The following is a 57671-nucleotide window of genomic DNA, read 5'->3' as shown; positions in this document are numbered from 1 at the left end:
GTCATTGCACATACTGGTCATGTTGCGACTGTTATATTTGATCATTTTGATGAGGCATTGGCAATTAAGTTAGCAGGCCCAACATTTCAATTTATTGAAGAATTGCCAATTAATTCGGAAGATATTTTCCGCGCGAGTTTCTCTAAAGATGGTTACGCTTGGGAGAGAGAGACGGAGATTGGTAAATGAGACAAGCAATTAAATTATATTATCAAATTAATCGGCGACAAATATGGTCCCAATGGCTAATTGTCTTATCCTTCATTATTCTTGGTATGGCGAATGATTATATTCAAGCACCGCATCATTTGAACTTTACGTCATCAGGGGTAACGGGAAGCCTATTGGGAATACTGTTCTTTATCTCAGCAGCGTGCATATTGAGAGATAAATGGACCCATATTAATACTTGGCTATTTACGCAGAATATTTCACGTGGACAGCTTTTCTTAGCAAAAGTGATATGGATGATGTGTTTGCCGATTGTTGTCGTCGTTGTCATTGGGCTAGGCGTAGCATTAATCACACATCCCCATAGTTTAATGAATGAAGTTGTTGATATTATTTCGACAGTGTTAACCAACACCGTTTCATTAGTGGTCTTTTTATTGATTATTAGTATTATTGGCATCACATGGCAGCGGATTGTTGGTTATGTATTTGTGATGATTACCTTTAGTTCGGCACTGGCTGTTGAGCGAGGCAATAAGTTAGCGTGGGTCAAACTATTGACTGATTTAAATACAACATATACGAATTTACTAATGCTATGTTTAATCGTTGTTTTATTGGGCTTTACTTATTACTTTTATAAGCAGATGGGTACAGATACAGATGAAGAAGCGGTTCGGATTCCAATGCTCAAATGGCCGATTGTGATTTTTGTTTTTGTGATGACAATCGTTGGTCTTTGGACAGGTTATTCGTATGATATAGAAGACAATTGGAGTATGTTTGTTTTAGCAGCTGTATTAAGTGGTACGACATACTACTTTGTATTTAAACCAACGATACAGTTACCAAAAATTTTCAGACGTAAGATGTAAGACACAGTGTTTTAATTTGGAGGGGAAAATGGCACTTTTAGAAGTTAAAAATGTGACAAAACAATATGGACATAAGAAAGTGATGGATAGCGTGACTTTCAATGTTGAAGCGGGGCATATCGTGGGATTAATCGGTCCTAATGGCGCTGGAAAATCAACAACAATGCGTGCGATTACAGGATTAATGAGTTACACATCAGGAAATATCCAGTTTGATGGACAACCGATTACATTTGAACAGCATACAGCATTAGATAAAGTAGGAAATCTCATTGAATATCCTGCTATTTATCCTAATTTAACGGCATTGGATCATCTTAAGTTGTACGCTATGGATACGCCGTCACCCGCAAATTTTGATGACTTGATGCGTCGTACTCAAATTGATGGTGAAAATTTTGGTAAGCGCAAAGCTAAGAAATTCTCGTTGGGGATGAAGCAACGTTTGGGCATCGCTATTGCTTTGATTCGAAATCCCAAAATGGTAATTCTGGATGAGCCAATGAATGGTTTAGATCCACAATCTGTCCATGACTTACGTGAATTGATTCGCTCATTGGCTGACGAAGGCGTTGCATTCTTGATTTCAAGTCATTTATTGGATGAGCTACAAAAATTAGTAGATGATGTGGTCATTATTAATGACGGTAAGATTATCAAGACCAGTCCGATTGCTGCAGTATTTGAACATGATCAGGTACATTATCAGTTAGTGACAAATGATAATATTTTGGCAATGCCAATTTTGGTAGATCAAGGTTGGCAAGTAGAAGATGAAAATGGCCAACTGTTAATTACTGGCCCAACTGGACCACAAGATATCATTACTGTATTGAATCAACATAACTTAACAATTGAAGGGCTAAATACTGTTCAAGCTAACTTGGAACAATCACTATTAGAATTGTTAAGTACTAACGATACGGAGGGGAAGTAATGTTAACTTTATTAAAACAAGAACTCTTTAAAGCACATAAGCAAAACCGGTTATGGATATGGTTATTACTAGCATTTATATTTCCAATTGCCGTATTAGCGGTCTTCAAAGGTACACGTAATGTTGAACGGCTTGTTGGATTTGGTGGTGGGATACCATATATTTACTTAGCAGCTATTATTTATAGTGCCTTATCGATTTCACAAGAATTTACTTTTGGTACTATTCGGCCACTGTTATCACGTCGATTCAACCGATTGAGTATCTTTATAAGTAAGATAGTATTGAATTTCATTGTCTACATTGGTCTTGTTGTGTCTGCCTTTATTGGTACAATCATCGCTAAGTTAATCTTTGTACCTAAAGCTGACTTTGGCAAGCAAATGACCGACACATTGACTGCTGGACAATTGTGGGGAATAGATACGATTCATCTTTTCTTAGAAATTATATTTATATCGGCATTAGTCATTATGATTACCAACATTGTTAAAAGCTCTGGTGCAGCTATTGGTTTGGGTGTTGTTTTGAGTATCGGAACACCCATTATATCTTCAATTTCGCTCAGCTTGATACAATTAGCACCCATCTTAAAATGGAATCCGCTGACAATTCTTATTGGATCAAGTATGCTTGGTATAACGCCTGATACGACATTAAATGCTATTTTCCATTTAAATAGTATGTCAATCATCATTGCTTACATTGTTTATATTGTTTTGTTCTACGGCATTGCTTATTATATTTTCCGTAAGCGTAGTGTATAAACTGATTTTCAAACGGCCTTGGGCCGTTTTTTGTTGTATGATTATACTTGAGGTTTTATAACAATGGAAAATTGGTTACATAAGCGTGTGATGTTAACACCACACCGAGTTGCTGTAGAATATCAACAACAGACATTAACATTTTCAGAAGTAGAGCAAAAGGCGATTGCGTTGGCACATAAAATTGCCAGCATAGCAGAAAATGAATTGCGAATTGGGCTTATTACGACAAATAACATCAATGGATACCTGATGATTATGGCGCTGCAGCAATTAGGAAAACAGATTGTTTTTATTAATCGACGATTATCTGTTCGAGAAGTTAATGATCAAATAACTGATGCTGATTTGCATGTGATATTAGTAGATGATGGTTATTCACAACAACTCGATATTGATGATCAAATATCATTTCAGCAGCTTCAACAATGTGAAGCAACAGCAAAAAGTGTGATTGCTACTGAATTCCCAGATGATTTTGTAACGAGCATTATGTATACTTCGGGTACTACGGGTAAGGCCAAGGGTGTGATGCAGACTTATGGCAATCATTTTTATTCTGCCGTTGGTAGTGCGCTGAACTTAGGATTAACAGCAGAAGATGAATGGCTAACCGTAACGCCGATATTTCATATTAGTGGCTTTTCTATTTTGATGCGTGCGTTATTATATGGTATGCGCGTGGTACTCGTTGAAAAATTCAATGCGCATGATATTAATCAACAGTTAAAATGTCAATCTATTTCGGCAATTTCTGTAGTGCCGACAATGTTAAAAGCGTTACTCGCTGATTTATCAACAGCAGAACGTTACAATGCACATTTTAGGACGATGTTGTTAGGCGGTGGGCCAATTGATCGTGCAACGTTGGATAAGGCACGAGAACATGGTATACCCGTTATTCAATCTTATGGGATGACAGAAACCGCCTCGCAAGTCGTTGCGCTTAATATGCAGGATGCGACACGTAAAATTGGTTCAGCAGGGAAGCCATTATTTCCTGTTAGTTTAAAGATTGCTAATCAGATGGGACAACCAGTAGAAAAAGGATTAGTTTGGTTGAAAACACCGACACTAACCGTTGGCTATCTCAATCGTCCGTATCAATTAGAACAAAATGTACGTGATGGTTGGTTTAATACGGAAGATTTTGGTTATCTTGATAGCGATGGCTTTTTGTATATTGAGGGGCGTGAAGGGGATATGATTAGTTCTGGCGGTGAAAATATTTTCCCAGATGAAGTTGAAAAAACTTATCTCGCTTTACCCGATTTAGAAGACATTGTCGTATTAGGTATTCCAGATAATAAATGGGGACAGGTGCCTGTTGCGTTTGTCAAAGGCGAAGTAACAGGCCAACAATTGTATACATTTGGTCAAGCACAGCTTGCGCACTATAAGGTGCCAACGAAATTTTATCAGTTATCGCACTGGCCCCGAACGGCGAGTGGTAAAATACAACGTAAGCAAATGCAAACGATGATTAATCAAGCAACAGAATTGGAGATATAATGACACAACAACCGAAATCGCCAAAGAATACAAATGTGCAGGCGTTGTTTGACAAGATTGCCCCTGAATATGACCGTATGAATAACATTATTAGCCTCGGTGCACATCAAAAATGGCGCAAAAAATTAATGCAACAAATGACGATACCAGCAGGTGCCAATATTTTAGATGTTGCAACAGGTACGGCAGATTGGGCGATTGCCTTAGCCAAAGAAAGTGACGCTGCATCTCAAGTGGTCGGCTTAGATTTCAGTTCGGAAATGTTAGCAGTAGGTCAAAAGAAAGTGAATTTGACCGCTTATGCTGAGTGTATCACCTTAGTGCAGGGGGATGCGATGGCGATGGCTTTTCCAGATAATACATTTGATATTGTGACTATTGGTTTTGGATTGCGTAATTTACCTGATCCAATGCTAGGCCTTGAGGAAATGTTTCGTGTATTGAAACCAGGTGGTCAGTTAGTTATCTTAGAGACCTCCCAGCCAGATAATCCACTGATTAAGCCGTTTTGGCAATTATATGTTGGTAAAGTAATGCCGACTTTTGGTAAAGTGTTTGCGCGTGGTAAGTATAATGAATATAAATATTTAGATGAAACAACCGAACATTTTATGGACTATATGTCATTAGGAAAGCTGATGTTAACGATTGGCTTCCAAAAAGTTAGAATTTCACGTTTTAACTTAGGCGCCATTGCTGTACATTATGGCACGAAATAAAAACGACTAACGATAAACGGTTAGTCGTTTTTATATTGTTGTAAAATATGGTGTATTTTTTCAATACCAGTTTTCATTTCAGCAGGTGTCAGTGTTAGTGGCGGTAGTAAACGTAAAGTATTTTGACCAGCACTAAGTGTGATGACATGTTCTTCAAATAATAATTTCTCTACAACTTCAGCTACTGGTACATCTGGATGAAGTGCAATACCAATGATCATACCAAGACCACGAATATCTATTACAGAATCGAGGGACTGGAGTAATTTGAGGTGAGACCACATTTGCTTGACTTTGTCGGGTAATTCAGGCAATAAAGTGTCCAATACAGATAAGGTTGCGATAGCTGAACGCATTACCAGTGGATTTCCACCAAATGTTGAACCATGTACACCGTAACTAAAGGCATCTGCAATGTTATTCTTGGCTAACATTGCCCCAACTGGTAGACCATTGGCTAGACTTTTTGCACTAGTGATAATGTCTGGTTCAATAGCGTATTGTTCATAAGCAAATTTAGTACCAGTACGACCAATACCGGTTTGTACTTCATCAATGATTAACAAAATATGATGTTGATGTGCTAATTGTGCTAAATCTTTGATAAATGTTTGATCCGCAGGTATCACACCACCTTCACCTTGTACCAATTCAAACATAATTGCGGCAACATTATCATCAATAATCGCTTCAACACTTTGAATGTCATTAAAAGTAGCATATTTAAAACCAGCAGCCATTGGCATACCATGATGGATTGTATCTTGACCGGTTGCTGCCATAGCAGCGTAAGTACGACCATGAAAAGAATTTTTGAAAGTGATGATCGTTGCCTTTTTGGTGGCAATACGGGCCAATTTAATCGCAGCTTCGTTTGCTTCAGCACCTGAATTAGCAAAGTAGGCAGCATAATTTTGTCCACCTAATTGTTCAGCTACTTTTTCTTGTAGTGCATTATCATATAGATTGGGTAAATGCCAGAGTTGCTGGGCTTGATCAATTAAGGCAGCTTCAACTTCGGGATGGCGGGCCCCAATATTATAGACCCCAATACCACTTGATAAATCAAGATATTGCTGTTGATGGTCATCTTCCCAAATTGTATTTTGAGCTTTAACAAATTGAACGGGTAAACGATGATAGTTTTGAAGTAGTGTCATATGTTTTTATCCTTATGCGGTAACAAGTGTGCCATGTGTATTGACATGATCAGTAATATGAACGGTTGTCACACCTTGTGCAACAGCAGTTAAAGCATTATTAACTTTTGGAATCATGCCACCAGTGATAATGGATTGCATCTCTAATTCTTGTGCTAAAGTGGGTGTAATATGGTGCAAGATATTGCCTGCTACTTTGATGCCAGATACATCTGTCAGAAGATATAGATGATCAGCGCGGAGATGTTTAGCAATAGCCGTTGCGGCTTGATCAGCATTGACATTTAACCATTGCCCATCATTAGTAATAGCGAGTGGTGAAATAACGGGTATATAACCATTGTGAAGCTCTGTTTTAATGATCTTGACGTTCACTTGATCAATTTTACCGACTAAGCCGTAACAGGCTTGATTTAAAAATGACCCGGTTAAGAGTTGCGCGCTACCTGCATTTAAACCAATAGCATTGAGATTATTTTGGCGTAATTGATCTAAAATTTGTGGTTGAACTTGACCAATTAGTGCCATTTTTGTTAATTCGATACTCGTACTATTTGTCACACGAATACCATCTTTTTTAATAACGGGTTCGTTGAACTGCGCCATCAAATTAGAAATCATCGTACCACCGCCATGAACGATGACAACATATTTGCCCTGCTGTTGCCACTGCTTAATGGTTTCAAAAAACGTGGGTGTAAGTTGTGTGGCAGCATTGCCACCGATTTTAATGACGATTGTATGCATATGATGACCTCCTATGTCTGATGATGGGTGTGATAATTCAAGTTGTGTATAAAGCGTTGATTTTGACGTATTCGTAAGTTAAATCACAACCCCAAGCTTTTCCGATTGCATTGCCGCTATGCAAATCAATATCAATTGTGATTTCATCTTGTTCCAATTCTTGTGCTAACATCTGTTCATCATAGCTTACAGGTTGGCTAGCTAAGAGAACAGCAATGTTATTGATTTTGATATCAATATTTTGGGGGTTGATGATGACTGATGTTGCGCCGATGGCAGCGATGATACGTCCCCAGTTAGGATCCTTACCAAAAATCGCTGCTTTTACCAATGAGGAGCCGACAACTTTTTTAGCAATCATACGTGCATCATTCATTTCTTTAGCCCCATTGGTATGAACGCTAATGAGTTTAGTTGCGCCTTCGCCGTCTTTGGCCATATGAATCGCAAGATATTCGGTCACATAATGTAGCATTTGAGTAAATTGCGCATATGCTACTGTGTCTGCTAATATTTCTGGATTATTTGCTTGACCGTTTGCCATCACTAATACAGTATCATTGGTTGAAGTATCACCATCTATCGTGATTTGGTTAAAACTGGTCTCAACATCATCGGATAAGCTCTTTTGTAGTAGATCACTATTGATATTGGCATCGGTGGTAATGAAAGCGAGCATTGTAGCCATATTCGGATGAAGCATACCGGAACCTTTAGCAACCCCACTCATTGTGATGGTTGTACCTGAAATTTCCGCTGAAATCGTGACATGTTTTTCTAACGTATCGGTTGTCATAATTGCTTGAGCAAATGCGGGCGCATTGCCAGTAGCTTTTAATTGATGAATACCATGTGTGACTTTCTCAATTGGTAATACTTGGCCAATGATACCAGTTGAGGCTACTGCAACTAAATCTGTTGGTAGATTAAGAACATCGGCAGTGACTTGTTGCATTTCTTTTGCGTGTTGTAAGCCAATTGGTCCGGTTACGGCGTTAGCATTACCTGAATTGACAATAATGGCCTGTAATTGGCCTGATTGAATCGTATATTTGGTTAATTGCACCGGTGCGGCCTGAATTTGATTGGTGGTAAATACACCGGCAACACTGGCCGGTACATCAGAAATAATCCAACCAAGATCTTTTGACTTATGTTTTAAGCCAACATGTTGGCCATCTGCGTGAAAACCAAGTGGTGTGGCAATGTGCCCGTCTTCTATAATATTAATATTTAGGTCTGTCATCATATTATGTCCTTTAAGATTAGGCATAGGCTGCAATTAAGGATAGACCAGTTGTGTCTGGCAACCCAGCTAACAGATTTAAATTCTGAATGGCTTGTCCAGCAGCGCCTTTAATCATGTTGTCAATAACACTTACAATGGTAAGGTATCGTGTTTGGGGGTTGTAACTTAAACCGATATCAGTGAAGTTAGTGCCAACGACTGATTTGATATTGGGTAATTCATTCAATGCTTGAACACGAATGAAGGATTTATTGGCGTATGTTGTGGTATAAAGTTTGTGAATGGCTTCTGGCGTTATATCTTGGGTTAACTTAACATATGCGCTAATAAAAATACCGCGATTAATAGGTAGTAAAGAGGTCGTAAACTGTATCGTTTTGATACTGTTTTGCCACTTGTGGAGCTGTTGTACGATTTCAGGAATATGTTGATGTTCGTTTGGCTTATACATACTGAAATTCTCGTTGACGTTAATGAAATGGCTTGCAGTGCTGAGTGATTTACCGGCACCAGAAAGGCCACTTTTGGCATCTATAATCATATTGTCTGGGTCTAATAGGTCATGTTGTGCCAGTGGTGCCAGAGCGAGTAGGGTAGCTGTAGCATAGCAACCGGGATTAGCAATGTAGGTTGCATTGATCCCATCATCAGTTGGAAAATCAGCCAATCCATATTCAGCCTGCTGAAGTAATGTGGGATCGGCAGGTTGCTTATGATACCAGTGTTGATAGTCTGATGCGGTTAATCTAAAATCACCGGATAAATCAATCACTGGAAATTTTGCTTCAATAAATGGTTGCGCTAAGTCCTTGCTCACACCACTTGATGTGGCGAAGAATACGGCATCATTATTTTGCATAATTAAACGGCTATCAAATGAAGATAATGTTAAATTATACATACCTTTTAAATGGGGGAATACGCTGTCAATTGTGGGATTGTCTGCGCTAGTATTATAAACGGCTGTCACATTGAATTGTGGGTGTTGATGTAATAAACGGAGTAGTTCTAGACCACCATAGCCTGTTGCACCAACGATTGCTATTTTTTGAATATGTTGCATAAGGCTATCTCCTGTTCTTTTGATCATGATATATTGTGTCGCTATCTGATTTCTATAGACTAAATATTAATCTTTAGTGCATAAAATTGCAATTAATATACATTTTAGAGATGAATATATATAAAAAAACGTATAAAAAAGCATTTAACATTGTAATCAATGTTAAATGCTTTTAGGTATTAATGACTACGCGCTGGTAATTCTAGTGTTGCGCTTGCCAATATATGTGCCGCGCTTTGGGTACGTAAATCATTTAAGAAGAAACCATTTTGCAGAGGCAAGTTGGTATCTAGCGCACAAACTCGCAGTGTATAAAGGTGCGTTTTATCTGGTGGCATGGGCCCAATGTATGCTTGATTAATTTCGGGATTTTCTGGGGCCTGATTCATTTTAACATCATGCCAAGTGGAATTTGTACCATAAATAACATTTTTGAGCTGATGCGCTTTTAAATGCTCAGGAATGTTAGTAACGGGTAAGTTAGCGGCTAACCAATGAATCCAAGGAAAACCACCAACAGGCACAGCATCATAATCAATGAGGCTGACAGATAAGCTCTGGGCATTTTTCGGTATATCAGTGATTATCACGGGAAAGTTGACTGTCGGCATACCATCATATCGATAGTTATCAGGTGCAAATTTTGCGTATTGATCTGGAATAAAACCATTATGATCGAGCGTCACTTTTAATTTCATGTGTTTTCCTCCTCTAAACGATGAATGAGCTGACGCTTTTCTTGCGCCAAGAATGTCCGACTATCAATAGACATTTGCTGATTAAATTGTCGTAAGGCAGTGAAGCGTTTGACGACCAGATTAACTTTATTATCTATTGTTTGCACGTTTTGGGTCTCTTGATAGACTTGTTGGACAAAACGTGAAATAAAAGCTTTTTGATTTTCTACAGTATTTGCATTGTCATCGATAAAGAAAATCGTCGGATTTGCTGTTGTTTGCCATGAACTATCGTCGAACGTCATTGTTGCGGTGTGATTTTTATTTTTTTAGATTTGAACCAATTGCTAAATATAGACATCAGAAATACCTCTCTCTTTATTTTACCGAACAAACGTTTTATTTGGTACAATAAAAACAACATTTAGGATTGGGGAAAATTATGTCAGCACATAAAACAGTATTCAACGATAAGCAGCGTATTTTACGGCTATATTCTGCAATGATTAGTAACCGAGAATTATCGATTGAAGAAATTGAGGATATGTTTTTCATTGGTAGAAAAACCGTGCAACGTGATATTTCAGAGTTGCGGACTTTTTTGCATGATTTACAGGTGGGGGAACCAATTAAATCAGAAATTATTTTCGATCGTCATTCAAAAAAGTATCGTCTGACTGAAGTAGATAATTTGTTTAATGTCTTTGATAAAATTAACGGTCTTGATGAAGAATAAAAAAGCTACTGCTCATATCACGAAGCAGTAGCTTTTTTATTCATTTGTTAATTGATCAAAATCATCAACCATATCTTTTGGCCCAACAACAGATACGATATCGTTAGGTTGTACGCGATATTTTCCTTCTGGTGCGACAACGATTTCACCCTCGTGACGGACAGCGATAACGTTAAGACCAAAGCGCTTTCGAATATTAAGATCACTGATTGTGCGGCCAGTAAAAGTGGGGTTAACAATTTGGACTTCAGCCATCGAATAGTCATCAGATAACTCAATGAAGTTGAGCATATTTGGTGCTAATAACTTACGGGCAATGCGTTCTCCCATTTCACGTTCTGGCTGTACCACAGTATCAGCACCAATTTTAGTGAGTACACGTAGATGCGTACGATTTTCAGCTTTTGCAATAACGTGCTTAGCGCCAAGATCTTTAGCATTAATCGTGGCTAAGATACTCGCTTGCATATTATGACCAATGGCAATGATAACATGATCAAAGCTTGCAATATCTAGTTTACGTAACACGTCTTCTTCTTGCGCATCTGCAATAATGACTTGTGTTGCGATATCACGATAATCATTGACGTTTTCTTCGTTGATATCAATTCCCAAGACATCTTGACCGTTAGCGATAAGTGTTTGTAGTAAAGCACCACCAAAACGTCCCAAACCAATAATGGCATATGTTTTCTTCATAGCTGCTACTCCTTATAGTAAGTTTAACCAATAATGACAGATTCTTCAGGATAACGATACTGTGCAGCCTCTTCATGAACATTCAGAATGGAGAACATAACAGTATAAATACCGACTCGACCAATGAACATCGCTAGCATAATAATGAGCTGACCGAACGTTGACAAATGGGGCGTGAGACCAAGTGACAAGCCAGCTGTTGCAAAAGCGCTGACAACTTCAAAAATAATATATTCTAAACCATATGTCTCTGATTTACCTTCACTTATCAGTAGTAAGAAAGACAATGTAGCTAAGAAAACTAATGATACAAAGACTAATAGCAATGCACGCACAATATTTTCATGTGGGAGACGACGGTGGGCAAAAGTAACATCCTTTTTACCACGTAAAGCGGCATTAGTTTGTAGAATCAAAACACCTAGGGTAGTTGTTTTGATCCCACCGGCAGTTGAGCCGGGTGTCCCACCAATGTACATTAATATAATAGTAAGTAAGATGGTAGCGGGCGCCATTTGGTCGAAACTAAATTCGGTAAAACCAGCGGTACGATAAGAAATTGACATGAATAAGGTATCAAAGGCGCTTTTTACTGGTGATAATTCATGAGCAAAAGCCAAGTTGGATTCAGTGATTTCAAATAATATAAAACCACCAAAAAATCAAACTACCGGTCATGAGTAAGGCAAGCTTGGAATGTAATGTTAAGCGTCTAGTGCGATAGTACCAGAGTAAGTCACGCCAAACTAAGAAGCCAAGTGAACCGGCTACGATTAATAAAGCAAGAATGAATAAAACAATAGGTTGGTTAATATAATCGCTTGTACCATTGGGTAAAATAGAAAATCCTGAGTTTCCAAAGGCTGAAATAGCATGAAAAACGGCAAAGAAAAGACCGCGTTGCCAACCGAAATCATGAATCATAAATGGTGCTAATAAAGCAGCACCGACAATTTGGATAATGACTGATAATTTAATGACATAACCAAAAACAGATTGCGTATCGTACAATGTTTGTAGGTTATAAACTTCCTGTACCATTAATTTACTTCTTAAATCCATGCGCCGTTTTGTCGCTGTGAAGAGCAGTACTGAAAAGGACATGAAACCAAGGGCACCAATTTCAACTAGCATAATAATGACGCATTGCCCAAAAACTGTCCAATGTGTTGCGGTGTCCACGACGGTTAACCCTGTCACAGAAGCAGCACTCGTGGCAGTGAACAGCGCGTTCATAAAGTGGTGAGGATTATCAGTATGATAACTAATGGGTAAGAGTAGTAGCAATGTACCAACAGTGATAACACTCAAAAAACCTAAAGTTAATCTTTGTGGCATTGAGATACTCGACCAAAAGGATAGCCTCTGGAGATGATGCAGTTTATTCATTTCTTTTTGTGTGGGTAAATCAATTTTTCTAGACATATGTATTGTTATGATCTACTTTCTGAAAATAAAATATTCAGTGACATGATGTGGCTTTATTGCGATGGCATAAGAATTCTCTAACGATTTAAACTTGAGGTTTTTTGGCGGGGTGCCTCTTGTGAGGCTTTTTAATTAGAGACAGGTTGAAAAGACATACAGCATTTGCAGTGAATTGTTACTATGTCAACTTTTTACCGTGCGAAGTGCTTTGTTTCTGTTGCTAACTTTCATGATGATATCCAAAAGTCATGCTCTAATAAGTATGATATAACAAAATTTGGATGAGTCCAACATACTACCATAAATTGTGTTAGAAATCATTAAAAATTAACCATCATTTAATTAGCGACATGGAGTTTATAAAATAGATATTATGATAATGCATCATAAGGGGGGATAAATGATGAAAAAGAATATTTTTTGCCACTTAAGTGAGGCCGACATGGCAAAAATTAGTGGTGGGGGATCAGAAGATATTGCTAATAATATCAAACAAATCCGTTTGAAATTGGGATACAAGAGAGTGGATGTGGCGGAACAATTAAATATCAGCGTATCAACGATAGCAAAGTATGAAACTGGGTCAAGAATACCTGATATTGATACTATCATTCAATTATCCGAAGTATTGCATACTAATGTAAATAATTTAATTTTTAAATGAAATGATATTGAACGAGAAAGTTAGTTGTATGGACAAAACGTCCCAATTTTTATGGATATGATTTTATATAATATGAATATATTACGAAAGGGGGATAACTGTTTATGGAAAAGTTATCAGAACAGGAATTAGCAAAAGCTTCGGGGGGATGTCCACTATTGCCAATTGTAGTGACAGTTGCTGCTAGTGGCGCACATTTTGTTGCAAAAGATGGATGGAACCATTTGGATCAAATTCGGTCAGGATGGAGAAAATCAGGTAATAGCAAGTGGTAAAAAATATGTGTATAGCGGATTAAGCATTATGCTTGGTGTTTTTCTAGCACGTATTGGGTTAAACTTTGTCTCAGAAGAAAGTTTTTTCTACGGATGGTACGATGCAGTGCAGTCTGCTACTGTAATATTTTTGTTCTACATTTTGTATTTTTATTTAAGGAGAAGTAAAAAATGGATTTCAAAACACAACCGAATGTACTGAGCTTGGAAAAGTTAATGATGATTAGTGGAGGCTCAACGGATGGTTCTTGGGAGGATTTTGGTGCAGGGTTGCATAAAACAGTGAATACAGTTATTTATGCTGGAACAACTGTGGCAAGAGCTCATACTAGAAGTCATCAACGATGCTTTACTGGAAACAAGTGGTAATTTTATCTCAATGAAAAACTACATAAGCTTGGTTTTTAGAGAAATATCATAACATATGGAAGTTTACTTTAATATTTAACAATTTGAATGTTTTTGACACCATAAAAGACCGTGCCAATGGAAACTATTATGTTATATATCCCTGGGGCTCTTGTCATCTATTTAATTTTTTAGATTTATCCAAAATGTGTGCATAGCTAAATTAGTGGACAAGATATGCTCCCTGTTATCTAAAATGAGACCGCAGTAATAACTGAACTAATTATTGAAAGGGTAATCAATGATATTTAATCGTGCAATAACTGTCATATCAAAAAAGGCAGGACAACTTATTGAATTAGTTTTATTGACAATATTAATTGATATTATTTTAGGCGTGCCGCCGTTCTTTGCATTTATAGATATGTTTAACGTGTGGTTCGTGTTATTATCGATTATACTTGGGGGCGTTATTTCATATTTGGGCTATCGTTACTTAGCCGCAAAGACGAATGCTATTTTTGAGAGAATTAATCTGAAAAAATAGGATTTGTTATTATGATGCTATGCCTAACAATGTTTCTGATGGATTTGATAATACCGGCTATATTTGGACAAAATCAAGATAGTAGTTCAAATCAAAAAATGATTGAAACCATGCTTCATCAAGGTGGAATCATTGCATTATTATTTAAATTGAATGTTGTTATTATTGCACCAATAATTGAAGAAATTGCTTTTCGTGGTATTATATTTGAAGAGGCTCGGCCTCTAGGGAAAGTTGTACAGCTTGTTTGGCCAACATTTGTTTTTGCAGCAGTCCACTGGCCATCCACACCGGAACAATGGACTGTTTATTTAACCGCTAGTACACTGTTGATGATTGTTCGCCTAGTGACCAAAAAGTTACAATATTCAGTAATGTTTCATATGATACATAATTTACTGGCCATATTTAGCTTGTAGAATAAAGAAAAGTAATGAGGATAGGTGGGGACACCTCAATTTGCTCTAATCAATAGGTAAAATGATTGCAACATACGTGTTTAGAGAACATGGTATAATATTATTTAAGGGAAATTCCGCGTACAGTATTTGTCCGCGGAATTTTTACAATTTATACTATATAGAAAGAATCAGAGAGCATATGACCGAATTAACACCAGTCATTGAGATGCAACATATTACCAAAAAATTCGGTAGTTTTGCGGCCAATGATGATATCAATTTGAAAGTCCAACAAGGTGAAATTCACGCGTTACTTGGTGAAAACGGTGCTGGTAAATCGACATTAATGAATATTCTAACGGGGTTACTACAACCTACTAGCGGTAATATTCTTATTAACGGTCAACCCGTAACAGTGGATTCACCAACTAAAGCGAACCAATTAGGTATTGGTATGGTTCACCAGCATTTTATGCTTGTGGATGCCTTTACTGTGACTGAAAATATCGTTTTGGGTTCCGAAATTACGCGTGGCTTGAGTCTTGACACTAAGACAGCGGTTAAAAGAATTCAAGCTTTATCTGATCAATATGGATTAGCCGTTGACCCGACAGCAAAAATAGCGGATATATCTGTTGGACAACAACAACGTGTTGAGATTCTGAAGACACTATATCGTGGTGCAGATATTCTGATTTTTGATGAGCCGACAGCTGTGTTGACACCACAAGAAATCGAAGAATTGATTACGATTATGCATAATTTAGCCAAAGAAGGGAAATCAATTATCTTGATTACCCACAAGTTGGATGAAATCAAGGCTGCGGCTGATACAGTGACAGTCATTAGAGCGGGAAAGTCGATTGATGCTTTCCCTGTCGCTGGGGTTTCTTCTCAACAGTTGGCTGATTTAATGGTTGGTCGTGAAGTTAGTTTTAAGACGGAAAAGCAATCTGCTCAACCCAAAGAGACGGTATTAAAACTGGACAATTTAACAGTTAAGGATGCACGCGGTGTGGCAGCAGTTAAGGATTTATCCTTAGAAGTTAAATCAGGCGAAATTGTTGGTATTGCTGGTATAGATGGTAACGGACAAACTGAATTAGTTCAAGCGATAACGGGCCTAACGCCAGTTCAAAGTGGGCAAGTCATGCTTAATCAAAAGGATATGACGAATAAGAGTCCTCGAAAGATAATCGAGAGTGGTGTCGGGCATATACCGGAAGATCGTTTGCGTTTTGGCATGCAAACGCATATGACGTTGGTCGAAAATATGATGCTACAGACGTATTATCAGGCGCCTATTTCTCATTATGGTGTGATCAATCCGGAAGCTGAAGACAAGATGGCTAATCGCCTGTCACAAAAATTTGATGTGCGTGCTTCAGGTATTCACATTGTGGCCGGATCAATGTCTGGCGGTAATCAGCAAAAGGCAGTTATTGCGCGTGAATTAGATCGTGATAATGATTTGATTATTGCAGCACAGCCGACACGCGGATTGGATGTTGGTGCCATTGAATATATTCATCAATGCTTGATTGATCAACGCGATGCTGGCAAGGCAGTGTTGGTGGTCAGCTTTGAATTAGATGAGATTCTTAATTTGTCTGACCGAATTGCTGTTATTAATAACGGAAAGATTGTTGGTATTGTTGACGCACAATCAACGAATAAACAAGAATTAGGCCTTTTGATGACGGGGATGAATTTGGATGAAGTTAAGGCTACTTTAAATGAACCAACAGAGGTAAACACACTATGAACTCAACTATGAAACAAACATCATTCTCTGTTGCTGCTTTTTCCGTTATATTTGGTTTACTTGTTGGTGCATTGATTATGCTGGTTTTTGGTTACAATCCAATATCTGGCTATATTGCCCTAATGAGTTCGGCTGTCGGATCAATGCAAAACATTGGTGGTGTTCTCACACAAATGACACCTCTCATCTTGACAGCTCTTGGCTTTACAGTAGCAAGTTCTGCTGGATTCTTTAACATCGGGTTATCTGGTCAAGCACTTGCTGGTTGGGTTGGCGCAGTATGGTATGCATTGAGCTTTCCCAACTTACCTGCTTACGTTATGATTCCTAGTGCCTTGATTTTGGGAACAGTCTTGGGTGGGATTGCTGGTGCTATTCCAGGTTGGTTACGTGCGCAGTTTGGCGCGAGCGAAGTGATTGTAACGATCATGATGAACTATATCTTGTTATATACAGGAAATAATATTTTGCAAAATGTCATGGCACATGGCATTAAAGAATCAGCACAAACGACCAAACAGATTGGTGCCAATGCTACGTTACAGATGCCATGGCTAACGCAATTAACACAAGGTTCTAGCGTATCTGCTGGTATTGTCTTAGCGCTGGTTATGATTGTTGTCATATGGTTCGTTATGAAAAAGACAACATTAGGATTTGAAATCAGGGCGGTAGGCTTGAATCCCGATTCAGCAAGATATGCTGGTATGCCATCTAAGCGTACAGCTGTTGTTGCTATGGCAATATCAGGTGGTTTAGCTGGTTTGGCTGGTACGATTGAAGGATTAGGTAACTATCAATATTTCTTTACACAAAACAGTTCGCCCTCAATTGGTTTTGATGGTATGGCCGTGGCGTTGTTGGGAAATGGTTCGTATCTGGGTGTTTTAGCAGCCGCGATTTTGTTCTCAGTACTCAAAATCGGTGGATTGGGTATGCCAATGAGTACAGGTGTTCCTTTTGAATTAGTGGATATTGTAATTGCTTCGATTATTTTCTTCGTTGGTGCTAATTATTTGATACGAATCATTCAAAAGCGGATTCATGAAATGGATGCCAAGGCTGAAGTGACGGCTGAGCATAAAAAGCAGCAAAAGAGCGGGGGACAATAAGATGTCATTGATGAGTATTTTAACATTAGTTATTTCAAGTACTTTGGTTTACTCCGCACCACTTATTTTTACCTCTATTGGTGGTACCTTTTCTGAACGTGGTGGTGTTGTTAACGTTGGGTTAGAGGGTATCATGGGTATTGGTGCTTTTGCTGCAGTTGTCTTTAATCTAACTTTTGCAGATCAGTTTGGCGCCTTGACACCTTGGCTAGGCTTGCTAGCTGGTGCGATTATCGGTTTGTTATTCTCACTTTTGCATGCAGTGGCAACAGTCACACTACGAGCCGATCATATTATTTCTGGTACGGTGATTAATCTGATGGCACCAGCATTAGGTGTTTTCCTGATCAAAGTGATTTATGGCAAAGGTCAGACTGAACCCATTTCGCGTGATTTTGGTTATACTAGTTTGCCATTATTAAAAGATATTCCGGTTATTGGTGATTTGTTTTTTGCCAAAACATCAGGGCCTGCTTGGTTAGCGATTATTATTGCAGTCTTATCATGGTATCTTATTTTTAAAACAAAGTTTGGTTTGCGTTTGCGTTCGGTGGGTGAAAATCCACAAGCAGCAGACACATTGGGCTTAAATGTTGCACGTTTGCGTTATGCAGGCGTTATGTTGTCCGGTATTCTAGGCGGTATTGGTGGTGCTGTTGTGGCACAATCTATTTCATTGAATTACAGTGCTGGGACAATTGTTGGGCAAGGATTCGTTGCTATGGCAGCCATGATCTTTGGCCGTTGGAATCCTTTGGGCGCTATGGCGGCATCGCTTTTCTTTGGCTTGTCACAGTCACTGGCTGTGGTTGGTGCTCAATTACCAGTGATTCAAAATATTCCCTCAATTTACTTGCAAATTGCACCTTACGTCTTAACAATTGTGGTACTGGTCTTCTTCTTTGGTAAGACACGTGCACCGAAAGCAGACGGCGTGAATTATATTAAAGCAACATAAAAAAGTAGCCCAGCTGGGCTACTTTTTTTATATGAGATGTTGTGTTTTTTGTTGAATCGCTTTGGCACTAGCTAAAAGTTTTTCTTTCTCATCATCGTGTAATGGCAGGTTAAATTCAGCGACAATGCCTTCGCGACCAATAACGGCTGGAGACGAAATGTAGCTACCTAATTCTATATTAAAATGAGAAACAATACTCTCTCGATGGGCATCTGATAGAATGAGTTCTAGGAGAGAAACAGCAGCGTGAGCAATTGCAAAGTTTGTGTAGCCTTTCCCAGAAAAAACAGTGAAACCGCCAATACGAGCTGCTTGTTCAATTTGCGTGAGATTGAGATCGTAATGCTGAGCGAGTGTGTCAATGTTTTCACCGAGAACATTGACGGTTGACCAAGCAGCAAACTGAGAATCGCCATGTTCGCCTAACACGTATCCATTAATACTACGTGGATCTAGATGTAGAATATCAGCTAAACTGCGCTTTAATCTAGCCGTATCGAGATAGGTACCAGTACCGATGACTTGATTATGTGGTAATCCTGTGGCTTTTTGATAGATACCGGTAATCACATCAACAGGGTTTGAGATAACTAAGAGTACACCATGAAAACCAACATGTTGAAGATCAGCGCCAACTTGTCGTGCTTCAGGGGCATTAGCTCTGAGCTCTTCAAAACGATCACCACCTTCGGTGATGAGATCGATATGACCCAAAGCGCTAATCACGACTTCTGCATCTGCTAGATCATTATAGTTACCCGCATGAATGAATATATGCTTATCTAGTAGACTTGCACTATCGCGTAAATCTAACTCCTCACTGGCTAATTTAGCAGTATTATGGTCAATTAAGACCAATTCATCTGCTAATCCTTGTGACACAATAATATGGGCAACAGTCACACCGACGTGGCCAATACCAACGATACCAACTTTTCTCATAACTTATGACCTCATTTAATCTTCTTTATCTTTATATTATAATAATAACATTAAATTACTATTAGAATAGGCACATTTGACATCTTGGGTCTAAATTACTAGAATTTTATTACGTCAGTATGGTGATGACAGCCAAATAATTGTGATATTAATATGGTATTTTAATAAAATATTTGGTTTTTACGCAAAAATATGATTTCTGCGGTATGATAAGCCGTGTGAAGTTTTCATCATTCAACATTATATACTTATATGAAAGAAGGCATACTCATGCGAAAGAAAAAAGGGTTGTCCGTTAGATCAGTTGTCGCAACGGGTATTGGCGCAGCTTTATTCTTTGTGCTAATGAAATATTTAGCGATTCCAACCGGTATTTCGAATACAAATATTAATGTAGCGGAAGGTTTGCTTGCTTTAATGGCTGGTTTATTTGGCCCGGTTGTTGGTTTTTTGATTGGCTTTATTGGTCATGCGCTAAATGACGCCGTTACTTATGGTTCACCTTGGTGGTCATGGGTGTTTGCGGATGCTGTTTTTGGTCTATTGATTGGTTTAAGTAGAAGGTTTTTAGCATTAGAATATGGTCAATTAGGTGCTAAAAAACTGATTCAATTCAATATTTGGCAGATTATTGCTAATGCGATTGCTTGGTTAGTTGTAGCGCCAATCGGTGATATTTTACTTTATAAAGAGCCGGCTGCTAAAGTCTTTTTGCAAGGAATTGTGACAACAGTTGCTAACTCATTATCTGTCGCTATTATCGGCTCACTATTTTTGGTAGCTTATGTAAAATCACGACCACGTAAGAGTTCATTGCGTTCAGAATAAGGTAATAAAGAGCATCATAATGATTGCTCGTACATAGAGGTTGAATAATGGTAGAACCAGTTATTGATTGTCAGCATGTTACATTTAAATATATGGCGCAAGCTAAACCCACATTACATGATATCAACTTGAAAATTTATCCGGGCGAAAAAATTCTTATCGCTGGTGCTTCTGGATCAGGGAAAACAACGTTATTGCGTCTATTTAATGGTATTATTCCACAGGCTTATCCAGGAGATATCACTGGACAATTAACAGTTAACGGGCAAAATATATTAACGCAATCGATTTTTGATTTATCATTACAAACCGGAACGGTATTACAAGATACTGATGCACAGTTTGTTGGCTTGACAGTGGCTGAAGATATTGCTTTTGCTATGGAGAATGATCGTCAAGAAGTGATGACAATCAAAAAAAGGTGAAACACTGGGCGCAGAAGGTCAATTTAACACAACGATTGCATCTTAGCCCGCAGGCATTGTCAGGTGGTCAAAAACAACGGACAGCTTTGGCAGGGGTATTGGTTGATAATAGTCGTTTACTATTATTAGATGAACCGTTAGCCAGTTTAGATCCGGCAGCTGGTGAAGCAACGATGGCAATGGTCAGCCAAATACACGCTGAAAATAACATGACAGTTATCATTATTGAGCACCGTATTGAAGAGGTGTTGCGTTCTGGAATTGATCGTATCGTTTTGATGAAACAAGGTCGAATTGTAGCAGATGATACACCTGAAAATATTTTGAAAGCCAATATTTTATCAGAATGTGGTTTGGATGAACCGTTATATTTACAGTTAATGCGACATACACCAGCACCGGTTATGCAATTAAACCATATCGAGGATGTGAACAAAATAGCTGTTGATCAGTATAAGGCGGATATTGAAGCGCTGGCAAAGCCGATTCGTCCTAATCATGCGGTAAAAGAACGACAGTTGGCCATAAAAAATTTATCGTTTGGATATGACCAAGAATTAATTTTCAATGACTTCAGTGCTAACATATGGCGTGGTGAAATTTTAGGTATTGTCGGTAAAAATGGTTCAGGTAAAACGACGCTATCACACTTATTAACAGGATTCTTGACACCGACAAGTGGCGATGTCATTTTGAATCAACATTCATTATTACATGATTCAATCAAGGAACGTGCCGAACATATTGGATATGTTTTGCAAAATCCAAACCATATGATTACAAAAGCTAGTGTTTTCGAAGAAGTAGCCAGTGGTTTAAAGTTACGCCATGTGGATGAAGTAGACATTCAACAACGGGTAACGGATATATTGAAAATGGTTGATTTGTATTCGATGCGCAATTGGCCCATTTCTGCATTGAGTTTTGGTCAAAAGAAACGACTAACGATTGCAGCTGTGTTGGTTCTGAAGCCGGAAATTTTGATATTAGATGAGCCAACTGCAGGGCAAGATGCGGTGCATACAAATCGTATTATTAGCTTTTTACAGAAGATTAATCAATCGCATGAAACAACAATTGTGATTATTACGCATGATATGCATCTGTTAGCTCATTTTGTACAACGAACGTTGGTTATTGTTGATGGGAAGCTCTTAGCAGACACTTCACCAGCTGCATTATTAGCTAATGAAACACTTGTTCAACAAGCCAATTTGAAAACAACGAGTATTTATGAATTAGCGAAGCGCTTGGGCATTGCGCATCCAGAAAATTTGAACACAATATTGGGGCAATAAAACTTATGGCAGTCAACTCATTATTTGGATATAAAGCACGCGATACATGGTTGAATCAGATAACTGGAACGGTTAAATTAGTGGGGTTTTTAGCACTAACCACGATGGGGATGATTTCATATGATACACGTTTTTTGCTGTTTTTAGTGCTACTATCCTTTTTTCTTATCCAAACAGCCCATATTAAGTATCATGAATATGCTTTGTTACTAAAATTAGCCATTGTTTTTGCTATTTTAAATTTAGTGATGATTACTGTTTTGGCACCACAATATGGTGTGGCATTATATGGTACTCGGCATGTTTTATTTGGTAGTGGTTATTTTACAATCACACAAGAACAGGTCTTTTATGAATTTAATTTATTTTTGAAATATTTATTTTCCTTGCCACTATCGATTGTTCTACTGTTCACCACTAATCCCAGTGAATTTGCAGCAGGACTCAATAAAATTGGGATTCCTTACAAAATTGCGTATGCTTTTGCCATCACACTACGCTACATTCCTGATGTTCAAAGTGATTATCAGACGATTAGTTTTGCTCAGCAAGCACGAGGATACGAAATTTCTAAAAAAGCAACACTTTGGCAACGTGCTAAAGGCGGGACGCAGATTATTCTTCCTTTAGTATTTTCTAGTTTAAATCGCATTGATACCATTAGCCAAGCAATGGAACTACGGCGATTTGGCCGTTATGGTCAGCGATCATGGTATCAAAGTCAAAAGATGGCTTTCAGAGATATTATGGTATTAGTTGGTGCCATCATTGTTGTCTTAATGGGTTTTGGACTACTATTTTTAAATAATGGTCGTTTATATAATCCGTTTAGATGATAGAATATAGCTATGGCAAAAAGAAGATATTCAACGAAAAAAAGTAAAAAAGTACAATTACCGAAATGGCTTAGCCTAGTTATTGGCTTAGCCATTTTAATTGGTGGCGGTTTTCAGACTTATCAGTCAACTTATAGTACAAATCGCGCGATTACACAAAATCAATCCAAACAGAAATTAGTACCTAAAAATGTTGGTAGTGTTGCTGATAATAAATTGGCACAAATGGATTATGCTGGCACGGCAATTATTCAGGTTAATGGTAGCAAGCCTGATTTTTCTAAGTCAGATTTATCAACGTCACACAGTGAGTGGGCAACATATACGAATTTAGACGCTTTAGGTCGTGTTGGTCAAGCCAATGCGATGCTCGGTGTGAGTTTACTACCAAAAGAACCTCGTGAGCGCTTGTATACACGCCCTACAGGCTGGTCTAGTGTCCGTTTGAATAACCAAAATGTTTATAATCGTTCTCACTTGATTGCCTTTTCATTGGCCGGAGAGCAAGATAATCCCAAAAATTTAATGACTGGTACCCGTCAATTAAACGACCCAGGAATGGCTTATTATGAAAGTCGTGTCTTACGTTATATTAGAGAAACATCGCATCATGTGAGGTATCAGGTAACACCAATATTTAGAAGTAACGAACTCGTTGCACGTGGTGTTCATATGCAAGCAGCGAGTGTTGAAGATAATGCGGTGAGCTTTAATATTTATATTTTTAATGTCGAACCAGGAACAAGTATTAACTACCAGACAGGTTATGTCACCATTAATTGATAAACAGGTCAGTGGGGAATACCTATGATGAAAAAGCCACACAACGTCGTATGAGGTTGTGTGGCTTTTTATTGTAAATTAAGGTGTGATTATTGATGTTGCTGGACCAAACGTCGGAGCGGCAAGGCAATGAGTGGCACTAATATGGTTGCAGCAATTGCTTCTGGTACGCCATTAGATGCCACAATACCTAGCAAAATAGGAAGAAGTTGATCAACGGATACCTTATAAATCGCTGACATACCGTTAGCATAGAAAACATAAGCTAATCCCAATACCATAATTGTGTTCAGTAGTGCAGTTAGAAATCCGGTAATACCTGCACTCACTACTGGTGATAGTCGTTGTGCAAGCTTGTTAAACACTAAGCCAGCAATGAGTCCCACGAGTAGACGTGGGACAAGTGCAATCACTGGATTCGTGAATATTAAAGCTGCAACAGGACTACTAGGTGCTGTTAAAGCGGTAATGAACGACGTTAATCCCCATGTCAGCCCAATCATTGTACCAATCTTAGGTCCCAAGACAATAGCACTGATTGCAACGGTAACGTGGATTAAGGTGATGCGTAGTACACCAATGTTGAGACCACCTAAAATAGGTATCATGTTTTGTAGCAAAACAATTGCAATAAATATACTGGATAGGGCAATTAATTTTGTTTTAGATGACATCTTTTTTCCTCTAATTTTAAATTATTTAAATCATATCATATGCATGAATACTTTTGTAAAATAGTCATATAATATGAAAAAGGTGACGTGATGATTTACGAAAATAAACAGATTATAGTCATAGTAACTGGCGGTATTGCGGCATATAAAGCAGCCTATTTTGTGCGTGAACTGGTTAAGCAAGGTGCAGTAGTTCGAGTGGTAATGACATCATCAGCACAACAGTTTATCACACCATTTACTTTTGAAGTTCTAACGCAACAATCGGTTATGACAGATATGTTTCATCCGATTAAGACGGGTAGTGTACAACATATTGAATGGGCACAATGGGCGGACTTGATTTTTGTCGTACCAGCAACGGCTAATTTGATTGCTAAAATGGCTCAGGGAATTGCTGATGATGCAGCATTGACCATTATACTGGCTAGCCAAGCACAAAAGGTGGTAGCACCTGCTATGAATGATCAGATGTGGGAAAACCCAGCTACTCAGCGTAATATTCAACAACTTCATCATGATAATATATTGGTTATTATGCCAACGACGGGATTTCTTGCCGAAGGGTATGAGGGCAAGGGGCGCTTACCAGAACCAGTTGATATTCTCGCACAGACTGAAATACGCTTGCTTGCTCAAAATGGCGCATTAAAAAATCAACGGGTATTAATTACAGCTGGTGGGACACGAGAAGCATTAGATCCCGTACGGTTTTTAACTAATCGCTCATCAGGTAAAATGGGTTATGCATTAGCACAGGCCGCTGCTGAAGCAGGTGCTAGCGTTCAGCTCATTACCACAATTAATCGTAATGTTGCTTACAGCGTAAAGACAATAATGGTTGAAAGTACGCAAGAGATGTATGACCAAGTCATGTCGCATGTCCCCGATAGTGATATTTTTATATCGGCTGCAGCCGTGGCTGATTATCGACCGGCACAAAAAGCAGATCAGAAAATTAAGAAAACAGATGACAATAACATGACGATTAATCTTGTTAAAAATCCAGATATTTTAGCTGAAGTTGGACGTCACAAACGCCAACAGTATGTGGTTGGTTTTGCTGCTGAAACACAAGATCTGCTAGCATATGCTGACGCTAAATTAAAAACTAAGGGTGCTGACATGTTAGTTGCGAATGATGTGAGTCGTTCAGATATCGGTTTTTCCAGTGATGATAATCAAGTTGTCGTGTTAACTGCAAGTCATGAACCACAATATCTACCCGTTCAAAGTAAATTGGATACAGCTAGAGCAATCATTCAATTGATTGCAAAAGAATATAATTAAAAAGCCTAATATTGGGAAAATTCTCAACATTAGGCTTTTTAATTTATAGAACACGGAATTACTTTACGATTTCACAGAATTCAACGATAACTGCATCAGGTCCTTCAATATTGAAGAAACGAATACCCTTATCCCAGAATGGTAATGATTGAACTTCACTGTCAATAAGCTTGAAGCCTTCGGCCTTAGCAGCCTTAAATGCTTCATCAGCACTAGAAGTATTCATTGAAATGTGGTTAATTGCACCAGGCTTACCAGCAACTTCGTCTTGTTGCCATGTTTCAATTACCAAGTGGTTGCGCTTCATGAAAATAACATTTCCAACTGGGAAGTCACCAGTTTTTGTGAAACCAAGACTTGTCCAGAATTCTTCAGCTACTTTTAAGTCTGAAGTTGGAATACCAATGTGTTGTACATCGTCAAAATAATCTGTAAATGCCATGATTCTTACCTCCTCAGGTACAATGCATTAATTTTAGAATAATTTATGAAAAAATGAGTTGTGAAACGTTAAAGGTAACATTCACAACTCATCTCATTTATTTACCGACATCAACGGCTTGATGCTTCAAATTAGGGAAAATTAGACGGTCTGCAAAACCGGTAATATTTCCTTGGAACAAGAAAGCAAACAAGGTTCCTAAACCAAAGTTTTCTAAGTTGTGTGTCATAATAACTGCGATGATACCCATAAGCGTAGGTGGAATATATGATACCCACATAGCTATTGCGGCTTTACCATTAAAGTATTTGAAACGCAAGATTTGCATCAAATCATCAGCTGGGTGCAACACAAGGTTAACACGCTGATAAATAGAAATGGCAGTAGCGATAAAGGCAACACCGACGAAGTTAATAATAACGAACAATATAATCATTGGTAGTGAGGTAGCATGATAGCCACCTAACATATTATTGAATATATTAGCGAACCATTGAATGAAGAGAGAGAATGGTAGCATGAAGGCAAAATTGCCTAATACACGACCCCAATCTAACTTTCCCATTAAAATGGCGTTTAAGAATGAAATTAACATTCCCAAAACTAAGAATGCCCAGAACAACGCAGTACTACTACCTCGGCCTAATATAGCATAACCTAAGTTAGTTTGTGCAGCTGTCCAGTAAGCTGATCCTAAGAAAGCGGGCAAAATGTGAGCAGATGTCACAATCGTTAGCACATTACCAAGCGCATTTAACACAAGTGAAAATGCGAAGTAAGCCAGCGACGCACTCATCGAAATGGATCGATTAGCAGCTTTCTTAGATAACTTTGATTTGTTGTTTGGCTTTTGCGCCGTTTTCTGCGCCATATTTATGCCTCTTCACCACCGACTTTGACAACAGCCTTAGATACGACACCCAACTTACCATTAACGAAATCATCAACAGTCTTGTAGTCCAATTCATGTGACATCAATGGCAATACATCCAACTTACCTGATGAAAGCAATGCTAATGAATCTTCGAATGCGTTAGGGTTAATGAATGATCCTTGAACTGTTAGTTGCTTTTGGAAGACTTCATATGTGTTCATTTCAAAGTGAGCATCAGGACCACCGACACCAAACATCAAAACTTGACCACCACGTGCTGATGATTCGATAGCTGATTCTTGTGTTTGTGGCAAACCAACAGCTTCAATCACAACATCATATTCGTCAGCAGGGATCTTGTCACCCTTCATTGTGTTGTATGTGTTAACTGCGCCGAACTTTTCTTTGTTCATAGCAAGCTTTTCATCAACAATACCAGCTAGGTCAACTTGGTGAACACCATAAGCTTGAAGAAGTTGTACGAACAATTCACCCATGAAGCCATCACCAATAACCAAAGCCTTTTGGTAAGGTGTTAACTTCAACAATTGAACACCGTGAACAGCACATGAAATTGGTTCTGTAACAGCGGCAGCCTTCAATGAAACGTTATCAGGAACATTGTAAACAACTGATGAAGGTGCTGTGAAGTATTCTTCGAAACCACCATCACGTGTTACACCAACGGCTGACAAGTTTTCGCACAATTCTGGACGTGCTGTACGGCAGAACTTGCACTGGCCACAGTAGATGTTAGGATCAACTGTAACACGGTCACCAACTTTAACGTTTGTTACGTCAGATCCAACTTCTGTAACAACACCTGAGTTTTCGTGACCAAGAACAATTGGTGGCACAGCATCAGCTGAACCAGGCAAACCTGCGTACAATGCGTGGTCAGTACCACAGATACCCGCAAAGGCAGTGTGAATTAACACTTCGTTAGGCTTTACTTCTGGCTTTTGAATGTCTTTGACTTCTAATTTCTTAGTGTCAGTTAAAACTAATGCTTCCATTATGAATTCTCCTCATATTTGTGATTCAAGTAACTTACACGCATATTGTTGCACAATTGTGGCCTTGTGTCAAACAAATTTTGCGTGTTTTCATGAATTTTATTTGAAATATTAGGGGGATAAACGTTGTCAGAATAGAGATTATGAAGTTTTCAGTACATAAAGTAAGTAAAAATATCTTTCCAGTAAATTTACATTAAAATCATTAATAATTTTCACAATATTATGAAAATATCAGGATAATTGTGAAAAATAAACTTTTTAAAAGTAAGTAGAAAAATATAGGTTCAGCCGCTTCAACGTGAGTATAGCAATTAGTGCGGGTCATGAAAATATGACAATAAAACTCAAAAAGAGGTCATTAATTATTTAAGTCAGTAACATATAATTTTCTGAAACAATGCTGTGAGCATGAAACCAGACTGAAAGTGATGTGTGAGGTAAAATATTACTTATTATTAGCGAGACAGTTGTGGAGGATAATATGCAACATTTAGATTATAGTGAGCAGGATTGCTGGATTGGTGAAACGAATTGGCAATCACCGATTGACATTGTAGCTAATGACGCCAAAAAAATCGATTGGCAAAAGCAACCGTTGATTGTTGACTTTACGAGTCATGATTTAACGATTGGAGATGATCGAGAGATTGGCGAGCAATTTTTAGCTTCGGGTCAGTTAACATTGGGTGAGCAAGTGTATCGTATGGAACGCCTGCATTTTCATGATGGCAGTGAGCATTTCATTGATGGCAAACAAGCTGACTTAGAAATTCATTTTGTCTTTCATAACGAACAGGGTGCAACACTAGTACTTGCCGTCTTAGGGACAATCGATGATGCCTCTAAAAATAGAAGGCATCACCACAATCTTTAATCAGGGTATCCAGACAGCTCATTTACAACAGTGGCTACCTCAACCTTTGTCTTATTATCAATACACAGGCTCTTTAACAACGCCACCGTTGGGGAAGGATATTACGTGGCTTGTCTTGGCTAATGCTATTCAAGTGACGCAAGCTGATTGGCAAGCCATCCATGATAATTATCCATATAATCATCGACATATACAGCCGTTAAACGGTCGAACAGTACTGTACTATCAATAATTAACCGGTATAAACATGATATAATGAAAACTGTTTGCAAAAAATTAGAATTGGAAATAGTTGGATGGTTGTATTTTTTGATAGTCTTCAAGGCGTTTTAGTCATTTTAGTTATGATTGTTATTGGGTATATATTGGCGCGTAGTCGTTGGTTTTCACCTAGTAGTAGTCAAATTATTGCGCGTATCGTGACGCAAATTGCTTTACCAATGTATATGATTGATACCATTACAAAGGATTTTACGAAACAACAATTAGCGCAATTATTACCTAATTTGAAATATCCTGTGATATCGATGATGATTTTATTTGGATTATCAGTGGCGATTGCCCGACTATTGCATGTCCGTAAAAATCGTCGTGGCTTATTTCAATCAATGTTTTTAATTCAAATACTGTTTTTGTGGGCTTACCCATTAATATGGCTTTATTTGGTCCTAGCAGTTTACCATATGTTTTGGTTTATTATATGGCCAACACGACATTCTTTTGGACATTGGGAACCTACCTCATTCAAAGAGATGGTGAAGGTACCTGGAAATTTGATATCTTCACAACTTTAAAAAAGGTTTTTTCACCACCTCTATTTGGTTTTATGATTGGTGTGGTCCTCGTATTATTAGATGTTAAAATACCAACCTTCATTGCTAGCGATTTGCACTATATGGGCGCTTTGACGATTCCACTATCAATGATTTTTATTGGTATTGCAATTGAAAAAGCTGGATTACGTAACATCAAATTATCACGATATAGTTTAGGTGTGCTAGCCGGCCGATTTATCTTAGCGCCAATTCTGATGTCATTATTACTTTGGCGAGCTGATGTACCACAGTTAATGAAGCAAGTATTTATTTTACAATCAGCGATGCCAGTTATGACCAATGCGCCGGTTGTTGCTAAACTGTATGGTGCAGATGCTGATTATGCTGCTATTATGGTTACTGAGTCAACTATTTTAAGCTTAATTGCCGTACCAATATTAATGACACTATTACAGAAATAATATCATGACCATCACGCAACATCTGATTTAAATACAACACATATCAAAATTTTTAATATATTAAAAAAAGACACGCTATTTTCTAATAGTGTGTCTTTTTTATACTATGATTTTGTGGTAATTAAGCGATAAAAATTTTAGCAAGTGTTTTCTCAAAAATAAATTTAGCGTTATATATTTTAATTATAAAAAATTGGAATTGTGGTAGTATTTTAACTAAATTAACCAGGTTGATGAAATAACAGCAGGAAAATTGAGGGCAAAAATGAAAGTAGAACGCATCGTTGCTAGAAGAAAGCAACTTAAATTGTCACAAATTGCGCTTTCAGATGGTATTTGTACACAAGCCACACTATCTAAATTAGAAAATGGTTTACAGATTCCATCGATTGATATTTTGGTATCGCTGTGTGAGAAACTGGGGTTAACATTGAATGACATTTTTCCAATGCATACTAAGCAAGCACTGACAAATGATGAAGTTTATTTAAATCAGGCTATTCAAGCACAAATCCATCAAAATGTTACAAAGTATCGGATGATTTTTAAAAAGATTGAACTCAAGTCATTGCGGGAAGAAAAACGAGCAGTCTATCATTTGTCACATTACTTAGCGGCTTTGTTCTTTGATAACGATGTTGTTTCAGCCAAAAGGTGGCGGGATCGTATTAACACAAACGAATTAGTCGATGACCAACAATTACTCCTTATGGCGGGTGAAGCTTATCAATGTTACATGGTAGGGCATAGTGACCGTGCACAAAGTTTATTTGCAAAAATATGGCAGCAACAGAATTTCTCGGCACGCTCAGTGCAAGAAAATGCGAGTGTAGCTAACATTGTGACATTGTATCTGAGTGCTCGATTTGAATTAGCTTGTGGCCGTTATAAAAATACTGTGTTTCTAGCTTCATATGGGATTAATTTATTGAGCGATACAGATCACAGTTATTTTTTAGAGAACTTTTTCTTGTTAATGGTACAGGCTGACAAACAGTTGCAAGGTCAACGTTTTGTGCATAATGAAATGTTAAAGAATGCGCGTACTTTGGCAAAATTACATCAAAATGAATTAATACTACAGCAAATTGGCACATTGTTTTAATCTGAAGGCTAGTTATGCTGATATAAATGGGGGAATAATGACAACATTAGAAGTGAAAGATTTACATGTTGCAATTGATAATCAAGAGATACTTAAAGGTGTTAATTTGGTTATGAAAACAGGTGAAGTACATGCCATCATGGGGCCAAATGGCACGGGGAAATCAACATTGTCCCAGGTTATTATGGGGCATCCAGCTTATCGCATTACGTCTGGAGAAATATATTTTGATGGGCAAAATTTAGCAGATATGGCTGTTGATGCACGAGCAAGAGCAGGCCTTTTCTTAGCCATGCAATATCCAGCTGAAATACAGGGTGTTACGAATATTGAGTTTATGCGGGCTGCAATCAATGCGCGCCGTCCTGAGGATGATCCGATTAGTGTCATGGATTTTATTAAGAAGTTAGACGAAAAGAGTGCCATATTATCGATGCCAGAGGAAATGTCTGCTCGCTATTTGAATGAAGGGTTTTCTGGTGGTGAAAAAAAGCGTAATGAAATTTTGCAATTATTGATGATTGAACCCAAAATTGCGATTTTAGATGAAATTGATTCGGGTCTTGATATTGATGCTTTAAAAGTTGTGGCTCGAGGTGTGAATGAAATGAAATCACCCGATTTTGGTGTTTTGATGATTACACATTATCAACGTTTATTAGATTATATTGTGCCAGATTTTGTGCATGTCATGATGGATGGTCGCATCGTGAAAACGGGTGGTCCTCAGTTGGCTAAAAAGTTAGAAGCTGAAGGGTATGCTGGTTTACGTGATGAACTTGGTTTAGATATTGTACTAACGGATGAAAATGTTGATGCAGGGTTATGAGGTAAACACACATGACTAAATATCAAAAGCAAGACATCTCTCTTACGGCTGCACAACAATTACCATTGCCCAATTTTCCAAAAGTAAAATACGCGAGTTGGCACTTAGATCAGCTTATGCCTGTTCAAAAAGCGATATCAAACGCACACTTCTTGACAGCAGAAGATGTAGGAATTGAAATATTGGGGACACAAGCCGGTCATCAGTATTTACCGCAAGAATTAATCAATGCTGGTGTTTTAGTCATGTCCATACAAGCAGCGAAAAAGGATTATCCACAATTGGTACAACGCTACCTATCATCCGTGATTCCAGCAGATCAAGATCGTCTTAGCGCTCAAAATTTATTGCAGTATAATGCTGGTATTTTTGTTTACATTCCCGACAATGTGGTGATTCAATCGTTGTTGCAGCTTGTTTTGGTACAAAATGCGACAACAACTGGCGACGCGGTGCAACGCATACTCATTTATGTCGGTAAAAATGCACAATGTACAATCTTGCAACAGCTACGTACCATGGGAGAAGCAACTATTAAAAGCTCCACGGTGATTGAAGTCTTTTTGGATGCTGGCGCAAATGTTCAATACAGTGCGATTGATGCCCTATCAGCAAACACAAGTGGTTATCTAAATCGCAGTGCCTTATTAGCTGATAATGCGCAATTAAATTGGGCACAAGCTGAATTCAATCGTGGCAATATGGTCATGCATTTAGACACGATGTTGAGTGGACAAGGCGCGCAAACGCATGCTAACGTCATGGCTATGGTATCCCAAAAACAAGTCCAAGGGATCAATACTCGTGTTAGTAATCGTGGCCGGCATACTATCGGCCACATTTTACAGCGCGGTGTCATTTTAGATCATGCTGCTCTCGTGTTTAATGGTGTTGGGAATATTATTAAAGGTGCAAAAGGTGCTGATGCACAGCAAGAATCGCGTATTTTGATGTTGTCTAAAAAGGCACGGGGGGATGCTAATCCGTTGCTTTTGATTGATGAAAGCGATGTTACTGCAGGGCATGCTGCTTCTGTTGGTCGTATGAATGCAGCACAACTTTATTATCTAATGAGTCGTGGCTTATGTGAAAAGGTTGCACGACGCTTGGTGATTCGTGGCTTTATGGGGCCCATCTTAGCCCAAATACCACATCAGGTCGTTCGAGAATCGATTATTGAAGATATTGAAAGGCAGTTAAAAGATGCACATCAATAAAAATGATTTTCCAATCCTTCAGCAACAAATGCATCAACACGATATGGTTTATCTTGATAATGCTGCGACTTCACAAAAACCACAAGTCGTCATTGATGCCATTACCAAATATTACCAATTGAGTAACGCTAACGTTCATCGTGGTATTTATGAACTATCACAGCATGCTACTGAGGCTTATGAACAAGCGCGCGATAAAGTGACAGCATTTCTTCACGCACAGCAACGTGAAGAAGTGTTATTTACTCGTGGCACAACTGAATCTCTCAATTGGATAGCGTGTACTTATGGGATAGCAAATGTTCATGATGGTGATGAAATTGTGTTGTCATATATGGAACATCATGCCAATATTGTGCCGTGGCAACAGCTCGCCAAAAAAGTAAATGCCAAGTTAAAATATATTGCGCTGAATGAAGATGGTACTTTGAATATGGCAGATGCACAAAAACAAATCACATCTCGTACTAAAATCGTAGCCGTAGCGCATGCTTCCAATGTTTTGGGTGTTGTTAACCCGATAAAAAAGCTAGCAGACTTAGCACATCAACAGGGTGCGGTTATTGTTGTTGATGGTGCGCAATCAACACCACATATGCCCGTTGATGTTCAGCAGATTCAGGCTGACTTCTTTGCTTTTTCAGGCCATAAAATGCTGGGACCGATGGGGATTGGTGTATTGTATGGCAAACGACAGCTACTAGAGGCCATGCCACCAGCACAATTTGGTGGAGAGATGATTGAACGTGTTGGCTTGCTGGATGCAACGTTTCAACCATTACCGTGGAAATTCGAAGCTGGTACACCGAATGTTGCGGGTGCGATTGGCTTAGGTGTAGCAATTGATTATCTTAACCAGATTGGGATGGATAATGTGCAACAACATGAGAAAGATTTGGTGAATTATATTTTACCCAAATTATCAGAAATTGATGGCGTGCGCGTTTACGGGCCACAAGCTGCTAACCATTCTGGTGTAATTGCTTTTAACGTTGATCAGTTGCATCCGCATGATTTGGCCACTGCATTGGACCAACAGGGGGTGGCGATTCGAGCAGGACACCACTGTGCCCAACCTTTAATGCATTATTTGAACGCTTCTGCTACAGCGCGTGCTAGTTTTTACATATATAATACGATGGCTGATGCGGATAAGTTAGTTGACAGTATTATGGCTACGAAGGAGTATTTTAATCATGGGATTAGATCATTTGGATGATTTGTATCGTCAAGTTATTATGACACATGCTGCACATCCCCATCATTATGGTGAATGTGAAGATCCAAGTGTCAGGATGACACGCTATAATCCTTCTTGTGGGGATGTTATTTACTTATCATTAGTTCTATCCACAGACCATAAAATTAAAGCCATTGCATTTAAGGGTGAAGGATGTGCCATTTCTAAAGCATCAGCTTCGATGATGACAGATTTGGTGATGAACCAGCCAATTGTCAAAGCAAGGCAACTGATACAATCTTTTTCTAAGATGTTGATGGGGGAAAAATCAGAAGTAGGTGACTTGAAAGATGCGCAATTATTAGCTGGAGTCCAGCAATTCCCGGCAAGAATTAAATGTGCCAAGTTACCTTGGCAGGCCTTAGAAGATGCGTTAGCAGAACAAGGGGGAAGTTAATGGAAATTGATCGTCAGAATGCTATTGAAAAACAAAGCAAGCAATTCAACAGAAAACACAGAGTAATGCAGATTTTCAAGATCATCATAAGCCGGTTTTTTCAACAGGAAAAGGATTAAATGAAAAGATTATCCGTCAAATTTCAGCCAAAAAAATGAGCCTGAATGGATGTTGGATTATCGTCTGCGCGCTTTTGCGGCTTATCAGCAGATGCCCATGCAAACGTGGGGGCCAGATTTGAGTGCGATTGATTTTGATGAAATTTATTACTACAATAAACCGACAGATCAGCAATATCGCGATTGGGATGATGTGCCAATAGAATTAAAAGAAACGTTTGAACGTTTAGGTGTCCCAGAATCAGAGCGTAAATGGTTAGCTGGGTCATCTGCACAATATGAATCCGAAGTGGTTTATCATCGGATGAAAGCAGAATTTGAAAAAACAGGCATTATTTTCACTGACACGGATACTGCCGTACAAAAATATCCCGATTTATTGCGGGAATATTTTGGCAAAATAGTGAAACCAACAGATAATAAATTGGCAGCTTTGAACGCAGCAGCATGGTCTGGTGGTACGTTTATTTATGTACCAAAAGGCGTTCATGTCACAACACCAATTCAGTCATATTTTCGTATTAATACGGAAAATGAAGGGCAATTTGAACGGACGTTAATTATTGTTGATGAAGGGGCACATGTGGATTATGTTGAAGGGTGTTCAGCACCAACATACTCTGGTGACGCATTACACGCAGCAGTCGTTGAGGTTATTGTTAAAAGAGATGGTTATTGCCGTTATACAACAATTCAAAATTGGTCAAATAATGTTTACTCTTTGGAAACGAAGCGTGCGTATGCATTAGACAATGCCACTATGGAATGGGTAGACGGTAATTTTGGTTCTAAAACGACAATGAAATATCCTGCTGTATATTTGAATGGCGAAGGGGCACGCGGCACAATGTTATCTATTGCTGTGGCGGGTCAGGGTGTGCATTTGGATTCAGGTGCCAAAATGATTCATAATGCTAAAAATACGTCGTCGTCAATTATTTCAAAGTCAATTGCACACGATGGAGGCGCAACAGATTATCGTGGTACGGTTAAATTTGGCCGTGAAGCGAGTGGTGCTTTTGCACATGTGGAGTGCGATACGATTATTGTTGATGATGAATCATCAGCAGATACCATTCCATATAATGAAATTTTAAATGGGGATGTGGCTTTAGAGCATGAAGCTAAAGTATCACGCGTATCAGAAGAACAATTATATTATCTGATGACACGTGGTATTTCCGCTAAAAAAGCAACCGAAATGATTATTATGGGGTTTGTTGAGCCGTTCACTAAAGAATTACCAATGGAGTATGCGGTTGAATTAAATCGGCTTATGAAATTTGAGATGGTGGGTTCAGTAGGATAAATAGGGAGAGAGCATGTCAGAGACGATAGAAACTGATATTTTAGAAGCATTACAGACAGTCATTGATCCAGAATTGAGAATTGATATTGTTAATCTTGGCTTGATTTACCATGTTGATTTCATTGAAGATACTGGAACAGCAAATGTTGAGATGACACTTACAACAATGGGCTGTCCATTAGTGGAAGTTTTAGAAGATATGATTCGCCAGGCATTAATGGCTTTACCAGAAATTAAAGCTGTCAATATTAACCTGGTTTGGGAACCGGCCTGGAATATTGATAAAATGAGCCGCTATGCACGGATTTCACTTGGACTTTACTAATTTAATAGACATTATAAAAATAAAATTAGCAATATAATACTCATCGTATTATAATTTTAAGTAACGCGTGCCAAGCTAACGTTGGGCACGGACACTTAAGATTTGGGAGTCGACTATGGAGAAGAAGACATACATTATGACGGTAGTTTTAGTTGCTTTTTTGCAGCTATGACTGCATTGGGAACAAGTATTAGAGTGCCTATGCCGGCAGCTATTGGGAGCCCATTTGTGCATGTAGGGAATACTGTTGCCATCCTTTCAGTTTTACTCATGGGATATCGTCACGGTGCCTTAGCTGCGGGAATAGGGTTTGCTATTTTTGATATTTTGAGTGGCTATGCGGTTGAAGCGCCATATTATTTCATAGAAATATTTATTGTGGGTGCTGCAGCCATTGGTACTTGGCGTTTAGTTGATTTTTCAACACATAAGACATTTACTCGGCTCATGATGATTTTATTGATAGCAAGTATTGCTAAATTGATAATGACCTTGTTACATAATTTTGTGAAAGCACTCATTATTGGTACCAATGCACCTACCGCTGTTTCGTTGTCTTTAGCATCTGTTTTTCCAACGGTCATTAATTGTGTCACAACGATTGTTTTGGCAGGTATACTTTATTGGCCCCTTGAAAAGATTTTGAATAAGATGATTTTAAATAAAGGTTATTGATTATTTATCCATATAAAAAAGCGCCGCATCTTTGATGCGAGCGCTTTTTTATATGCGTATTTGTGAAATTAATTGGAAGCGTTGATCCTGAAGTAGTGAATTCGGATTGTTGCCTAATTTACCATTGGGAATTGGTAAATGTAACAGCGCATAGTATCGCTTCCAATCAGGTAACACTGTATTTCTTGGTCCAAACTGCATGGGAATAAGATTAAAAAAATGTTCAGGTTTAAAAATTTCATAAATAAAACTCGAGCAATAGTAACCTGGTTCATCGGGATCAAAACTAGTATTGTAAGGTGAGCCTAATAATGCTTTTGCTCGGTTTATAATCGTGTCATAATTTAACTTTTTCTGACAGAGACGATAAACATCGACATTAGTATCTTGGTCATGCAAAAAATCAGTTAATTTTTGTCGTATACAACCTTTATTATGGGTCGCATGCATCACAAAAAATTGTCGTGAGATTTTTCCAATATCGCAACATGTGTATAGTTCACGTTTACTGTGGTCTGATTTTGTGTGCTTTGGGCAATCATTTGTGACAGTGGTTGTTGGGAAGCTTGGACAAATAATAAATCACCATTGTGATAGCTTGATATCGACATAGGGACCCTCTTTTTTGATTTTGTTATTCATTAGCATATCGAATATGATTCATGCATGCAAGATGCTAAAACTGTGTCAATTGCTCATGAGATTTTTGTACATCGTAGTGATTTGGTGTTATTCTAAGGGAAAGGAGGATTACTAATGACACATAATGATGAATTGGAATTAAAGGATTATGGTCCTTTACCATTTGCAGAGAATTTGCATGATGCAGCATTAGCCAATGATAATTATCGGACAACATTATGGACTGGGGAACATGTTCAGATTACATTGATGGCGATACCAGCTGGTGGCGGTGATATTGGTATGGAAAAGCATCATGATAATGATCAGATTATTTACATGGTTTCAGGTGTTGGTCGTGTGAAAATGGGTAAAGATAAGAACAAATTAACGGTGGATAAAGAAGTACACGCCGGTGATGTTGTGATTATTCCTGACGATACGTGGCACAATGTAATTAATGCTGGTGATGAAACCATGAAGGTCTTTTCAGTTTATTCACCTGTTAAGCATGCCAAAGGAACGAACGAAACAACTAAAGCAGATGCAATCGATAAGGAAGGCCCATTAGAAGGAACGCAAAATTGAGATTGTATTTTCGATGAAAAACATGCCAATGCTGAGCAGTATTTGGTGTGTTTTTATTTGTTTATTTTAAAATGGACTATAAGCAACCAATGCAATCAATGAAAGGAGTATCATGTATGCAAAAAATAGTAATTGGTAACAGTGATATTAAAACCGGTAAACTAGGGTTAGGCACTAATAAAGTGGGTGGACATAATCTTTTCTCAGGTTTAAATGATCGAGCAGGTGCGGACGTGATTACAACTGCCCTGGACTCAGGCATCCAAATGCTAGATACGGCATACATGTATGGGCTAGGACAATCTGAAACGATTATTGGAGATGTTTTACGACAGTATAATCGTTCTGATATTATTTTAGCTACAAAGGCAGCGCAAGATCCTGATCATGATTTAACATTTAATAATGACCCAGAATTTCTAAGACGCGCTGTTGACCAGGCATTGGAACGTTTAAAAACAGATTATATTGATATTTTTTATATTCATTTTCCAGATGATAATACACCAAAAGATAAAGCTGTTGCGGCTCTGTCTGAACTTAAAGCACAAGGTAAAATCAGAGCCATTGGGCTTTCTAACTTTACATTAGATCAAATTAAAGAAGCTAATGTCAATCATGATATCGATATTGTTGAAGACCATTATAGCTTGGTACATCGTGATGCTGAGCAATCCTTATGGCCATATTTGAAAGCGCATCATATTACATTTGTGCCTTATTTTCCGCTAGCCCAAGGCCTATTAACGGGCAGATACCGACAGGAAGATCAGCCAAAGTTTAAGCAATATCCAGTGGCAAAATATCAGCACATCATGTCAGCGTTAGAAGATCTTAAAACAATAGCTAATCAACATGCGGCAACTATTGCACAAGTTGTTTTGGCTTGGTATATGACTAATCCAGATATTGGTGTTGTTATTCCAGGGGCAAGAGATGCGCAGCAAGTACAAGACAACGCTAAAGCAGCACTATTGACATTAACATCTGATGAATATGATGACATTGATCGATTATTCCAAGGATTCTAATAGAAATAAAAAACTGATAAACAAATCTGTTTACCAGTTTTTATTTTGAATAAGGGAAAAATAAAGCTCGTGATTAGCGTACGTTGCCAAATAAATATCTGTAATCGTATAATCGTGTTGTTTCAGATAGTCGGTAAGCCAAGCTTCATCATGGCCAGTGGCGGTGAGTACAGCAGGATTGAGTTGTCCATCGGTGATTATTGGATAACGAATCGCTTCATCATCCGTCGTCATTACAGTAAGTTGCCCGTTTTGTTCTAATACGGCTAAACTGACATCCGTTAAACTCGCAACACCGCTACTTCTTAATTTCAAACTCAAATCATTGGCGCTTAAACCGTGTTTTAGGGCTGAATCAACATCTAGTTGGCCGTTTGTGATAATGATTTGTGGTTGCCCATCTATAAATTTTTTAATGTAACGATTATGATTGGTGGTAAAACGCAAAATAAGCACTAAGAGTGTCCAAATTAATAAGACTAAGAAATATTGCAAAATAGTAATTGCTGAACTATAAATCATCCCACCCACAATGGCACCAAGTACATAATTTTGTACTTGATCTAACGCACTAACTGGGGCTAAATTACTTTTCCCAGAAAGGTTAATTTGGATAATAATGGTTAATAAACCTAAAGCAAGTTTAATTGTGACTTCCCAATATGATCCCATTATTATTTCACCTCATTGATATATTCTATTTTTTGATTAATGGTAATGGCTGGTGTCAGTGTAATGGATTGACCATCATCTGAAAGATTAACCTGATAAAATTTAGTATCGATTTTGACTAACATCCCATTTGTAGCAGTACGAGTATTAGTCCAGACTCGTGATAATGGTTGATGTTGATCATGTGCTACACGTTTTAAAATTTGTGTGGTCTGACTCTGTTGGGATGAGGTTGATTTCATCGTTTGCCATTCGCTGATCTGCATACCCACGAGTAAAATGAATGCGAGAATACCGATAATAAATAAATCACGATATTTTAGGTCTGAGCGGTGTCGGTACCATAGCAAAGCACTAATGCCTACGCTCACAATAATTAAAATTAAAAATGACATCTGAATCAATGTATACTGTGTCGATTGCTTAATTAAATAATGATATGAATAGAATGTCATTGTGAATGTTCTCCAGTTTTAAAAAATAACATATTGCATTTATTATAGCGAATTTGATAGGATTACGAACATTCAGATTTTATGTATATTAGTGTGATTTTAGAAAACAAAATAATTGGAAAATTAGAAAAATATAAAGGCCATTAACCGTCATTCTCATACAAGCTATTTTCAGTGTTGAAGGCTGGTTGATATAATACAGGCAATATATTAGCATAGTAAAGGTGCATTTGTGATTATGATGCACGACCCGAATCTTATAAATAAAGGGGCAGTTACTATGCATTTACATCAAGCAACAGAAAAAGAACGTCAACTAATTTTTAATATTATCTTAGACGGTAAACAGCAATTGTCTGATGCAGGCATTGATCAATGGCAAACTGAATATCCTAAGATGTCAGTTATTGATCAAGATATTGCTAAGGGACAAGCCTTTATTTTTGATAGTGAAGATCATGAAACAGTCGGAACAGCAGCGATTATAAAAGCGCCTGATGAAGCTTATGATGCGATGACCGGTGAATGGTCAGACACGACAGCACAATACATGAGCATTCATCGTGTTGCAATTTATTCTCATCATAAGGGCAAGGGATATGCTTCGCGTTTGTTTGAAGCGTTATTCAATTATATTGAGCAGCACCATCCAGAAATAACTAGTATTCGTATTGATACGCATCAAGACAATGACAAAATGCAATATCTTATTAAAAAAGTTGGGTTTGAAGAAGTTGGTAAGATGCATGGCTTTTACCATCCAAATGATGTGAGCTATGTGTATGAAAAACTTATCGGCGCTAAAATCAAAGTTGCCAGCACAAATTAATATCGTTAAAAATGGTAAGTCGTTGACTTGCCATTTTTTATTGACAAAATAATGAAAGATTAATATACTATTTTTGAACATATATTATATGTCGTATAGTATTGGAGAAAATAAGTATGGCAATTCAAATGAGTTCAGAATTATTGGATGGCTGTGTTCTAGCCGTATTAGACCAAGAAGACTATTATGGTTACGCGCTTACACAAAGAATACAGGCAACAATCTCTGTTTCGGAGTCCACGTTATATCCTGTATTAAGGCGATTAAAAAATAATCAATTCGTCACAACTTATGACCAACCTTATCAAGGTCGAAATCGGCGTTACTATCAAATTACCGCACAGGGTCGTGATGAATTGACACGCATACGTCAGGATTGGGTAATATTCCAAGCAAATATTGACGCACTATTGAAAGAGAGATAAGCAGATGGAGAATTATTTAGCTGAATTAGAGCAACTATTGCATCAGTTGCGGCCGTCAGATAAAGATGAAGCGATGGATTTTTATCGTGAATATTTGATGGATGCTGATTTGACAACATATCAACAATGCATTGATGAATTAGGCACACCAAAACAATTATCACGGAAAATTTTAGCCGACTATTCGATTAAGGCAGATGAGACATCAACTAATTATTCGGATAATAAAAATTCACGCTCAAATATCAGGTTAATTTGGTGGATTGCCTTGGCACTATTAGCTTCACCATTAGCTTTACCTGTATTTATTGCTCTGGTAACAGGCGCTGCTGTTGCCTTTGCATTAGTCGTCACTTTGTTTGTGGTTATTGCGACTTTTGGTATAACAAGTCTTGTATTAGTGATTGCCGGTATTGGCATCTTGTTACAGTCAATTTGGACGGGATTATATTATATTGGCGGTGGATTATTGATTTTAGGTATTATGTTAGTCGTCATACCAGTTACGATGAGTTTACTGAAGTGGCTAATCGCTAAAATAGCGCAACTTAGTAAAGCACTTTATCGTCGTTTTACCGATAGCAAGCATATGCATTAGGAAGGAAATAACATGAAACGAAGTATTAAAATTGGATTGAGTTTAATGATTATTGGTGCTGTGCTATCCTTGTTTGGATTCCTTTTTGGTGGTGCTTCTAGTACGATTACTTGGCATGACGGCCTTAAAGTGATTGATCGCAAAACACGAAAAGAAAAAATGTTACAACAATCATATACTTATGACACTGTCAAAAATATTGAGGTATCAACGGCTCTACCTGTACGAATTATTAAGGGTGATGTTGATAAGGTTACGGTTAAAGCAACGGCTTATCATGAATTACCAGAGGTTAACCACACAAAAAATGATTTAAAAGTTATTGATAAACAGACAAGTGGTGCAAATCAAAGCAAGGGTGAATTCCATATCAGTGGTTTCTCTTGGCATTATAATAATTGGGATAGCCTAGGGGGAGTCACCATTACTCTGCCACAATCACAGCATTTATCTGATATTCAAATCACAGGGCAAAATAACGGTGATGTTCTTCTAACTGATATCCAATCGGATAAAATAGCCATTCAACATGTGGCTGATATCAATCTCAAAAATATAAAAGTGACGCATGATCTAACGCTTAATGATATTGTAGATGGCCATTTAAGTGATGTAACCGCATCAACGGCGACGATTCAAAGTGATGATGGTGATTTAGCCATGCAAAATTCACAAATTAATAATCGTTTGACAATTCAGCTTGGCGATGGCGACTTGAGTATGCATCAAAATGATCTTCATTCTGGTGAAGTACACACAGCAGATGGTGATATTAGTTTACTGGGTAATCGCTTGACTGATCGATTGGCCGTCACAACACAAGATGGTGATATTTCGGCTTCTATTGGTACAAGTAGTGTTACTGCTAAAACATTAGATGGTGACTTATCAGCGTTTAATCAGCATGGTGATGATCAAACAAGTTACACACATAAAGGAAAGGCTGGATCATATGTCATTACCACGGATAGTGGTGATGTGGCAATTAAGCGATAAATATATTATTTGTTAGATGTTAAGATATATTGACAAAATATTATGATAATGTTTTAATTGAATTATTATTTAATAAGAAAAAGGTAACAAATGTACACAAGTAACGTCGTAACTGAATTAGTGATTATCAGCGCCATTATTATTATCTAATCATAATGGGCTGATATTTAGTGTTGCGCATTATGATTCACATCAATAATGCGCAGCTGACTGATTAATTTATAAGTGATACTTGTAACTCGATTAGCTGTAGTCATACAGTTAATCGAGTTTTTTGTTATTTGAAGGAGAAGAGAGAATATGACACAACAACATCATTGGCGAAAGACGATTTTAGTCGCTTCTTTAATATTTGGTATGTTTTTTGGTGCGGGAAACTTAATTTTTCCAGTACAGCTCGGTCAATTGGCCGGCGCGAATTGGTTACCAGCTACCCTAGGATTTTTAGTTACTGGAACATTGGTGCCATTTTTGGCAATGTTGGCAGTCAGCGTGACAAGGAGTCGTGGTGTGTATGATATTGCCAAACCAGTAGCACCGTGGTTTGGTACATTATTTTTAGTCATGCTACATTTAACGATTGGTCCATTTTTTGGGACACCACGGACAGCTGCTACAGCATTCTCAATGGGTGTGGCACCGTTTTTACCGGGTTCACTTCAGACCGGTGGCATGTTTATTTTTCTGCTCTGTTTTTTGGCTTAGCATATGTGCTGAGTGTGAAACAATCTAATCTTGTATCATGGATTGGTAAATATCTTAATCCGCTATTCTTAATTTTATTAGTTGGCATTTTGTGTATTGCATTACTTGTACCGATGGGTAACTTGCAACAAACGGTCAATACAGCTTATCAACAAAATGCGGTATTTCAAGGATTTTTAGATGGCTATAATACAATGGATGGTATCGCTTTATTGGCATTAGCGGTGACCGTCGTTTACGCTGTTAAAGGTCTAGGTTATCATGATGATGAGGTACCTAAAATGGTAGCTAAAGCTGGTATGCTGAGCATTGTCGTTGAAGCTGCATTTTATACAGCGCTCGTATTGCTGGGGACATCAAGTTTAGGTGCTTTTAAGGTTTCGGCTAATGGTGGCGATACTTTTGCACAGATTGTTGGGCATTACGCTGGTAATTTTGGTACTTTATTCACAGGTGTTGTGGTAACTTTAGCTGTTTTTACAACAGCTATGGGATTATTTGCATCATTTGCACAAGATATGCACAAAGCATTTCCGAAAGTGAGTTATTTGAACTGGTTGCGGGTTATCGCTGCTGGATCGTTTATCACGGCAAATGCTGGATTAACCAACATTGTTGCTTGGGCAGTGCCGGTCTTGATGTTGATGTATCCATTTGCACTTTCTTTGATTGCTTTATCATTACTAGCAAAATTTTTCAATCGATCAGCGATTGTTTATCAAATGGTGATGGTTTTTGTGATAGGTCCTGCATGTTTAGATGCTTTATCTAATTCACCAGTATCAGTAGTAGGGTGGGTATCTCAAATTGTGACAACTTATCATCAGGTTGTGCCGTTAGCGGCGCAGGGGATGGGCTGGGTTGTTCCCGGAATGGTAGGTCTCATGTTAGGATATGCGGTGTATCGTGTTCAGACGCTTAATGCTAAAAAATAGACATACGTGATACTACTTTGTCGGAGTAGTCATTGTAATTGTAAGCGTTTGCGTAAAACGTATGACATACGTTACACTAAGGGTAAGCATCCACATGATGCAAGCATATATCGAATAATATGATGTTGAAACTGACAAGGAGGGTATTGTTATGCAAAACACGTTGACGCAACAATTGTCTGAGGCTTTTAATACCAATGAATCTGAGGTTTTTATTTCGATTTATTTACGAATTCGTAAAGCAACCAAAGGGTTAGAGTGGCAGAAACTTCATTTTAAGCAGTTGGTTGAACAAGCAGAAAAAAATTTAAGCAACAGTTTACGGATAAAGAGTGGCAGTTATTTAACGATGAATTTCAAGAGGTGCTATCGGATAGTACTTTTTGGGATCAGCACTTAGGTCAGTCTGTTGGTATCTTTACTAATAGTCAAAAACTGGTTGTTGTGGATTTAAAGCATATTGAAATTGAACAAGTTCACGTTTCTGATTTACCGGCTATTTTACCGTTAGTTGCGGATGAACAAGTGTATCCAACAGTTGATATATTAGCTTTACAGAATAAAACATTCGCTTATTATAAAGTGCGCGATGGTATCATAACAGAAATGGCCTTCCCAGATAACGCACCCACAACCCTTACAAAGGCATTGGGAAGTGAAAAGACTGATAGAATGGTTAACTTTAATGCAAGTCCTTCAGGCGGTAGTCGTAATCATGGTGCAACATTCCATGGCCACAGTAGTGCAGATGATGAGCGTGAAGTGGATCAAACCAACTTCTTTAGAGCTGTTTCAAAATATTTACAACAACATGAAGATATCGATCAAAATATACCAGTCGTTTTGTTCGCTGAGCCACGCCAACAAGCGGTTTATCGTGAAGTTAGTAAGTCACAACGCATTAGTGAGGCGCTAAGCATTGATAAGTCACCAGCAAAGCTAACATTAGCCGAAGTTCGTGATGCAGTATCTGTTATTCAAACACAGTGGCAAGCACTTCGCACGCAATCATTGACAGCACAATATGATAAGGCAGTGGGACAACAATTAGTATTAGATCGGATTGATACAATGATTGAACCAGCCACAAACGGTCAAATTAGAACTTTATATGTTTCGCCTGATAGCCGTTTTGAGGGGTATTTCACCGCTGACCAAGAAGGTCAATTTACCATTGTTGATCAATTACAAGATGACATTATAGAAAAAATTAGTGATATTGTTTGGCAGCAGGGTGGTGACATTGAAGTGGTTGCTTTACAGGCCATTCAGAGCCAATCTCCGGCTGTTGCGATATTACGCTATTAATAAAAAATTAATAAAAAAGAACCCGAGAGGGTTCTTTTTTATGCATACTTATGTGCAATTTTAGCAGCTACGGCCGTTGCGAGGGCACCAACGATGTCATCAATGAAAGTGTTAACATGACCGGATTTATCTTCATCAAGTTGCTTAATAATGCCATGCTTGACTTTATCTGTGTAACCATAGTTGGTTACGCCAATCGTACCGTAAATATTAGCAATACTGAGTGCTAAACCTTCATCGACGCCAAATACCGAGGAATCATTTGTAATGATATCTTGCAATGGCTGTTTCAGCAAACCTTCTGTTGCCAAACGATCGAGTTCCAAGGCAACCATAGCGTTGCTAAGTACTTCGCGTTTTTTCATAACATTTTGGGTTTCTTGTTCAAATTCTGATAGTGGAATGTCTGGTAAGTATTGTTTTTGTAGGTCATAAGTAATTTTAGCAATCTCATGATAAGTAACACCTTTGGTAGCCAATGCGGCTGTGACGTATTCATAGGCAGCTTTATCGGGATAGCGAAAATTTGAATTGTACATATTGTTAAAAATCTCCCTTAATTATAAATAATTTATCTTAGCTTAACATATCCGGCGATCAATCGCGGTTGTTTCATCGATTACTTTCCGGAAAAACTAAAAGCTGTTGTGGTGACAAGAAACGGCTTTTGAGTAGAATATCAGCAACAATTTGAGGGCTTTCGGGATTGGGTTTGCGCAACCAATGTGTAACGGTATTGATGAGACTGCTTAAAATAATTTCTTTTGTGTAATCGAGGGGCATAATATCAGAATAATCACCATGCCGCTTATGCAGACCTTCTGTCATTTCAAGATCAATGAGTGTTTTAATTTGATTAATAAAATTTTGATCACCATTATCAGATAAAATGGCTTGAAATGTTTCACGCTCACTATCGATATAGCCTAAAGCTTGGATAAAAACATTGTATGGTGAAGATAGAATATTTTGAATTTCATCATGTGACCACGATGAATAGGCCGTCAGCTCTTCATGCATGGCTTGCTGAATATTGTGATACAAATGATTTTCAATACTCGATAATAAATCATATTTGTCTACATAGTGTGTGTAGAAAGTACCACGGTTAATTTCAGCGATCCTTGTAATATCCGATACAGTTAGAGCAGTCATCCCTTTTTCATGGATTAATTGTATGAAGGCCTTTTTTATTTTAATTTTAGTTTGTTCAACTTGCTTCGCGTGTTCCAAATTTAAAACCCCTCAATTTTTGATTTCATAATACATTATTCAACAAGTTGTTGATTAATTCAACATAAACGCGAAAATTGTTTATTGTAATTCTTATACTTTTTAATTAATATAGTCAAAGATATTTAATGAACACCGTGTTGAATAAAAAGGAGATAAGATGTTATTTTCTGAGTGGAAAAATCTTTTGAAAAATAAATTTTTAATTATTGTCTTAGTTGCAATATTGGCTATTCCGTCAATATATGCTGTCACATTTCTAGTTTCTGTTTGGGATACATATGGGAAAGTGGATAATTTGCCAGTTGCTGTGGTTAATCATGATCAAGCTGTCAAGTATCATGGGAAAACAATCAATATTGGCGATGATTTGGAAAAGAATTTGAAGGATTCTAGTGCTTTGGATTTTAGATTTCCAAGTCAAAAAGCAGCAGATGATGGTTTGAAAAACGGTAAATATTATATGGTATTAGAAATGCCAAATAATATGTCAAAGAGTGCTACAACCGTGATGGATAAGCACCCGCAGAAGATGACGATAACCTACAAAACAAGTTCCGGACATAGCTTTATTGCTAGTAAAATGACGGGTAGCGCTGCCGAGAAAATAACACAAAAAATATCTGACAATGTCTCAAAATTATATGCCAAAACATTATTGAATCAAATGCAACAAATGGGAATGGGTATGAGTACTGCAGCAACAGCTAACGGTAAGTTGTCTAATGGGACAAAAAGTATTCAGTCAGGGACTGATCAAATTGCGCATAATCTTGATAAACTATCACGTAGCAGCTTAGTATTTAAAGATGGTGCGAATACTTTGGAAAAAGGATTGAGTCAATATACAGTAGGTACGCAAAAATTATCACAAGGGAGTCAACGTTTATCAGCTGGTCTTGGCAAGATGGACACGCAAGTACCCAAATTATCACAAGGCATGCAACAACTTAGTCAGGGATCTAATATATTAACAACCGGAATCGCTGCTTATACTAATGGTGTATCTAGTGTCGACTCAGGCGCACAAAAATTAAATCAAGGTATGGGTCAACTTTCTCAAAATACCAGTCAATTAGGTCAGGCTGTATACCAATTGAATGCGGGTGCAAGTCAATTGGTTAGTGGTGTTCAAGGCTATACAGGTGGTACAAATAAGGCCTTCGAGAGTAGTAAGCAATTATCGGATGCTTTAGAACAACTCAACCAAACACTTAATCATCAAACACCCTCAACTCAAAGCGCCGCATTGTCACGAAACCTATCAGATTTTCAAAACGGCCTTTCACAATTGGAAAAGCAATTAGATGAATCGAGTCAAAGCCAAAAGTCGTCATCAAACATAACGACAACGTTAACAGCGATTAGCCATGATTTAACAACCTTGAGCAATCAAGCACAACAACCAGCTAAGCAATCTGATAGTGCGGCTATTGCATCAAAAATAGACCAAGTTGCTAAAACACAGCATCTAACAGCAGAACAAGTTACGGCTTTGAAATCTACTTTAAGCAGCAATGAAAATGCGCCAACACAACAAAGCACGAGCACAGAGGCTGCGATTGCGGATGCTAAGCAGCAAATTTCAGTGCTCACAAGCGAACTGAATAAGTCTGAAAATACGACACCATCAACCGCCGTTAAAGTGACGATAAAAGATTTAAATGCTAAATTTGGTAGTGCTAATGATGCGAATACATTATATGGCGGAATTTATCAGGCCTTAGAAAATCAAGGTAGTTTAAGTGACAAAGTATCGCAACTATCAGTGGGTGCGAATCATTTATCTCAGGGCTTAGCACAACTTAGCCAGCGCTCAGAAACTTTAAACAATGGGGCGACACGAATTGCTGGTAGTCTAGCTGTCCTTGATGGTAAGATGCCAGAGTTAGTACAGGGTGCTCGTACCTTGTCTAATGGTAGTCAATCCTTGGCACAAGGGACACAACAGTTGAACAGTAAGGGCGCTAAGCTTCAAAGTGGCTCTGCTAAGGTCAATACTGGTCTAAATCAAGTCAATCATCAGTTGCCTGCACTGTCTACGGGTGTCCATCAGCTCACAACGGGTAGCCAACAATTGACTAATGGATTAGGACAATTGGTTGATAATGGACCAAAACTGACGTCCGGTGCTACAAAATTAGCCACTGGCGCTGATAAATTGAGTCAAGGATCCGGGCAATTAGCTTCTGGTGCTCAAAAAGTAACAACAGCAGTTGGTAAGGTACATGACGGCAATCAAACGCTACATGATAAATTAAGTCGAGCAGGTCATGCCGTTCAACAACTCAATCATGGTAATCAAAATGATCAACAGATTGCGCAACCTGCTAAAACAAAACATGTTGAAACCGATACAGTCAAGAATAACGGGACTGCAATGGCACCTTATATGATGTCTGTTTCATTATTTGTTGGTGCCGTTTCATTGAACTTAATGTTTGATATGTATACACCAAAACAGTATCCAAAGAATGCGCGACAATGGTTTTTGAGTAAAATGATGATTTTATATCCATTTGCCTGGGCACAAGCAACATTGGAGTATATATTAATGGTTAAATGTGTTGGTTTGGAAGCTGTGAGTTACACCAATACGTACTGGATGTTAGTTGCTATTTCCTTTGCTCTAACGACATTGGTTACAAGTTTAAATGTTTTATTTGGTAAGATTGGCTCCTTCTTTGCGATGATTTTAATGGTGCTACAGTTGGGTGGTTCAGGTGGAACCTATCCACTAGAACTGACTAATTCATTTTTTACAACTATCAGTCCTTATCTGCCATTAACATACGCTGTTAATGGGTTGCGGCAAACCTTAATGATTGGTAATGGTATGTCACCTAATATTGAAATATTGTTACTCATATTTATTGTCTTTAGCTTATTGCTGTGGTTATTCTTTAGATTACAATACAAAAAATTGCGGCCTGTTTCTTTTGAATCAGCCTCATAAAACAAAAAATTAATATTAATTTGCATTAAAAGTTTGACATTTTTATCATTTCACTGTATTGTTATGTCAACAAGTAAATCGTCCGAAACAAACCGTTGATATGGAGATCAAACCAATGATGCGCGCAAAGAGAGTTCAGGGGGCTGAGAGCTGAACCGAAATGCAAATTGGCAAATGGACCATTGAGGGTCAGATGAAAGATTAGTATCTAATCAAGTACTTCTGAACGTGCGACATACGTCAGTTGTCAACACTTTGTTAGAAGTGTGTGGAGGAGTGAAAACTGTGTTCTTTTGTGAACGCTGTTTTCAAACTAAGGTGGCACCGCGGGAAACCGTCCTTAACTATCCATGAGGTAGTTTTGGGCGGTTTTTATTGTGGACAAAAATACTTAGGAGAAATAAATGATGATACCCAAAGGTTATTACGGCGAATACGGTGGCAGTTATATTCCAGAATTATTAGTTCCAGCTGTTCAAGAAGTAGGTGCTGCTTATGAAAAGTATCGCGACGATCCAGATTTTAATGCAGAATTTGAAACATTATTGCGCGACTATGCGGGTCGCCCCTCAATGTTATATGATGCACAAAACTTAACGAATACACTAGGTGGTGCACACATCTATTTGAAGCGTGAAGATCTCAATCATACGGGTGCACACAAAATTAATAATGTTTTGGGTCAAGCATTGCTCGCAAAAAAATGGGCAAGACACGTTTAATTGCAGAAACTGGCGCTGGACAGCATGGTGTTGCAACAGCTACAGTTGCAGCGTTGTTCGGTATGGAAGCTGAAATCTTTATGGGAGAGGAAGATACAGAACGTCAAAAGTTGAATGTTTATCGTATGGAACTATTGGGTGCCAAAGTGAATGCCGTAAAAACGGGGACACGAACATTAAAGGATGCGGTCAACGCAGCATTTCAGAATTGGACCCAACGTATTGATGATACTTTTTATTTGATTGGTTCAGCAGTAGGGCCCTACCCATTTCCTGAAATGGTTAAGCATTTCCAAAGTGTGATTAGTCGCGAAGCGCGTGAACAATTATTGAGCGAGACAGGACGATTACCTGATGCTGTGATTGCTGCAGTTGGTGGTGGCTCTAATGCAATTGGTGCTTTTGCACATTTCATTGATGATCCAGAAGTTCGCTTGATTGGTGTTGAAGCAGCGGGTAAAGGTGTCGATACTGCTTTGCATGCTGCTACAATGGCGAAAGGATCTACTGGTATTTTCCACGGTATGAAGTCACGTTTTGTGCAAAGTGATGATGGACAAATTACACCAGTATATAGTATTTCAGCGGGGCTGGACTATCCAGGAATTGGCCCAGAACACGTTGCTTTAATGGATCGTGGCCGTGCGGAATATGTACCAATTACTGATGAGGAAGCTGTAGCTGCATTTGAACTGATTGCCAAAACAGAAGGCATTATCGCGGCGATTGAAAGTTGCCACGCCTTAGCGTATGCAGCTAAGTTAGCACCTACAATGGCGAAGGACCAAATTTTGATGGTCAATGTTTCAGGGCGTGGTGATAAAGATGTAGCCGCAATTGCACGTTACCGTGGGGTAGATATTCATGATTGAAACCGCATTAGAACTCCTTACAAATAACCAAGATTTAGATAGCAAAATGGCACAAGCAGTCATCGATGAAATGATGACTGGACAGACATCGGATATTCAAATTGCTGCTTATTTAGCTGCTTTAAGTACAAAAGGCGAAAGCATTGCAGAAATTACAGGATCTGCTCGTGCCATGAGACAACATGCTTTGCCAATTACAACACATCGACCAGTAATGGATATTGTTGGTACTGGTGGTGATCAATCGGGTACCTTTAATATTTCAACGACGACATCATTTGTTGTGACTGCCGCTGGCGTTCCAGTAGCCAAGCATGGGAATAACGCCGCTACTTCAAAGTCAGGTGCTGCTGACGTTCTCAGTGCACTCGGGGCCAAGATTGATTTACAACCGGAGCAAGTGGAAAAGTTACTTCATCAGACAGATCAAGCCTTCCTTTATGCCAGAACCTATCACCAAGCGATGAAATATGTGGCACCAGTTCGTCACAGTTTAGGTATTAAAACGATTTTTAATATTTTGGGTCCATTAACCAATCCAGCTAATCCGCAAACAATGCTGCTGGGTGCGTATGATAAGGCTTTGTTAGTTCCGTTGGCAAGGGTATTACATAACTTGGGTGTACAACATGCATTATTGGTACATGGTCAAGATGGTTTAGATGAAGTAAGTTTAAGCGCTGATACCGATATTGTTGAACTAAAAGATGGTCAAATAACAGAGATGACATTAGTACCCGAAGATTATGGTTTTGCTAAAGTACCATTAAGTGATTTAAAAGGTGGTACACCAAGCGAAAATGCCGGAATAACACGTGAAATTCTAAATGGCAATTGTCAAGATGCGAAGCGCCAAATTGTTATTTTGAATGCTGGTTGTGCACTATATGCTGCTAACTATGTTGACGATATTTCAGCAGGTATTCAATTGGCTCAAGAAACAATTGATGACGGCCGTGCTTTTGAACAGTTAACGCAGTTTATTCAGGCAACTCAGGAGGTTTAGGTATGATTTTAGATGATTTGGTGAGTGTAACCTTAACCAATATGGCACAACGACAACGTTTGATTAGTCCAGAAGATATGTACCATTTAGCGAACCAAAATATCGATACCTCATTGCGTGGACAACAATTCATGGAAAAGTTGCACCAACCAGAAATTACAATTATTGGTGAAATCAAACAAGCATCACCTTCTAAAGGGCAGATTGTGACAACGTTTAATTACGAAGATATTGCACGAGATTATCAAACAGGTGGCGTGGACATGATTTCAGTGCTAACTGAAACAGACTATTTTAAAGGTAGCCTGGATATTCTGCGCGATGTTAGAGCAATAGTGGATGTGCCTATTTTACGAAAAGACTTTACAGTTGATGCGTATATGATTGATGAGGCGCGTGTTAACGGTGCGCAAGTTGTCTTGTTAATCGTCGCGATTTTATCCGATGAACAACTGGTTAAATTTTTGAAACGGACGCATGAATTAGGAATGGTTGCCATTGTTGAAACACATGATCAAGAAGAAATTCAACGCGCTATTCAAGCTGGTGCGCAAATTATTGGTGTGAACAACCGTAATTTAAAGGACTTTTCAGTTAATATTCATCATACTTTAGCATTGCGTCAATCAATACCTGAACATATTGCGTTAATTGCTGAAAGTGGTATTCGTTCAGCTGAGGAAATACATGACATGTCAGTTGCTGGCGTTAATGGTTTTCTTATCGGTGAAACCTTAATGCGTGCATCTGATAAAGCACAGCAAATCAAAACTTTCAAGGCAGCATATGATGACTAAAATTAAGCTGTGCGGTAATTATCGTATGGAAGATGTGGCTTATATTAATACCGTCATGCCAGACTTTATGGGTGTTATTTTTGTACCAAATCGCCGGCGGAGTATCGATGCAACACAGGCTCTTAAAATGCGACAAGTATTAAACCCCACTATTCCGATGATTGGTGTTTTTCAAAATCAATCAATGGATGAGATTTTAAAGTTATATCATCAGGGAATTATTCAAGGTGCACAGCTACATGGGCAAGAAACTGAACATGAAGTACAAGTTTTGAAACAAGCGGGCATGCTTGTGATTAATGTTGTAGCAATTACACAATTAACGCAAAAAAGTACTGCGGATTATATTTTAGTTGATCATGCTGATGGTGGTCGGGGCCAAACAGTAGACTGGTACTCAATTCCTCAAAAGCGGACAAGACCACTGATTTTAGCAGGTGGATTAACAACAGAAAATATACAGCAAGCAATACAAATCGTCCAGCCAACCGTTGTCGATATTTCCAGTGGTAGCGAACGAGATGGTATGAAAAATCTACAATTAATGCGACAGTTAGTGGCATTAACGAGAAATGAGGATAAGTAAGTGGAGAAAAAATAGTCGATATCTTTCAGCAACAAAAAGCACTCATTACATTCGTTGTTGCAGGTGACCCAGATTTTGATACAACAGTTGAAAATATTGTAGCATTGGCCGAAAGTGGTGCTGATTTAGTGGAAGTCGGTATTCCATTTAGTGATCCAGTTGCTGATGGTCCAGTGATTATGGCAGGCGATTTGCGTGCTTTTGAAGCGGGGTCAACGACAGTTAAAATTTTTGAAATGCTACGTCGAGTGCGTCAAAGGACAAATGTACCAATTGTTTTGTTAACATATATTAACCCTGTATTTAAGTTTGGGTATGATGCGTTTTTCAAAGAAATGGCACAAACAGAGATTCAAGGTATTATTGTACCTGATGTACCTTTGGAAGAACAAGGTGATTTACAAAAGGCAGCTGATCAATATCAACGTGATTTGATTCAACTCATTGCCCCAACTTCAATGGCACGTTTACCAAAGTTAGTTGAAAATGCGAGTGGCTTCTTGTACGTTGTGTCTTCCTTAGGAACAACCGGTCAGCGCGCAGACTTCAATAACGAAAGATTACAAGATGAAATCAAGCAAATTCGTCGAGTGACTCACTTACCAATTGCTATTGGTTTTGGTATTCATACGCCTGAACAAGTAGCAAAATTAGCACCATTAGCAGATGGTATTATTATTGGTTCAGGTGTTGTCGACGTCATTGCACAACATGGCACGTCAGCACCACAGTATTTACGTGAGTACGCCACAGCATTAAAGGCAGGGCTTCACGATGTATAAAACGAAAACGATTAATGCCGATACTATAACAGTTATTAGTGCTTATTTAAGATTGTCTGGACAAAATAAATTCTTGCTAGAGTCTGTCCCTAATGAAAAGGCGCAGGCACGTTATTCTATCATTGCCCGTAATCCCGTCAAAACAATTAAAGCGTATGGTCATGATTTTTATGTGAACGGATCCAAAAGACAAGTATTAGATCCACTCAAAGCACTACAAGATGAGGTGGTAACTGAAGATGTTGTGATACCTGGATTTCCTTTTCAAGGTGGTGCGATTGGGTACGTTGGTTTTGATACGTTTGGTTTATATGAACAGGTTGGTAAAGTACCGAAAGATGACCTTGGCCTACCAGATATTTATTTTTGCTTGTATGAATCCTTTATTATTTTTGATCACCAAAAAGAAACAATTACAATAGTAGAAATGAACAGTTATTCTCAACGTTTGGTAGTCGATATGGTAACAGCACTTCAGCAAACGATTGATGAATTATGGACACCAACATCATCCGAACATCATCCCATTCACCTAGGCGATTTTCATTATCAGTCTAATTTCACACAGGATGAATTTGAAACAGTTGTGAAAAAGGCAAAGCAATACATTGTTGAAGGGGATATGTTTCAGATGGTGCCTTCCCAACGACTAAGTGGTCAAGCCAATTTTGAACCATTTGATTATTATCGGAAGTTACGCATTACGAATCCGTCACCTTATCTTTACTTTATGGATTTTGGTCAGACACAAGTCATTGGGGCATCTCCGGAAAGTTTGGTGGCAGTACGTGATGGTCATGTTACGACAAATCCGATTGCGGGTACTAGAAGACGAGGTGCAACGAAGCAAGAAGATGAGCGATTAGCACATGAGCTGATGACAGACGAAAAAGAGATTGCCGAGCATAAAATGTTAGTTGATTTAGGTCGTAATGATTTAGGTCGTGTGGCAGAAATCGGCAGTGTCAATGTAACAAGTCTCATGAAAATTCAACGTTACCGTTATGTCATGCATCTTGCTAGTGAGGTAATGGGTCGTTTAAATTCACAGAAATCAGCTATAGATACTTTAAAAGCAACATTACCAGCTGGTACAGTGTCTGGTGCGCCTAAAATTCGAGCAATTCAACGTATTTATGAATTAGAACCAACGAAGCGTGGTGTTTATGCTGGTGCAGTTGGTTACTTATCTCAAAATGATCAAGCTGATTTTGCTATTGCCATTAGAACAATGGTTGTGCATAAAGGATATGCACATGTTCAGGCCGGTGCCGGTGTTGTTTATGATTCAGTTCCAACGAACGAATATCAAGAAACATTACAAAAGGCAAAAGCATTATTAAATGTGTTTGATTCGGCAATCTTAGATGAGAGGACAAGCAACGATGATACTATTAGTTGATAATTATGATTCCTTCACGTATAACTTAGTACAATTGGTTGGGACTTATAGTGATGTGATTGTGCGACGTAACGACGCAGATGATTTATATGATTTAGCCCAACAAAGCGATGGCATTATTTTTTCACCAGGACCTGGTAAACCAAGCGAAGCTGGTGAAATGGAAGCTTTAATTCAACGATTTAAGACTGAAAAACCAATGCTAGGTATTTGCTTAGGACACCAAGCTTTGGCCGAGGTTTTTGGTAGTCAGATTATTAAAGCAGTAACAGTTCGGCATGGTAAAACATCGTCTATTTGTCAAAGCGCAGAGAATATCATGTTTGCAGATTTATCGCAAGATTTTACAGTAATGCGATATCATTCATTAACGATTGATGAGGCAACAATACCAAGTGAATTACAGGTAACGGCACATGCGGATGATGACGGTGAGATTATGGCTATTCAACATCAAGAATTACCATTATACGGGTTGCAGTTTCATCCGGAATCTATTGGGACGCCAGAAGGCCAAGTGATGATTAAAAACTTCCTAATGCGTACAACAGCTAAAAATAAAAAANAANANAANATATTATTATTATTATTATATATATATATA

At 38.3% G+C, this 57671-nt stretch carries 60 protein-coding genes and 6 pseudogenes (1 of these 66 running past the window's edge); 47 read left to right on the top strand and 19 right to left on the bottom strand.

Annotated features, from left to right (window positions below):
• From LEUFL_RS0100505 to ubiE, 6 genes are all read left to right on the top strand, one after another.
• On the top strand, window positions 1-189 hold the end of the coding sequence (locus LEUFL_RS0100505) for an ABC transporter ATP-binding protein (protein ID WP_010006769.1). 717 nt of this gene lie to the left of the window's left edge; 189 of the gene's 906 nt are visible here — the last part of the coding sequence; its start codon lies off the left edge, out of view; the stop codon is at window positions 187-189.
• Window positions 186-1046 carry a hypothetical protein gene (locus LEUFL_RS0100500; RefSeq protein WP_010006768.1) on the top strand — a complete coding sequence of 287 codons (861 nt, stop codon included), beginning with the start codon at window positions 186-188 and terminating at the stop codon, window positions 1044-1046. The genes LEUFL_RS0100505 and LEUFL_RS0100500 overlap by 4 nt, the downstream gene beginning before the upstream one ends.
• 28 nt (window positions 1047-1074) lie before the next feature.
• The gene (locus tag LEUFL_RS0100495) at window positions 1075-1983 is read left to right on the top strand and encodes an ABC transporter ATP-binding protein (RefSeq protein WP_010006767.1); all 909 of its coding nucleotides are present in this window, start codon (window positions 1075-1077) and stop codon (window positions 1981-1983) included.
• Window positions 1983-2750, top strand: a complete 768-nt coding sequence (locus LEUFL_RS0100490) for an ABC transporter permease (RefSeq protein WP_010006766.1) — start codon at window positions 1983-1985, stop codon at window positions 2748-2750. The genes LEUFL_RS0100495 and LEUFL_RS0100490 overlap by 1 nt, the downstream gene beginning before the upstream one ends.
• 63 nt (window positions 2751-2813) lie before the next feature.
• A complete protein-coding gene (locus LEUFL_RS0100485; RefSeq protein ID WP_010006764.1) occupies window positions 2814-4262 on the top strand; it encodes an o-succinylbenzoate--CoA ligase in 1449 nt (482 codons plus the stop codon).
• The gene (gene ubiE, locus LEUFL_RS0100480) at window positions 4262-4981 is read left to right on the top strand and encodes a bifunctional demethylmenaquinone methyltransferase/2-methoxy-6-polyprenyl-1,4-benzoquinol methylase UbiE (RefSeq protein ID WP_010006760.1); all 720 of its coding nucleotides are present in this window, start codon (window positions 4262-4264) and stop codon (window positions 4979-4981) included. Before LEUFL_RS0100485 ends, ubiE begins: the two co-directional genes overlap by 1 nt.
• A 20-nt stretch (window positions 4982-5001) precedes the next feature.
• Here ubiE and LEUFL_RS0100475 read toward each other — a convergent pair whose 3' ends face one another.
• From LEUFL_RS0100475 to LEUFL_RS0100450, 6 genes are all read right to left on the bottom strand, one after another.
• Complete coding sequence (locus tag LEUFL_RS0100475) at window positions 5002-6141, bottom strand: aminotransferase class III-fold pyridoxal phosphate-dependent enzyme (protein WP_010006759.1); 1140 nt, start codon at window positions 6139-6141, stop codon at window positions 5002-5004.
• A gap of 12 nt (window positions 6142-6153) precedes the next feature.
• Window positions 6154-6888, bottom strand: coding sequence for an acetylglutamate kinase (gene argB, locus LEUFL_RS0100470; protein ID WP_010006758.1), 735 nt, complete (start codon window positions 6886-6888; stop codon window positions 6154-6156).
• Between the two features lie 37 nt (window positions 6889-6925).
• Entirely contained in the window at window positions 6926-8134 is a 1209-nt protein-coding gene (gene argJ / locus LEUFL_RS0100465; protein WP_010006756.1) for a bifunctional glutamate N-acetyltransferase/amino-acid acetyltransferase ArgJ, read from the bottom strand.
• 19 nt (window positions 8135-8153) lie between these two features.
• The gene (gene argC, locus LEUFL_RS0100460; RefSeq protein WP_010006755.1) at window positions 8154-9200 is read right to left on the bottom strand and encodes an N-acetyl-gamma-glutamyl-phosphate reductase; all 1047 of its coding nucleotides are present in this window, start codon (window positions 9198-9200) and stop codon (window positions 8154-8156) included.
• A 179-nt stretch (window positions 9201-9379) separates the two neighbouring features.
• A complete protein-coding gene (locus LEUFL_RS0100455) occupies window positions 9380-9898 on the bottom strand; it encodes a YbhB/YbcL family Raf kinase inhibitor-like protein (RefSeq protein ID WP_010006753.1) in 519 nt (172 codons plus the stop codon).
• Window positions 9895-10182 carry a hypothetical protein gene (locus LEUFL_RS0100450; RefSeq protein WP_010006751.1) on the bottom strand — a complete coding sequence of 96 codons (288 nt, stop codon included), beginning with the start codon at window positions 10180-10182 and terminating at the stop codon, window positions 9895-9897. Before LEUFL_RS0100450 ends, LEUFL_RS0100455 begins: the two co-directional genes overlap by 4 nt.
• Before the next feature lie 137 nt (window positions 10183-10319).
• Here LEUFL_RS0100450 and LEUFL_RS0100445 point away from each other — a divergent pair, with 137 nt between their 5' ends.
• Window positions 10320-10613 (top strand): hypothetical protein, encoded by a 294-nt coding sequence (locus tag LEUFL_RS0100445; RefSeq protein ID WP_010006749.1) that lies wholly within the window; start codon window positions 10320-10322, stop codon window positions 10611-10613.
• A gap of 36 nt (window positions 10614-10649) precedes the next feature.
• Here the strand turns inward: LEUFL_RS0100445 and LEUFL_RS0100440 are convergent, their stop codons facing one another.
• The gene (locus LEUFL_RS0100440; protein WP_010006748.1) at window positions 10650-11312 is read right to left on the bottom strand and encodes a potassium channel family protein; all 663 of its coding nucleotides are present in this window, start codon (window positions 11310-11312) and stop codon (window positions 10650-10652) included.
• A gap of 23 nt (window positions 11313-11335) precedes the next feature.
• Window positions 11336-12737, bottom strand: a pseudogene (locus LEUFL_RS10735) (TrkH family potassium uptake protein).
• A gap of 403 nt (window positions 12738-13140) precedes the next feature.
• On the opposite strand from LEUFL_RS10735, the gene LEUFL_RS0100430 reads away from it, so the two are divergent.
• The 8 genes from LEUFL_RS0100430 (at window position 13141) to LEUFL_RS0100395 (ending at window position 18810) form a co-directional block, all read left to right on the top strand.
• Window positions 13141-13404, top strand: a complete 264-nt coding sequence (locus tag LEUFL_RS0100430) for a helix-turn-helix domain-containing protein (RefSeq protein WP_029508570.1) — start codon at window positions 13141-13143, stop codon at window positions 13402-13404.
• A gap of 104 nt (window positions 13405-13508) precedes the next feature.
• A complete protein-coding gene (locus LEUFL_RS12905) occupies window positions 13509-13679 on the top strand; it encodes a hypothetical protein (RefSeq protein ID WP_010006746.1) in 171 nt (56 codons plus the stop codon).
• 171 nt (window positions 13680-13850) lie between these two features.
• The gene (locus LEUFL_RS0100420; RefSeq protein ID WP_010006744.1) at window positions 13851-14048 is read left to right on the top strand and encodes a hypothetical protein; all 198 of its coding nucleotides are present in this window, start codon (window positions 13851-13853) and stop codon (window positions 14046-14048) included.
• Window positions 14049-14328: 280 nt separating this feature from the next.
• Window positions 14329-14574 carry a hypothetical protein gene (locus tag LEUFL_RS0100415; RefSeq protein WP_010006743.1) on the top strand — a complete coding sequence of 82 codons (246 nt, stop codon included), beginning with the start codon at window positions 14329-14331 and terminating at the stop codon, window positions 14572-14574.
• A gap of 11 nt (window positions 14575-14585) precedes the next feature.
• Window positions 14586-14993 carry a CPBP family intramembrane glutamic endopeptidase gene (locus LEUFL_RS0100410; protein ID WP_237697861.1) on the top strand — a complete coding sequence of 136 codons (408 nt, stop codon included), beginning with the start codon at window positions 14586-14588 and terminating at the stop codon, window positions 14991-14993.
• A 181-nt stretch (window positions 14994-15174) separates the two neighbouring features.
• Window positions 15175-16740, top strand: a complete 1566-nt coding sequence (locus LEUFL_RS0100405) for an ABC transporter ATP-binding protein (protein ID WP_010006740.1) — start codon at window positions 15175-15177, stop codon at window positions 16738-16740.
• Window positions 16737-17852: an ABC transporter permease gene (locus LEUFL_RS0100400; protein ID WP_010006739.1), complete on the top strand. Its 1116-nt coding sequence runs from the start codon at window positions 16737-16739 to the stop codon at window positions 17850-17852. Before LEUFL_RS0100405 ends, LEUFL_RS0100400 begins: the two co-directional genes overlap by 4 nt.
• A gap of 1 nt (window position 17853) precedes the next feature.
• On the top strand, window positions 17854-18810 hold the full coding sequence (locus tag LEUFL_RS0100395) for an ABC transporter permease (protein WP_010006738.1): 957 nt from the start codon (window positions 17854-17856) through the stop codon (window positions 18808-18810).
• Window positions 18811-18837: 27 nt separating this feature from the next.
• On the opposite strand, the gene LEUFL_RS0100390 is transcribed toward LEUFL_RS0100395, so the two are convergent.
• The gene (locus LEUFL_RS0100390) at window positions 18838-19752 is read right to left on the bottom strand and encodes a lactate/malate family dehydrogenase (protein WP_010006737.1); all 915 of its coding nucleotides are present in this window, start codon (window positions 19750-19752) and stop codon (window positions 18838-18840) included.
• Between the two features lie 270 nt (window positions 19753-20022).
• Between LEUFL_RS0100390 and LEUFL_RS0100385 the strand changes: the two genes are divergently transcribed.
• The 4 genes and pseudogenes from LEUFL_RS0100385 (at window position 20023) to LEUFL_RS0100370 (ending at window position 23922) form a co-directional block, all read left to right on the top strand.
• Window positions 20023-20580 (top strand): ECF-type riboflavin transporter substrate-binding protein, encoded by a 558-nt coding sequence (locus LEUFL_RS0100385; RefSeq protein ID WP_010006736.1) that lies wholly within the window; start codon window positions 20023-20025, stop codon window positions 20578-20580.
• Window positions 20581-20627: 47 nt separating this feature from the next.
• Window positions 20628-22303, top strand: a pseudogene (locus LEUFL_RS10730) (ABC transporter ATP-binding protein).
• Window positions 22304-22308: 5 nt separating this feature from the next.
• A complete protein-coding gene (locus LEUFL_RS0100375) occupies window positions 22309-23139 on the top strand; it encodes an energy-coupling factor transporter transmembrane component T family protein (protein WP_010006735.1) in 831 nt (276 codons plus the stop codon).
• A 12-nt stretch (window positions 23140-23151) separates the two neighbouring features.
• Window positions 23152-23922, top strand: a complete 771-nt coding sequence (locus tag LEUFL_RS0100370; protein WP_010006734.1) for a DNA/RNA non-specific endonuclease — start codon at window positions 23152-23154, stop codon at window positions 23920-23922.
• An 89-nt stretch (window positions 23923-24011) separates the two neighbouring features.
• Here LEUFL_RS0100370 and LEUFL_RS0100365 read toward each other — a convergent pair whose 3' ends face one another.
• Window positions 24012-24596 carry an ECF transporter S component gene (locus LEUFL_RS0100365; protein WP_010006732.1) on the bottom strand — a complete coding sequence of 195 codons (585 nt, stop codon included), beginning with the start codon at window positions 24594-24596 and terminating at the stop codon, window positions 24012-24014.
• A 90-nt stretch (window positions 24597-24686) separates the two neighbouring features.
• Here LEUFL_RS0100365 and coaBC point away from each other — a divergent pair, with 90 nt between their 5' ends.
• Window positions 24687-25886, top strand: coding sequence for a bifunctional phosphopantothenoylcysteine decarboxylase/phosphopantothenate--cysteine ligase CoaBC (gene coaBC / locus LEUFL_RS0100360; protein WP_010006731.1), 1200 nt, complete (start codon window positions 24687-24689; stop codon window positions 25884-25886).
• 58 nt (window positions 25887-25944) lie between these two features.
• On the opposite strand, the gene LEUFL_RS0100355 is transcribed toward coaBC, so the two are convergent.
• The 3 genes from LEUFL_RS0100355 to LEUFL_RS0100345 form a co-directional block, all read right to left on the bottom strand.
• Window positions 25945-26328: a VOC family protein gene (locus tag LEUFL_RS0100355; protein WP_010006730.1), complete on the bottom strand. Its 384-nt coding sequence runs from the start codon at window positions 26326-26328 to the stop codon at window positions 25945-25947.
• A gap of 97 nt (window positions 26329-26425) precedes the next feature.
• Window positions 26426-27199 carry a DUF6198 family protein gene (locus tag LEUFL_RS0100350; RefSeq protein WP_010006728.1) on the bottom strand — a complete coding sequence of 258 codons (774 nt, stop codon included), beginning with the start codon at window positions 27197-27199 and terminating at the stop codon, window positions 26426-26428.
• 2 nt (window positions 27200-27201) lie between these two features.
• Window positions 27202-28218 carry a zinc-dependent alcohol dehydrogenase family protein gene (locus LEUFL_RS0100345; RefSeq protein ID WP_010006726.1) on the bottom strand — a complete coding sequence of 339 codons (1017 nt, stop codon included), beginning with the start codon at window positions 28216-28218 and terminating at the stop codon, window positions 27202-27204.
• Between the two features lie 484 nt (window positions 28219-28702).
• Here LEUFL_RS0100345 and LEUFL_RS12295 point away from each other — a divergent pair, with 484 nt between their 5' ends.
• The 11 genes and pseudogenes from LEUFL_RS12295 to LEUFL_RS0100290 all read left to right on the top strand — a co-directional run bounded on the left by LEUFL_RS12295 (window position 28703) and on the right by LEUFL_RS0100290 (window position 37548).
• Complete coding sequence (locus tag LEUFL_RS12295) at window positions 28703-29095, top strand: carbonic anhydrase family protein (protein WP_010006725.1); 393 nt, start codon at window positions 28703-28705, stop codon at window positions 29093-29095.
• Window positions 29055-29327: a carbonic anhydrase family protein gene (locus LEUFL_RS12290; RefSeq protein ID WP_081458686.1), complete on the top strand. Its 273-nt coding sequence runs from the start codon at window positions 29055-29057 to the stop codon at window positions 29325-29327. The genes LEUFL_RS12295 and LEUFL_RS12290 overlap by 41 nt, the downstream gene beginning before the upstream one ends.
• 64 nt (window positions 29328-29391) lie before the next feature.
• A pseudogene (locus LEUFL_RS10720) lies at window positions 29392-30332 on the top strand (AEC family transporter).
• A gap of 265 nt (window positions 30333-30597) precedes the next feature.
• Entirely contained in the window at window positions 30598-31437 is an 840-nt protein-coding gene (locus LEUFL_RS0100330; RefSeq protein ID WP_010006722.1) for a helix-turn-helix domain-containing protein, read from the top strand.
• A 37-nt stretch (window positions 31438-31474) separates the two neighbouring features.
• Window positions 31475-32266, top strand: coding sequence for a Fe-S cluster assembly ATPase SufC (gene sufC, locus LEUFL_RS0100325; protein ID WP_010006720.1), 792 nt, complete (start codon window positions 31475-31477; stop codon window positions 32264-32266).
• An 11-nt stretch (window positions 32267-32277) separates the two neighbouring features.
• Entirely contained in the window at window positions 32278-33483 is a 1206-nt protein-coding gene (gene sufD / locus LEUFL_RS0100320) for a Fe-S cluster assembly protein SufD (RefSeq protein ID WP_010006719.1), read from the top strand.
• Window positions 33470-34702 (top strand): cysteine desulfurase, encoded by a 1233-nt coding sequence (locus tag LEUFL_RS0100315; RefSeq protein WP_010006716.1) that lies wholly within the window; start codon window positions 33470-33472, stop codon window positions 34700-34702. Before sufD ends, LEUFL_RS0100315 begins: the two co-directional genes overlap by 14 nt.
• A complete protein-coding gene (gene sufU, locus LEUFL_RS0100310; protein WP_010006714.1) occupies window positions 34680-35120 on the top strand; it encodes a Fe-S cluster assembly sulfur transfer protein SufU in 441 nt (146 codons plus the stop codon). The genes LEUFL_RS0100315 and sufU overlap by 23 nt, the downstream gene beginning before the upstream one ends.
• A gap of 43 nt (window positions 35121-35163) precedes the next feature.
• A pseudogene (gene sufB / locus LEUFL_RS10715) lies at window positions 35164-36548 on the top strand (Fe-S cluster assembly protein SufB).
• Between the two features lie 13 nt (window positions 36549-36561).
• A complete protein-coding gene (locus tag LEUFL_RS0100295; RefSeq protein ID WP_010006710.1) occupies window positions 36562-36873 on the top strand; it encodes a metal-sulfur cluster assembly factor in 312 nt (103 codons plus the stop codon).
• A gap of 102 nt (window positions 36874-36975) precedes the next feature.
• Complete coding sequence (locus LEUFL_RS0100290; RefSeq protein ID WP_237697860.1) at window positions 36976-37548, top strand: ECF transporter S component; 573 nt, start codon at window positions 36976-36978, stop codon at window positions 37546-37548.
• A gap of 48 nt (window positions 37549-37596) precedes the next feature.
• Here the strand turns inward: LEUFL_RS0100290 and LEUFL_RS10710 are convergent, their stop codons facing one another.
• Both LEUFL_RS10710 and LEUFL_RS12825 read right to left on the bottom strand, forming a co-directional pair.
• Window positions 37597-37998 carry a YiiX/YebB-like N1pC/P60 family cysteine hydrolase gene (locus LEUFL_RS10710; RefSeq protein WP_010006708.1) on the bottom strand — a complete coding sequence of 134 codons (402 nt, stop codon included), beginning with the start codon at window positions 37996-37998 and terminating at the stop codon, window positions 37597-37599.
• On the bottom strand, window positions 37998-38159 hold the full coding sequence (locus LEUFL_RS12825) for a hypothetical protein (RefSeq protein WP_010006707.1): 162 nt from the start codon (window positions 38157-38159) through the stop codon (window positions 37998-38000). Before LEUFL_RS12825 ends, LEUFL_RS10710 begins: the two co-directional genes overlap by 1 nt.
• Before the next feature lie 145 nt (window positions 38160-38304).
• On the opposite strand from LEUFL_RS12825, the gene LEUFL_RS0100280 reads away from it, so the two are divergent.
• Complete coding sequence (locus tag LEUFL_RS0100280) at window positions 38305-38757, top strand: cupin domain-containing protein (protein ID WP_010006705.1); 453 nt, start codon at window positions 38305-38307, stop codon at window positions 38755-38757.
• Between the two features lie 116 nt (window positions 38758-38873).
• Entirely contained in the window at window positions 38874-39788 is a 915-nt protein-coding gene (locus tag LEUFL_RS0100275; RefSeq protein ID WP_010006703.1) for an aldo/keto reductase, read from the top strand.
• 30 nt (window positions 39789-39818) lie between these two features.
• Here the strand turns inward: LEUFL_RS0100275 and LEUFL_RS0100270 are convergent, their stop codons facing one another.
• Both LEUFL_RS0100270 and LEUFL_RS0100265 read right to left on the bottom strand, forming a co-directional pair.
• Window positions 39819-40460, bottom strand: a complete 642-nt coding sequence (locus tag LEUFL_RS0100270) for a DUF421 domain-containing protein (protein ID WP_010006702.1) — start codon at window positions 40458-40460, stop codon at window positions 39819-39821.
• Window positions 40461-40462: 2 nt separating this feature from the next.
• On the bottom strand, window positions 40463-40915 hold the full coding sequence (locus LEUFL_RS0100265; RefSeq protein WP_010006701.1) for a DUF3290 family protein: 453 nt from the start codon (window positions 40913-40915) through the stop codon (window positions 40463-40465).
• Window positions 40916-41195: 280 nt separating this feature from the next.
• On the opposite strand from LEUFL_RS0100265, the gene LEUFL_RS0100260 reads away from it, so the two are divergent.
• The 6 genes and pseudogenes from LEUFL_RS0100260 to LEUFL_RS0100230 all read left to right on the top strand — a co-directional run bounded on the left by LEUFL_RS0100260 (window position 41196) and on the right by LEUFL_RS0100230 (window position 46711).
• Entirely contained in the window at window positions 41196-41744 is a 549-nt protein-coding gene (locus tag LEUFL_RS0100260) for a GNAT family N-acetyltransferase (RefSeq protein WP_010006700.1), read from the top strand.
• A gap of 116 nt (window positions 41745-41860) precedes the next feature.
• Window positions 41861-42169, top strand: a complete 309-nt coding sequence (locus LEUFL_RS0100255; protein WP_010006698.1) for a PadR family transcriptional regulator — start codon at window positions 41861-41863, stop codon at window positions 42167-42169.
• Window positions 42170-42173: 4 nt separating this feature from the next.
• Window positions 42174-42767 carry a DUF1700 domain-containing protein gene (locus LEUFL_RS0100250; RefSeq protein ID WP_010006696.1) on the top strand — a complete coding sequence of 198 codons (594 nt, stop codon included), beginning with the start codon at window positions 42174-42176 and terminating at the stop codon, window positions 42765-42767.
• A gap of 12 nt (window positions 42768-42779) precedes the next feature.
• Window positions 42780-43763, top strand: coding sequence for a DUF4097 family beta strand repeat-containing protein (locus tag LEUFL_RS0100245; RefSeq protein ID WP_010006695.1), 984 nt, complete (start codon window positions 42780-42782; stop codon window positions 43761-43763).
• A 300-nt stretch (window positions 43764-44063) separates the two neighbouring features.
• Window positions 44064-45403, top strand: a pseudogene (brnQ, locus tag LEUFL_RS10705) (branched-chain amino acid transport system II carrier protein).
• A gap of 363 nt (window positions 45404-45766) precedes the next feature.
• Window positions 45767-46711 (top strand): baeRF6 domain-containing protein, encoded by a 945-nt coding sequence (locus tag LEUFL_RS0100230; RefSeq protein ID WP_010006690.1) that lies wholly within the window; start codon window positions 45767-45769, stop codon window positions 46709-46711.
• Window positions 46712-46749: 38 nt separating this feature from the next.
• Here LEUFL_RS0100230 and LEUFL_RS0100225 read toward each other — a convergent pair whose 3' ends face one another.
• Entirely contained in the window at window positions 46750-47250 is a 501-nt protein-coding gene (locus LEUFL_RS0100225) for a phosphatidylglycerophosphatase A family protein (RefSeq protein WP_010006689.1), read from the bottom strand.
• A gap of 73 nt (window positions 47251-47323) precedes the next feature.
• Window positions 47324-47944, bottom strand: coding sequence for a TetR/AcrR family transcriptional regulator (locus tag LEUFL_RS0100220; protein ID WP_010006688.1), 621 nt, complete (start codon window positions 47942-47944; stop codon window positions 47324-47326).
• Between the two features lie 160 nt (window positions 47945-48104).
• On the opposite strand from LEUFL_RS0100220, the gene LEUFL_RS0100215 reads away from it, so the two are divergent.
• The 8 genes and pseudogenes from LEUFL_RS0100215 to LEUFL_RS08805 all read left to right on the top strand — a co-directional run.
• Window positions 48105-50900 (top strand): YhgE/Pip domain-containing protein, encoded by a 2796-nt coding sequence (locus tag LEUFL_RS0100215; RefSeq protein WP_010006687.1) that lies wholly within the window; start codon window positions 48105-48107, stop codon window positions 50898-50900.
• Window positions 50901-51307: 407 nt separating this feature from the next.
• A pseudogene (trpB, locus tag LEUFL_RS10700) lies at window positions 51308-52494 on the top strand (tryptophan synthase subunit beta).
• A complete protein-coding gene (gene trpD / locus LEUFL_RS0100205) occupies window positions 52487-53500 on the top strand; it encodes an anthranilate phosphoribosyltransferase (RefSeq protein ID WP_010006686.1) in 1014 nt (337 codons plus the stop codon). The pseudogene trpB and the gene trpD overlap by 8 nt, the downstream one beginning before the upstream one ends.
• A 2-nt stretch (window positions 53501-53502) precedes the next feature.
• The gene (trpC, locus tag LEUFL_RS0100200; protein WP_010006684.1) at window positions 53503-54297 is read left to right on the top strand and encodes an indole-3-glycerol phosphate synthase TrpC; all 795 of its coding nucleotides are present in this window, start codon (window positions 53503-53505) and stop codon (window positions 54295-54297) included.
• Window positions 54287-54883 (top strand): phosphoribosylanthranilate isomerase, encoded by a 597-nt coding sequence (locus LEUFL_RS0100195; protein ID WP_237697859.1) that lies wholly within the window; start codon window positions 54287-54289, stop codon window positions 54881-54883. Before trpC ends, LEUFL_RS0100195 begins: the two co-directional genes overlap by 11 nt.
• Before the next feature lie 11 nt (window positions 54884-54894).
• On the top strand, window positions 54895-55665 hold the full coding sequence (trpA, locus tag LEUFL_RS0100190; RefSeq protein ID WP_029508564.1) for a tryptophan synthase subunit alpha: 771 nt from the start codon (window positions 54895-54897) through the stop codon (window positions 55663-55665).
• Window positions 55658-57067 carry an anthranilate synthase component I gene (gene trpE / locus LEUFL_RS0100185; protein ID WP_010006679.1) on the top strand — a complete coding sequence of 470 codons (1410 nt, stop codon included), beginning with the start codon at window positions 55658-55660 and terminating at the stop codon, window positions 57065-57067. The genes trpA and trpE overlap by 8 nt, the downstream gene beginning before the upstream one ends.
• A partial coding sequence (locus tag LEUFL_RS08805; RefSeq protein ID WP_010006677.1) for an anthranilate synthase component II occupies window positions 57051-57671 on the top strand: 621 nt, incomplete at its 3' end. The genes trpE and LEUFL_RS08805, both read left to right, overlap by 17 nt.

Origin of the sequence: Leuconostoc fallax KCTC 3537, from assembly GCF_000165675.1 — a bacterium.
In the GTDB taxonomy this organism is placed as follows: domain Bacteria; phylum Bacillota; class Bacilli; order Lactobacillales; family Lactobacillaceae; genus Leuconostoc_B; species Leuconostoc_B fallax.
This window is presented reverse-complemented; position numbering and strand designations above follow the sequence as displayed.

Excerpts from the sequence above, each read along its gene's own strand:
- LEUFL_RS0100500 (WP_010006768.1), top strand. The coding sequence starts at position 186 with ATGAGACAAGCAATTAAATTATATTATCAAATTAATCGGCGACAAATA.
- LEUFL_RS0100495 (WP_010006767.1), top strand. The coding sequence starts at position 1,075 with ATGGCACTTTTAGAAGTTAAAAATGTGACAAAACAATATGGACATAAG.
- LEUFL_RS0100490 (WP_010006766.1), top strand. The coding sequence starts at position 1,983 with ATGTTAACTTTATTAAAACAAGAACTCTTTAAAGCACATAAGCAAAAC.
- LEUFL_RS0100485 (WP_010006764.1), top strand. The coding sequence starts at position 2,814 with ATGGAAAATTGGTTACATAAGCGTGTGATGTTAACACCACACCGAGTT.
- ubiE (WP_010006760.1), top strand. The coding sequence starts at position 4,262 with ATGACACAACAACCGAAATCGCCAAAGAATACAAATGTGCAGGCGTTG.
- LEUFL_RS0100475 (WP_010006759.1), bottom strand. The coding sequence starts at position 6,141 with ATGACACTACTTCAAAACTATCATCGTTTACCCGTTCAATTTGTTAAA.
- argB (WP_010006758.1), bottom strand. The coding sequence starts at position 6,888 with ATGCATACAATCGTCATTAAAATCGGTGGCAATGCTGCCACACAACTT.
- argJ (WP_010006756.1), bottom strand. The coding sequence starts at position 8,134 with ATGACAGACCTAAATATTAATATTATAGAAGACGGGCACATTGCCACA.
- argC (WP_010006755.1), bottom strand. The coding sequence starts at position 9,200 with ATGCAACATATTCAAAAAATAGCAATCGTTGGTGCAACAGGCTATGGT.
- LEUFL_RS0100455 (WP_010006753.1), bottom strand. The coding sequence starts at position 9,898 with ATGAAATTAAAAGTGACGCTCGATCATAATGGTTTTATTCCAGATCAA.
- LEUFL_RS0100450 (WP_010006751.1), bottom strand. The coding sequence starts at position 10,182 with ATGACGTTCGACGATAGTTCATGGCAAACAACAGCAAATCCGACGATT.
- LEUFL_RS0100445 (WP_010006749.1), top strand. The coding sequence starts at position 10,320 with ATGTCAGCACATAAAACAGTATTCAACGATAAGCAGCGTATTTTACGG.
- LEUFL_RS0100440 (WP_010006748.1), bottom strand. The coding sequence starts at position 11,312 with ATGAAGAAAACATATGCCATTATTGGTTTGGGACGTTTTGGTGGTGCT.
- LEUFL_RS0100430 (WP_029508570.1), top strand. The coding sequence starts at position 13,141 with ATGATGAAAAAGAATATTTTTTGCCACTTAAGTGAGGCCGACATGGCA.
- LEUFL_RS12905 (WP_010006746.1), top strand. The coding sequence starts at position 13,509 with ATGGAAAAGTTATCAGAACAGGAATTAGCAAAAGCTTCGGGGGGATGT.
- LEUFL_RS0100420 (WP_010006744.1), top strand. The coding sequence starts at position 13,851 with ATGGATTTCAAAACACAACCGAATGTACTGAGCTTGGAAAAGTTAATG.
- LEUFL_RS0100415 (WP_010006743.1), top strand. The coding sequence starts at position 14,329 with ATGATATTTAATCGTGCAATAACTGTCATATCAAAAAAGGCAGGACAA.
- LEUFL_RS0100410 (WP_237697861.1), top strand. The coding sequence starts at position 14,586 with ATGATGCTATGCCTAACAATGTTTCTGATGGATTTGATAATACCGGCT.
- LEUFL_RS0100405 (WP_010006740.1), top strand. The coding sequence starts at position 15,175 with ATGACCGAATTAACACCAGTCATTGAGATGCAACATATTACCAAAAAA.
- LEUFL_RS0100400 (WP_010006739.1), top strand. The coding sequence starts at position 16,737 with ATGAACTCAACTATGAAACAAACATCATTCTCTGTTGCTGCTTTTTCC.
- LEUFL_RS0100395 (WP_010006738.1), top strand. The coding sequence starts at position 17,854 with ATGTCATTGATGAGTATTTTAACATTAGTTATTTCAAGTACTTTGGTT.
- LEUFL_RS0100390 (WP_010006737.1), bottom strand. The coding sequence starts at position 19,752 with ATGAGAAAAGTTGGTATCGTTGGTATTGGCCACGTCGGTGTGACTGTT.
- LEUFL_RS0100385 (WP_010006736.1), top strand. The coding sequence starts at position 20,023 with ATGCGAAAGAAAAAAGGGTTGTCCGTTAGATCAGTTGTCGCAACGGGT.
- LEUFL_RS0100375 (WP_010006735.1), top strand. The coding sequence starts at position 22,309 with ATGGCAGTCAACTCATTATTTGGATATAAAGCACGCGATACATGGTTG.
- LEUFL_RS0100370 (WP_010006734.1), top strand. The coding sequence starts at position 23,152 with ATGGCAAAAAGAAGATATTCAACGAAAAAAAGTAAAAAAGTACAATTA.
- LEUFL_RS0100365 (WP_010006732.1), bottom strand. The coding sequence starts at position 24,596 with ATGTCATCTAAAACAAAATTAATTGCCCTATCCAGTATATTTATTGCA.
- coaBC (WP_010006731.1), top strand. The coding sequence starts at position 24,687 with ATGATTTACGAAAATAAACAGATTATAGTCATAGTAACTGGCGGTATT.
- LEUFL_RS0100355 (WP_010006730.1), bottom strand. The coding sequence starts at position 26,328 with ATGGCATTTACAGATTATTTTGACGATGTACAACACATTGGTATTCCA.
- LEUFL_RS0100350 (WP_010006728.1), bottom strand. The coding sequence starts at position 27,199 with ATGGCGCAGAAAACGGCGCAAAAGCCAAACAACAAATCAAAGTTATCT.
- LEUFL_RS0100345 (WP_010006726.1), bottom strand. The coding sequence starts at position 28,218 with ATGGAAGCATTAGTTTTAACTGACACTAAGAAATTAGAAGTCAAAGAC.
- LEUFL_RS12295 (WP_010006725.1), top strand. The coding sequence starts at position 28,703 with ATGCAACATTTAGATTATAGTGAGCAGGATTGCTGGATTGGTGAAACG.
- LEUFL_RS12290 (WP_081458686.1), top strand. The coding sequence starts at position 29,055 with ATGATGCCTCTAAAAATAGAAGGCATCACCACAATCTTTAATCAGGGT.
- LEUFL_RS0100330 (WP_010006722.1), top strand. The coding sequence starts at position 30,598 with ATGAAAGTAGAACGCATCGTTGCTAGAAGAAAGCAACTTAAATTGTCA.
- sufC (WP_010006720.1), top strand. The coding sequence starts at position 31,475 with ATGACAACATTAGAAGTGAAAGATTTACATGTTGCAATTGATAATCAA.
- sufD (WP_010006719.1), top strand. The coding sequence starts at position 32,278 with ATGACTAAATATCAAAAGCAAGACATCTCTCTTACGGCTGCACAACAA.
- LEUFL_RS0100315 (WP_010006716.1), top strand. The coding sequence starts at position 33,470 with ATGCACATCAATAAAAATGATTTTCCAATCCTTCAGCAACAAATGCAT.
- sufU (WP_010006714.1), top strand. The coding sequence starts at position 34,680 with ATGGGATTAGATCATTTGGATGATTTGTATCGTCAAGTTATTATGACA.
- LEUFL_RS0100295 (WP_010006710.1), top strand. The coding sequence starts at position 36,562 with ATGTCAGAGACGATAGAAACTGATATTTTAGAAGCATTACAGACAGTC.
- LEUFL_RS10710 (WP_010006708.1), bottom strand. The coding sequence starts at position 37,998 with ATGCATGCGACCCATAATAAAGGTTGTATACGACAAAAATTAACTGAT.
- LEUFL_RS12825 (WP_010006707.1), bottom strand. The coding sequence starts at position 38,159 with ATGTCGATATCAAGCTATCACAATGGTGATTTATTATTTGTCCAAGCT.
- LEUFL_RS0100280 (WP_010006705.1), top strand. The coding sequence starts at position 38,305 with ATGACACATAATGATGAATTGGAATTAAAGGATTATGGTCCTTTACCA.
- LEUFL_RS0100275 (WP_010006703.1), top strand. The coding sequence starts at position 38,874 with ATGCAAAAAATAGTAATTGGTAACAGTGATATTAAAACCGGTAAACTA.
- LEUFL_RS0100270 (WP_010006702.1), bottom strand. The coding sequence starts at position 40,460 with ATGGGATCATATTGGGAAGTCACAATTAAACTTGCTTTAGGTTTATTA.
- LEUFL_RS0100265 (WP_010006701.1), bottom strand. The coding sequence starts at position 40,915 with ATGACATTCTATTCATATCATTATTTAATTAAGCAATCGACACAGTAT.
- LEUFL_RS0100260 (WP_010006700.1), top strand. The coding sequence starts at position 41,196 with ATGCATTTACATCAAGCAACAGAAAAAGAACGTCAACTAATTTTTAAT.
- LEUFL_RS0100255 (WP_010006698.1), top strand. The coding sequence starts at position 41,861 with ATGGCAATTCAAATGAGTTCAGAATTATTGGATGGCTGTGTTCTAGCC.
- LEUFL_RS0100250 (WP_010006696.1), top strand. The coding sequence starts at position 42,174 with ATGGAGAATTATTTAGCTGAATTAGAGCAACTATTGCATCAGTTGCGG.
- LEUFL_RS0100245 (WP_010006695.1), top strand. The coding sequence starts at position 42,780 with ATGAAACGAAGTATTAAAATTGGATTGAGTTTAATGATTATTGGTGCT.
- LEUFL_RS0100225 (WP_010006689.1), bottom strand. The coding sequence starts at position 47,250 with ATGTACAATTCAAATTTTCGCTATCCCGATAAAGCTGCCTATGAATAC.
- LEUFL_RS0100215 (WP_010006687.1), top strand. The coding sequence starts at position 48,105 with ATGTTATTTTCTGAGTGGAAAAATCTTTTGAAAAATAAATTTTTAATT.
- trpD (WP_010006686.1), top strand. The coding sequence starts at position 52,487 with ATGATTGAAACCGCATTAGAACTCCTTACAAATAACCAAGATTTAGAT.
- trpC (WP_010006684.1), top strand. The coding sequence starts at position 53,503 with ATGATTTTAGATGATTTGGTGAGTGTAACCTTAACCAATATGGCACAA.
- LEUFL_RS0100195 (WP_237697859.1), top strand. The coding sequence starts at position 54,287 with ATGATGACTAAAATTAAGCTGTGCGGTAATTATCGTATGGAAGATGTG.
- trpE (WP_010006679.1), top strand. The coding sequence starts at position 55,658 with ATGTATAAAACGAAAACGATTAATGCCGATACTATAACAGTTATTAGT.